Here is a 54450-nt window from a genome sequence, read left to right on the forward strand (position 1 = left end):
ATTCGTCGCAACCTGTCTAAGCTGGCCTCAGATCTGCAGTGGGATGAGGACATGCGCGGGCGCATCGAGGGCATCAAGCAAGAGATGCTCGCCTCTGACCAAGCCCAGCAGGCGCCGGCGGCCATGTGGCGCACGGTATCCACCACGCTCATTGACCAGCTCAATGACCCGGAGTCTTTCCTGCGCCAGAAGATTACGGCGAAGGTGAAGGAGCTGGCGCACCGTCTGCTCGAGGACTCCGAATTCCTGGCCCAAGCCAATGCCCTCGTGGATAAGGCCGCGCGCTACGCCGTGGAGAAATTCGCGCCGGAAATTATCGCTATTATCCCGGAGACCATCAAGCGCTGGGATGCGGAGGAAGCCTCCCACAATATCGAGCTCATGGTGGGCAAAGACCTGCAATTTATTCGTTTGAACGGCACTATCGTCGGTTCCCTGGCAGGATTGGTGATATTCGCGATCAATCACCTTATCTTTGGTGCTTAAACAAAAGGAGTGATGAGCAATGAGCGATAATAAGGAGATTTTCGATTCCCTGAAAGATGCCGGCAGCGCTGCTTTTGAGGTAGCCAAGGACTTTGGTGGCCGCCTGCAAGAAGAGCGCACCCAGCACGCTCATGGCGCGCAGGCACAAAGCCCCTACGGCGCCACCGGCAAGGATGGCCTGGTGGACAAGGCCACCGCCACCGCGAAGGAATTTGGTGCTTCCTTGAAGAAGGCCGCGGACGGCACCCGCGAGTCCGCGTCTTTCGCTGACGCCAAGGGCAAGTTCACTACCGCCTATAAGGAGACCCGTGGGGGCGTCATGGACGCCTATAATTCCGCCCAGGCCCGCCGCGCGGAGAAGAAGAATGCGCCGCGCCCCGGCCAGAATTCGGCTCCTTCGCAGGGCGATAATATTATCGATGGTGAAGTAATCGATACCGACGACCCACAGAATTAATCTGCATGTATTTCCTTTATGAACTTGCCCTGAATCTAGACAGCTACATCTTCCAAATCCTCACCCTGACCGCCATCGTCGGTGCGGTGCTCGCCGCTATCACGCGCGAGGACGCCTTCCGCGCCGGCGACCGTCAGGGCAAGTGGGTGTGGGTTGGCCTGCTGGCGGGCTCGGCGGTAGCGATGGCCACTGGCATGCTTTTCTTGTCGTGGATCGGCACGGTCATTACCGGCGTGTACTGGTTTGATGTTCGCCCGCAGCTCAAGGCCATCATCAACGGCGATTACAGCTACTAATGCTTAACCTGCTTGCTGCCTCGGCCGCGACGGTCAAGGACCGCGCCGCCGATAACACCGTCGTGGTCTCTCCGCACCATGTTTCCCTCGCCGCGGGGGCCGGCGCGGCCGATATCATCTCCGTCGCCGGCTATCCCACCGGCCGCCACCACACGCTTATCAAGGCCTCTGAGGCGCGCTTGGCCATCCAATCCGGCGCCAGCGAGGTGTGGGTCAGCCTCGATGAGACCGTGACGGATGCCAATGCCGTGCTCTCCGAGCTCATCGCCATCCGCGAGGCCTGCCCGGATCCGGCCCGCTTGGGCCTCATCGTCCCAGACGCCCCGCTTGCCGACGCCACCCTCAACGCCGCCCACCAAGCCGGCTACCAGCGCCTCATTGTGCGCAGCTCCGCGGCCGCAGCCGCGGACCGCGCGGAATCCGGTGTCGGTGAAGAAGGCATGAAAAAAGGACCGGAGTTGGCGGCTGCCACTCTTCCGGTCCTCGAATTTCCCGCAGCTTTGGTTTAGGCGGCTTCCTTCGGCGCGTCCTGCTGCGGCGCGCCATTGTTGGCCCCACCATTGCCGGTGGTGCCCTCGCCGCCGGCCAGCTTATCCATGTCGTTCATCGGAACATCAGTGCCGGTGATGGTGAGCTTGAGTTCGCCATCGAGCACCTCCACGGAATCGACGTTCATGTCCGAGCCCACGAACTGATCCGACATGCCGTTTTGCAGCGCGGAGGAGATGGCTTCGGTGGCCTGATCCGGCAGCTCGAGGCCGAAGATAGAGGCCTCGGTGGCGCGGATATCGAGCTTTCCATCGTGGGCAGTGGGCTCCAGCGAGAGGTTGGCTAGGCCCCCGGCGAACTTCACGTCCAGCACATGGTCCTGCTCATTGGCGGTAATCTCCGTGACCACCATATTGCCCACCTTGTCGCTGCCGGCTTGCTCGGAAATGCCCTTCTGGAAGGAGGCCAGCAGGTAGTCATCCGGCACGGTGGTAGAAGCGCGCAGCTTGCCGGCCACCGGATTGTCCTGGTCCGTGCTCATATCTTCCACGTGGATCTCGGAGGCAGGCTGGCCCTTGATCTCGGTGCCGTCGATTTGCAGGGTGGACGGCGTGGTCATATCCATCTGGGAAATGGAGCCCTTAAACAACCCCAGCAGGAGCGGGCTGCCGCCGAAGCTGACGGAGGGGTCTTCTTTGACCTGGATGCCCTCTTGCTCAGCGGCCTCGTTGAACTGCGAGGTCATCTGGTTGCCGATGAACCAGCGCAGGCCAAACTCAGCCAGCAGAATGAGCACGAGAAGTGCTACGAGGATGCCAATGATGATTTTCCAGGCGAGTGAACCCGCCGATTTCTTCGAAGCCATGCGTACCAGTGTGGCGCATGAGACGGCGCGGGGCAAAGTCTACGGCGAAGTTAGCAGCACATTTTTAAGCTTGCGGCGCCACCGATTCCCAGTCCACGGTGAGCACATTATCGCGCAGGCGCCGGCGGACGGGGTGGATGTTAAAGGGGGCGTCGGCAAGCATGGCGCGTGCCCTACGCCAGCGCACGCGCGGACCGTAAGGCGCCCAGCCGGCCGCGCGGTCCCAAGCCTCGTCGGCGGCCTGAAGCAGCTCGTGGATGGGCTCGCCGGGCACATTGCGGTGGATGAGGATTTTGGGCAGGCGCTCGGCAATATCGGAGGGGCGCGCCACGTCGAACGGGTCCCACGCCAGGGTGAGCGTCCGCGGACCGTGGGCATCCAGCAGCAACCAGGCCGCGCGCCGGCCGAGCTCATCGCAGGTGCCCTCCACAAAGAAGCCTCCCGGGGCAAGACGGGAGCACACCGTCTGCCAGGCCTCTTCCACCTGGTCCACATCGTACTGGCGCAGCACATTAAACGCGCGCACCAGCTGCGGACGGTAGCCGGCCAGCTCAAAACCGCCCAGCTCAAAGCGCACGCCATCGCGCGGCGGCAGCACCCGGTCCGGGTGGATCTCCAGCCCGCGCACGTCTACCCGCGGATTCGCCCGGCGCAGCCACCCTGCCCACTCCACAGTGGTCGCATGCGAGGCCCCGTAGCCCACATCCAGCGCCAGCGGCGTATCCACGTGCCTAAGCAGCGCGGAAATCTCCGGGTGCGCGTGCATCCACCTATCGCAGCGCCGCAGCCGGTTGTGGTTGGTGGTGCCGCGGGTAATAACGCCAAAAGGCCGACCCGCAGCTGCGCTAGCGCGCAGATTATGTGCGTGGTCGGCCATAAATTTCGGTTCTGTAGAACTTAGGCGTTCTCAGAGATCCACTGTTCGGTCAGCTTGCCCTCGTTATCGAAGAGCTCGCCCAGGGACTCGCCCACCTTCGGCTCGATGGCGGCGCCCATCATCGGGATATTGACGGAAATCTCGTTGACGTAGGACAGCTTGGTCATCTCGCCCTCGCCGGCCAGGGAGATATCGCCCTTGAAGTCTACCGGGGTGCCCTTGACATCCGCGGTGTAGTTAACGTCAGCAGCCTCACCGTTGAGCTCGCCCACGGTAACCACGCGCTTGACCTTCAGGTCCTGGGAGACCATGGCGCGCACTGCCTCTGGCAGCAGGGTGGTCGGCAGAACCTCGAAGAGGGTGGCTACGTTATCGCTGAAGTCGTGCACCTGGCCCGCCTCGGGGGAGAGGTTGGCCACGATGTACTCCCAGTATTCCTTGGTGAGCAGCGCCTTGTGAACCTTTTCGATGGGCTGATTGATGGTTACGGTGTTTTCACTACGGGTTGACATGCCTAACAGACTACCTTGGTAGGCGTGCTTGATAAATCTTTGACGCAACAGCTCACAGAGATCGACGGGGTAGAACTGGACCCCGCCGCCACCTTCGCGGACCTGACTACGCTGCGTGTAGGCGGAAAACCGCAGGCCGCACTGCGCTGTTCGCAGCCGGAGGCCGCCGTCGCCGTGGTGCGTGCCCTTGATCACGCCGAAGTGAAATTCATTGTCGTGGGCGGCGGCTCTAACCTTTTGGTGGCCGATGGCGCAGTGGATCTCGTCGCGGTTATCCTCGACTTCGATGAGGTCTCTATGGACACCGAGACCGGAGTGGTGCGCGCACAGGCGGGCGCCGTCTGGGATGACGTGGTAGCCCGCTCCGTGCAGCTCGGCCTGGGCGGCATAGAGTGCCTCTCCGGCATTCCCGGCACCGTGGGCGCGGTCCCCGTGCAGAATGTGGGTGCCTATGGCGCGGAGATCTCTGAGGTCCTTACCCGCGTGCGCCTCTATAACCGCCGCACCGATACCGATGAATGGGTTCCCGCCTCCGACCTGGAGCTAGCGTATCGCTATTCCAACCTGAAATTCACCGGCCGCGCCGTGGTCCTTGAGGTGGAGCTCCAGCTCGATACCGAGGGCCTTTCCCGCCCGCTGCGCTTTGGCCAGCTCACCCAGAATCCGGGCGAGCGCCGCCCCGTGGCCGAGGTCCGCGAGCAGGTCCTCAAGCTGCGCCGTGGCAAGGGCATGGTGCTCGACCCCACCGACCATGACACCTGGTCCGCTGGCTCTTTCTTTACCAACCCGGTGGTGGACTCCGCTCTTGCCGACGCCGTCCAGGCCAAGGTCCGTGCCTCGCTTGGCGACGCCACCGCAGACTCCATGCCCCGCCACCCCTCTGCAGAGACCGGCCGGGAAAAGCTCTCCGCCGCCTGGCTCATTGACCGCGCCGGGTTTGCCAAGGGCTACCCGGGCTCCGGCCGGGCCACGCTCTCGACGAAGCACACGCTGGCGCTGACCAACCGCGGCGAGGCCACGGCCGCCGATATCGTGGACCTCGCCCGCACCATCCGCGACGGCGTCCATGAGACCTTCGGCGTAGAGCTCGTGCCCGAACCCGTGTGGATCGGCCTCGCCCTCGACGAGTAGCGCGCGACTGCGCTTTCACTCCGGGCTCTAGGGCATAAAACCTACAAAGCAGCCACGATAGCGCCCTTAACCACGCGGTTTTCGGGTCTATCGTGGCTGCTTTTTCAGTTCGGCACCTACCGTGCCGGCGACTGGCTTAGGCGGCCATGACCTGGAGCCACTCATCCTTAGCGCCCAAGAATGCGCGGGCTGCCTCCTGCGCGCCCTCCAAACTGTGGTGCGCACCCCAACCGCACTGCTCTTCATTGGCGGCCGGTACCTCGGTAGCGTTAAGAATATCGTTGAGCGCGCCTTCCACCGCGCGCAGCAGCTCGTCCTGCTCCATGCCGTTGGTGATGGCGTAGAAGCCGGTGCGGCAGCCCATCGGGGCGAAGCCGATGAGCTTATCGGTGTAGTTGCGCATGAAGTTTGCCATCATGTGCTCCACCGAGTGCAGCGCCTTGGTATCCAGGTGGTCCTGGTTAGGCTGGCAGAAACGCAGGTCATACTTGATGATTTCGACGCCGCCGCCCAAATCCGTGCGGTCGGCCACGCGGATATATGGCGCGCTGACTAGGCGGTGGTCGAGTTCGAAGGACTTCACGTTGAGCTTTTTATCATTCTGTTCAGTCATGTCTCTCCAGTGTAATCACAGCTGAGTGTCACTTCCTGAAAAAGATTCTCTACCGCATACGCTGGGATAATATGAGCACACTGGACGATTCCGCCGAGGTTCCTGGCGCCGCACGCACCCCTGGCAATTCGTCTTCCGGCGAACCGCCGAGCGCTGCGGCTACTCCGGTGGGCAAATCCGTCTATGAGGGCGCGGATAAAATCGTGCCGAGCACTGCGCCCACCGTGGTCAAGATTGAAGGCCACACCGAAAATGTAGATCCGTTGGCCCGCGGCAACCGCCTGCGCAAGGAAAGCTGGGGGCTGGTGCTCCGCCGCGTGTGGGCGGACTTCTTCCACGATGCCTTGATGGATCGCGCCGCCACGATGACGTACTTCACGCTTATGGCCTTTGCCCCTACGGTGCTCGCGGCCTATTCGATAGCCACGCTCATTTTCTCCTCGCGGCGTGCCGAGGTACACGAATTAACCTCGCACTTCATTGCGGACTACGTGCCCAGTTCCATGACGGAGCAGGCCGAAAAACTGGTTGGCTCCATCATTGGTTCCACGGCGCAAGGCACCTTCGCGCTGGTGGTATCCGTGCTAGTTTCGCTCTTTGCGGCCTCGGCCTATGTGCGCGCCTTCTCGCGCACGGCCAATACCGTCTATGGGCGAGTAGAGGGCCGTGGAATCATCCGCACCTGGGCATTGATGTGGGGGCTGACCATTGTTCTCGTCATCGGTGCGGTCATTGTCCTCTTTGCTAACCTGCTGCGCGATACCATCGTGAGCGGCGTTATCAATCCGCTCGCGGGCAAGCTGGAGATGCAGGGCACTGCGGACTTTTTGGGTGGGATCTTCATGCCAGTGTGGAATTGGTTGCGCTTCCCGCTCACCGTGGTGATCGTGCTGAGCTTGATCGCTATCTTGTATCACTTTTCCCCGAACGTGCGGCCGGCGCGCTTTCGGTGGATAACCCTAGGCTCCGTCGTGGCGCTGAGCACCAATGTTGTGGTGTGGGGAGCATTTGCGCTGTATACCCAGCGCTTTGCCGGAGCCAGCGTCTATGGCGCCTTCAGCCTCATTATGGCCGTATTCATGGCCGTGTGGCTATCTAATACGATGCTCATTCTGGGTATCAAGCTCGATGCGGAGATCCTGCGCGCCAAGGAACTGCAATTGGGCCTGCGCGCCGCGCGGCATATCCAGGCCCCGCCGCGTTCCGACGCCGCCGCTAAGTCCCAAGCCCGCGCCCAGCACGACCTTGAGGAGCGTTCCGAGCGCATCTACGAGCAGGCGGTGCGCCGGGGAGAGCGGGAAGAAGGCTAGCCCTGGTTGAGCAGCGCGAGGAGATCGCGCTGGACATCGCGGCGGCGCAGCTTGCCCAGCTGATCGCTGGCGAGCGCCTCCATGGCAAAGAAGCGCTGCGGGACCTTATAGCGCGCCACCAACCCGCGGCAATGGTCGCGCAAGGCGGATTCGTCGAGCTGCGCGCCGGGGGCAAGCACCACGCAGGCGGCGACGTCCTCCGAACCATCGGAGCGAGGGACGCCCACGACCGCGGCCTGGGCGATGTCGGGATGGGAGGTTAAAGCCTCCTCGACCTCGCCGGGGTAGACATTGAAGCCACCGGTGATGATGATTTCCTTGATGCGGCCCACCAACCGGATATGGCCGTCGGGCTCGCGCACGCCCATGTCCCCGGTGCGGAACCAGCCGTCATGGAAGGCGGCGGCGGTGGCGGGGGCGTCGGCAAGGTAGCCGCTAAAGACCTGCGGGCCGCGGGCGAGGATCTCGCCGGCCTCGCCATCCGGCTGGGTGCGGCTGAGATCGTGAGGATCGCCGATGCGCAGCTGCGTATCCGGCAGTGGCAGGCCGATGGTGCCGGCGCGCCGAGAGTCATCGAGGGGGTTGATAGTCAGCACGGGAGAGGTTTCCGTAAGCCCGTATCCTTCCACCAGCATGCCGCCGGTGCGCGCCTCCCATGGCTCGATGATGCGCGAGGGGAGCGAGGCCGCGCCCGAGATGGAATAGTGCACCCTGCCGAGATCCGTGGGCGCGTCGGACGCGGCTGTGTCTGCGGCCGCGGGTGTGGACGCCATGGCGCGCTCGTAGATGGTGGGCACGCCCGGCATCCAGGTGGGACGGCGGGCGGCAAGCGCCTTGGTCACCGCGTCGGTGTGTGGGGCAGGCAGCAGGATGATCTCGGCCGCACAGCGCACCGCGAGGAGCACGCTCATCGTCAGGCCATAGGCATGGAACATGGGCAGCGCGGCCAGAAAGCGCTCGTGTCCGGGGCGCAACGGGGCCTGGGTTTCCAGCTGCAGGCAGTTGGCCGCGAGGTTGCCGTGGGTTAAGACCACGCCCTTGGGGCGAGCGGTGGTGCCGGAGGTGTAGAGGATAAGGGCGGCGTCGGAAAGCGCGGCGGGGTGCGGCTCCGCCGGGGCGCCGCTGAGGGGAAGCGGCTCGCTGAGGGAAACGGTAATGGTGGTCTCTACCTGCGCGGACACGGTGGGGGCGATGTCCTCCCAGGCAATCGCCACACGGGCGCCATGGTGGGCGAGCAGCGGGGTGAGCTCGTGCGCGGTATAGCGCGGATTGTGCTCCACCACCACTGCGCCCAGGCGCAGGATGGCGAAGAATGCCACTACGTGCTGCGGGCAATTGGGCAGCAGGAGCGCCACGCGGTCGCCGGGGCGCACGCCCATCTCACGCAGGGCACCGGCCGCGGCCGCCACCTGGGCGTCGAGCTCGCCATAGGTGAGCGTGTGGCCAGCGAAGTAGGTGGCGGGGTGCTGGGGAAACCTCGCGACGGCGGACGCGAGGAAATCCGTCAAGGTAGCGCCATAATGAATATCTGCCATAGCCGCTAAGTTTAGGCCTTTGCCTCCAGCAGCTCGAGTAGGTCCTTGCGCACCTGGTGGCGGCGGATTTTGCCCAGGTGGTCGCGCGCCAGATCTTCGAAGTGATAGAAGGTGCGCGGCACCTTATAGCGGGTGAGGCGCTCGCGGCAGAATTCCTTCAAGCCCTCGGGATCGAGCACGGCGCCATCGCGCAGGGTGACGCAGCCAACGACGTCCTCCGAGCCATCCTGGCGCGGGCGGCCCACGGCGGCGACATCCACGACGTCGGGATGCTGGGCAATCGCCTCTTCCACCTCGGCGGGGTAGACGTTGAAGCCGCCGGTGATGATGATTTCCTTGATGCGGCTGACCAGCTTGATATAGCCATCCGGTTCCATGAGCGCCATATCGCCGGTACGGAACCAGCCATTGTGGAAGGTCTTTTCGGTGGCGGCGGCATTGCCAAAATAACCCTGGAAAATCTGCGGGCCGCGCGCGAGCATTTCGCCCGGTTGGCCATCGGGTTGGGTTTCATCCAGATTCTCAGGGTTGGCAATGCGCACCTCCGTATCCGGGAAAGGCACGCCCACATAGCCGGGGCGGTGCTTGCCATTCATGGGGTTGGCGGTAAGGACCGGGGAGGTTTCCGTCATGCCGAAGCCTTCCACGAGCCGGCCGCCGGTCATGGTCTCCCAGCGCTCCACAATTTCTACGGGCAGCGTGGCGGCGCCGGAGAAAGCATTGCGGATGCCGCTTAAGTCGACGTCCTTTTCTTCCGCCGCGTCCATGATCTTCTGATACAGCGTCGGCACGCCCGGCAGCCAAGTAGGCGTGCGCTTCTTTACGATGTCCATAATCAACGGCATCTGCGGGGAGGGGACCAGGATGAGCTCGGCGCCAAGGTAGATGCTGAAGATGCACAGCGTGGTCATGCCATAGGCGTGGAAGATGGGCAGTGCTGCGAGGAAGCGCTCTTGTTGCTTGCCCATCTGTGGCACCCAGGCCTTGCCCTGAATGGCATTGGCAATGAGGTTGCCGTGTGAGAGCAGGGCGCCCTTGGGCTTTCCGGTGGTGCCGGAGGTATAGAGGATGAGCGCGATATCGTCCTGGGAGATCTCAGGGATATCGAGGTCCGAGCCATCGCCGCCAATGGCCGCGCCGATGAGGGTGGACCATTCCACGGTATTGGGTGCGGGGCTGGTGAGCTGCTCGCGCTTGGCGGCCAACGGCGGGATGGGCAGGCGCAGTGCGAGGCGCTTGAGTGGTGGCATGGCATCGACCATATTGACGGAGACGATGGTCTCCAGCGGGGTGGTCGAGCGTAGCTTTTCCAGTGTGGAGGCGGTTTTATCCCAGGAGATGACCACGCGCGCGCCGTGGTCATTGAGCAGCCCTTCCAGCTCCGGGGCGGTATAGAGCGGGTTGTGCTCGACCACGGTGGCGCCAAGCAATTGCACCGCGTAGAAGGCCGCGACGTGCTGGGGGCAGTTAGGCAGGACGATGGCCACCTTGTCGCCGGGGCGAATGCCAAAAGCCTTGAGTCCGGCCGCAGCGGCGCGCACTTGGGTATCGAGTTCCGCGTAGGTCTGTGTCTTTCCGAAGAAGTAGGTGGCGGATTTATTGGCATTGACCCGTAGGTTATTGCGGTAGTAGTCGACGATGGTTTTATCGCCGTAGTCCAGCGTGTGTGGGGTCCAATCGCTGTAGTGCTCGAGCCAGGCTCGGGAGGTGGAAGCTGACACGCGGAAAACCTTTCGTTTGGCTACAAAAACTATTTCTGAGGGGATAGCATATCCCAAACATGAGGAATCCCTCTAGTTTTCTTCCAGTGTCAGCAAAAAACGTTTGGCTTCCAGACCGCCCGCATAGCCGCCGAGCCCGCCATCGCTGCGCAGCACACGGTGGCATGGCCGCACGATGAGCAGGGGATTGGCGCCGCACGCACTGCCTACGGCCCGCGTCGCGCCGGGCCGGCCCAGCAGCTTGGCGACGTCGCGGTAGGTGACCGTCTCCCCGTAGCCAATCTCGGCCAGTTGCGCATGCACCGCGGCGCGAAAGTCGGTCGTCGCAGGCGGGTCGAGGGGCAGCTCGAAGGCGCGGCGCTGTCCGGCGAAATACTCCGCGAGCTGTGCCTGGGCGGCGTCGAGCACGTCCGCGCTGCGCTTTTCGACGCCCCCTTCTTCCACACCGCCCACCGCTTCCTGTGGAGTGCTGGCCGCGGTGAATTCGATGCGGGAAAGCCCCCGCGGGCTCGCCTGCAAGCGCAGGGGTCCGAGGGGGCTATCGATGAGGCGGAACATGTTAATTCTGTTCGGCCTCGAGGCGGCGGATGAGGTCTGCCTGGACCTCGCGGCGGCGGATTTTGCCCATCTGGTCCTTGGCCAGCTCCTCAAAATGGTAGAAGGTGCGCGGGACCTTGTAGCGGGTCAGGCGCTCGCGGCAGTAGTCCTTGAGTCCCTCCGGATCCAAGGCGGCGCCATCGGCGAGGTCGAGGCAGGCCACGACGTCCTCGGAGCCGTCCTCGCGCGGGCGGCCGACCACGGCGACGTCATCGATGCTCGGGTGCTCGCGCAGGATTTCTTCCACCTCGCCCGGATACACGTTGAAGCCGCCGGTGATGATGATTTCCTTGATGCGGCTGACCAGGCGGATGAAGCCGTCTTCTTCCATGACGCCCATGTCACCGGTGCGGAACCACTCGCCGTGGAAGGCGGCCTCGGTGGCCTCTTCATTGTTGAGGTAGCCCTTGAAGATCTGCGGACCGCGGGCCAGCACCTCGCCTTCGACGCCGTCCGGCTGGGTCTCGTCCAGGTTATCCGGGTTGGCAATGCGCACCTGGGTATCCGGGAACGGAATGCCCACGTAGCCTGGGCGGCGGTCGGTGCTCATGGGGTTGCCCACGATAATCGGCGAGCACTCGGTGAGGCCATAGCCCTCTACCAAGAGGCCGCCGGTGTAGTTCTCCCACTTGTTAACCGTGTCCGAAGGCAGGGTAGATGCGCCGGAGAAGGCTGCGCGCACACCCTTGATGGGGATTTCCTGATCCTCGGCGGCCTTCACGATGCGCTCGTAGAGCGTCGGCACGCCCGGTACCCAGGTCGGCGTGTGCTTCTTCATCAACTGCATGATGAGCGACATATCTGGCTTGGGCAGGATAACTAGCTCGCCGCCGATGAACTGCGCCAAGGTTACGTTCATGGTCAGGCCATAAGCGTGGAAGAAGGGGAGGGCGGCGAGCATGCGCTCCGGCTTATCGCCCAGGCCAGGAACCCACGCCTTGCCCTGGAGGAGGTTGGCAAAGAGGTTGCCGTGCGAGAGCATGGCGCCCTTCGGGGCGCCGGTGGTGCCAGAGGTGTACATAATCAGCGCGATGGTGTCCTTATCCACGTCCTCCGGCGTGGTGATATCGCTGCCGTCGCCGCCGATGGCGTTGCCCACCAGGGTCTCCCACGGCACGGTATTGGGCGCCGGGGACGATAGCTGCTCGCGCTTGGACTTCAGCGGTGGGATGGGCAGGCGCAGGGCGGCGCGCTGTAAGGTAGGCATGGCGTTGATCATGTTGATGGACACGACCGTTTCCAGGTTGGTGGTCGCGCGCAGCTTCTCCAAGGTCGGGGCTGCCTTATCCCAGGCAATGGCGATGCGCGCGCCGTGATCCTGGAAGAGCCCTTCTAGCTCGTGGGCGGTGTAGAGCGGGTTGTGCAGCACCACCTGGGCGCCCAGCTTCAAGATGGCGTAGAACGCCGCGATGTACTGCGGCGAGTTTGGTGCCACGATGGCTACGCGGTCACCGGGGCGCACACCGAAGGCCTTCAAGCCAGCGGCGGCAGCGCGAACCTGCCGGTCCAGCTCCGCATACGTTTGGGTGCGTCCGAAGAAGTAGGTGGCCGGCTTATCGCCGTTGACCTCAAGATTATTGTCGTAAATGTCCAGCAGCGTGGTCTCGCCATACTCGAGGTGGTGCGGTGTCCATTCCGGGTAGTACTGGCGCCAAGCCTGTGATTCGTATGCGGACAAAACTTTACCTTTCGGTGGCGTAGGTTTCTGGCAGGGGCCAGTATAGCGCCGGTAGAATTGAGCGCCATGCGCATCGCCATGATCTCTATGCATACCTCGCCGATTGAACAGCCCGGCTCGGGGGATGCCGGCGGCATGAACGTCTACGTCCTCAATAGTGCGCGCCAACTGGCCCGCCGGGGAATCGAGGTAGACGTCTATACGCGCGCCACCCGGCCTAGCCAGGGTGAAATCATTGAGGTCGAGCCTGGCCTGCGCGTTATCAATATTGTCGCTGGCCCATACGAGGGCCTAGACAAGGAGGACCTGCCCACCCAGCTGGCCGCTTTCGCGGGCGGCATGGTGCAATTTGCCAAGTGGCAGGGCAAGAAATATGACCTTATTCACTCCCACTATTGGCTCTCTGGTCAGGTGGGCTGGCTACTGCGGGATCTCTGGGGCATCCCGCTCATCCACACGGCCCATACCCTCGCCGCGGTGAAAAACGCCTCTCGGACCGCGGATGACACCTTGGAGTCCGAGGCCCGCCGCATCTGCGAGCAGCAATTAGTGGATAACGCGGACCTGCTCGTGGTCAATACCGAGCAAGAGGCCCGCGACTTAGCCGAGCACTACGACGCCGATTGCGACATCATTCGCGTGGTCTCGCCCGGCGCCGATGTCGAGCTTTTTACCCCAGGTACGGACCGCAATACGGAGCGCTCCCGCCGCGAGCTGGGCATTCCACTGCACACCAAGGTGGTGGCCTTTGTGGGGCGCCTGCAAAAATTCAAGGGCCCAGAGGTCCTCATTCGTGCCACGGCCGAGCTCTTCCGCCGCGAACCGACGCGCAACCTGCGCGTGGTCATCTGTGGTGGCCCGTCGGGGGCCAATACGGCGCCGGAGGCCTATAGGGAGTTGGCGCGTGAGTTGGGCGTCGATAAGCGCGTGCGTTTTTTGGGCGCCCGCCCGCCAGAGGAGCTGGTGGGGGTCTACCGCGCGGCCGATATTGTGGCGGTGCCTAGCTATAACGAGTCCTTCGGCCTGGTGTCGCTGGAGGCCCAGGCCTCGGGCACGCCGGTGGTAGCCGCGGCCGTCGGCGGGCTGCCCATCGCCGTGGCCGAAGGGGAGACCGGCCTGCTGGTGCACTCGCACGACCCGTCCGACTGGGCCGATGCTTTGGCCCGCCTGCTTGACGACGACCCCATGCGCATCGCCATGGGCGAAGCCGCCGTGGCCCACGCCGCGCGCTTTAGCTGGGCCAGCTCCGCCGCCGCGCTCGCAGAAATCTATGACGAGGCCAGCCGCATTGAGGTCCCGGATTGCCATCAACGGCGAGCGATTGGGGATTAAACCCTGACGCCGGTAATAATTTCGTGGCATGCTGGAGGCATGACTAACGGAAAGCTGATTCTTCTTCGCCATGGCCAATCCAAGTGGAACGAGTCCAACCAGTTCACTGGCTGGGTCGATGTAGATCTGACCGAAAAGGGCGAGGCGGAAGCCAAGCGCGGCGGTGAGCTGCTCGCGCAGGAAGGCGTTCTGCCCGATGTCCTCTATACCTCTCTTCTTCGCCGTGCTATCCGCACCGCGAACATCGCTCTCAACGCCGCCGACCGCCACTGGATTCCAGTGGTGCGCGACTGGCGTCTCAACGAGCGCCACTACGGCGCCCTCCAAGGGCTGAACAAGGCCGAGACCAAGGAAGAATACGGTGAGGAAAAGTTCATGGCATGGCGCCGCTCCTATGACACGCGCCCGCCGGAGCTGGCCGATGACTCCGAGTACTCCCAGACCAATGACCCGCGCTACGCAGACCTGGAAAAGGTCCCGCAGACCGAGTGCCTGAAGGACGTCGTCGCCCGCTTCGTTCCGTACTTCGAGGAGGAAATCCTCCCACGCGCCAAGAAGGGCGAGACCGTGCTCATCGCCGCACACGGCAACTCCCTGCGCGCATTGGTCAAGCACCTGGACAATATCTCCGATGATGATATTGCCGGCCTGAATATTCCGACCGGCATCCCGCTGGTGTATGAGATCACCGAGGATGGCTCCGTAGTAAACCCAGGTGGCACCTACCTGGATCCGGAAGCCGCCGCTGCCGGTGCCGCCGCCGTTGCTGCGCAGGGCGGTAAGTAAGAAACTGCGCCACAGTCCCCGGGGAGTATTCCCTGGGGACTTTGTGGTGGATAGGGTAGACACGTGGAATTGATTCTTTCCTTTGCTGCCGGCGTGGTGGCCTGCGGGCTGGCGCTGCCAGCGATTTCTTGGCTGCGCGGGCGCATTGCGCGCTACCGCCAAGCCACCGATGCCGAGGCCAACCAGGTCACGACGGTCAGTCAGGTATTGCATTTGGCCGTGCAAGGCTCGCCGACGGCCCTGGCGGTGCTAGACCGCAGCCAAGAAATCGTCATGTCCAATCCCGCCGCCCACGAGATGTCCCTGGTGCATGATCGCGCCGTGAACCCGGACGTGTGGAAGACCGCGCAAGAGGTCTTCGAGGATAAGGAGACCCGCACCGTCGACCTGGCCATTCCCAAGCGCCGCACGGGCCACCGCGTCACCCAGTTCAAGGCGGTCATTAAGCCGCTTACGCTTAACGACGGCCGCTTTGTCATCATCTACGGCACCGATGAGAGTGAAAACGTCCGCATGGAATCCGCCCGCCGCGACTTCGTGGCAAACGTCTCCCACGAGCTCAAGACCCCCGTCGGCGGCATTGCCCTGCTGGCCGAGGCCTTGCTACAAGACCCCGGTGACCAGGAAACCGTGGAGTACTTTGGCAATAAGGTTTACAAGGAAGCCAACCGCATGGCCGATATGGTCAGCGAGCTTATTTCCCTGTCCAAATTGCAGGGCGCCGAGGCCTTGCCGGAAATGGAACCGTTGGCCGTCGATGACCTCATCGAGGAAGCGCTCTCGCGCAACCAACTGGCTGCGGAGGCTCGCTCCATCGAGCTCAACCGGGGCGCCTCCGTCGGCGTGCAGGTTAAAGGAGATAGGTCCCTGCTGGTTACCGCACTATCTAACCTCATTTCCAACGCGATTAACTATTCGCCGGAGAAGATGCCGGTATCGGTCTCCCAGAAAGTGGTGGACGGCGGGGTTGTGCTCATCCGCGTCACGGACCGCGGCATCGGTATCGCACCGGATGATCAAAAGCGCGTCTTTGAGCGCTTCTTCCGCGTAGACCAAGCCCGGTCGCGGCAGACCGGAGGCACTGGCCTAGGATTAGCAATTGTTAAACACGTGGTGGCCAACCATGGCGGCAACATCAAACTGTGGTCCCGGCCCGGTACGGGTTCTACATTCACCATTGAGTTGCCTATCTACAGGGAAGAAAAGCCAGCGCAGGATGCTGGCATGAAGGATAATGAGAAAAGGGATGCCGTCGACGCGGCGGCGCCTGGGCTCCCGCGTGCAGTAGCACGCGTTGCAGCACGTCGAAAGGATAAAGCACAATGACCACCATCCTCATCGTTGAAGATGAAGAGTCGCTGGCAGATCCGCTGGCATTCCTCCTCCGCAAGGAGGGCTTCGAGCCGATCATCGCGCACGACGGCCCCACCGCGCTGGAAAAGTTTGCCGCTAACGACATCGATATCGTCCTTCTAGACCTCATGCTGCCCGGCATGTCTGGCACCGAGGTATGCAAGCAGCTGCGCACTACCTCTTCCGTGCCGGTCATCATGGTGACCGCGCGCGATTCCGAGATCGACAAGGTCGTCGGCCTCGAGCTCGGTGCCGATGACTACGTGACCAAGCCTTATTCCTCCCGCGAGCTCATCGCGCGTATCCGCGCGGTGCTGCGCCGCGGCCACGATTCCGGCGCCGGAGCCGATACCGAGGCAGAGGAAGAAGTAGCCGATCAGATCCTCGAGGGCGGCCGCGTCAAGATGGACGTGGAACGCCACACCGTTACCGTTGCGGACGAGCCGGTATCCATGCCGCTCAAGGAATTCGACCTCTTGGAGTACCTGCTGCGCAACGCCGGCCGCGTGCTCACCCGTGGCCAGCTCATTGACCGCATCTGGGGTGCCGATTATGTCGGCGATACTAAGACGCTCGACGTCCACGTCAAGCGCCTGCGCTCCAAGATCGAGGAGCAGCCCTCCCGTCCGAAGCACCTGGTTACGGTGCGCGGCCTGGGCTATAAATTCGAGCTCTAGCTCTCCGCCCGCTGGTTTTCTGCCTGTAGGCTCCCGGCCTTCACGCTGGCCGGATGCTGCGTGAGCTGGACGCCGTGCTCGGCCGCCGCGGCGCGTGCCTTGCAGTGCGCGGCCAGAATCTCATAGGACTCTCGGCCCATGAGCGCTACCAGCTCGTCCTCGTGGGATTGCCACATCGGCAGCGGGTTGGCGTGGCAGGCGGCATCGGCCGAGCAATACCAATCAAAGTCTTCGCCGCCATTGCCCCAACCGCGGCGGTCATACTCGCCAATCTGGGTGCGCAAAATCTCCTGGCCATCCGGGCGCTCTTCATAATCCTCGTAGCGGCGCAGCGGTAGCTGCCAGCACACCTCGGGTTTGACCACCGTGAGTTCCTCCCCGGCATCGACAGCCCACTGGTGCAGCGCGCAGCCCGTACCCGTTGTCCAGCCGGCGCGGTTGGCAAAAATGCACGCACCATCCACAATAGGGGTCTTCAGCGCCGGTTCCGGTTCGCCGTCCTCGCCGTCGAGCTCGTCCCATTCCAGCCATGGCTCCAACTCGTCCGTAGCGTCCTGCGCGAGGAACTCATCTACCCCCGCTGGGCGCAGCTGCCAATACTTGGCGGGCATGCGCGAGACGGCGTCGTAAAGCTGGTCGCGGTCTTCCTCATCGGCCATATAGGCGCCATGTACGCAGCAGCCCACCTCGGGCTGGCTCTTATCGATGCCCCGGCATGCCGATGTTCCAAATTGGCAGCTGTAGTGCGATTCCACCCATGTCAGGTCGATGGAAAAGACGTGGTGTGGGTCGTTCGGGTTGGTAAATTCAAACCACTCCCGCGGGAAATCCGGGGCCTCTTCGCGGCCCGCTCTTATCGACGCCGCCGCGGGCGAGCTCGCGGGAAAACCTAGGTATACCGTGTCAGATTTTGGGCGATTCACACCTAACCACGGTAGACCTACTACGCTATTAGTGTGCGATTAGGTGTATTAGACGTCGGAAGCAATACCGTCCACCTCGTTGCGGTCGATGCCGCGACGGGCGGGCGGCCTACTCCGATGAGCGATTGGAAGACCCCGCTCCGGCTGGTAGAACAGCTGGACAAGAAGGGCAACATCCATGAAAAGGGTGTAAAGAAGCTGGTCAGCGCCGTAGCGGAGGCGAGCGAGCTGGGCGATAAGCTGGGCTGCGCTGAATTTATCGCCTTTGCTACCTCGGCGGTGCGCTCCGCGCATAATTCGGAGGCCGTGCTCGATGAGGTGGAAAAGCAGACCGGCGTACGCCTGCAGATTCTCTCTGGCGTGGAAGAAGCCCAGCTGACCTTCCTCTCCGCACGCCGCTGGTACGGCTGGTCCGCCGGGCGTATCACCAACCTAGACATCGGCGGCGGCTCGCTAGAGCTGTCCACCGGTACCGACGAGCACCCCGACCTTGCCTTCTCCCTCGACCTGGGCGCTGGCCGGTTGACCCATAATTGGTTCGACACCGACCCGCCGGAGAAAAAGAAGGTAAGCGCGCTGCGCGATTTTATTGATGCGGAGCTGGAAGACGCCGCCCAGCAGATGAAGGCTATGGGCCCCGCTGGCCTTGCCGTGGGTACCTCCAAAACCTTCCGTACGCTGGCGCGCCTGACCGGTTCCGCCCCTTCATCTGCCGGCCCATACGTCAAGCGCACGTTGACTGCACCGGGTCTGCGCCAGTTGATTTCCTTCATCTCTCGCATGACTGCGGCAGACAGAGCGGACCTAGAAGGTGTAAGTTCTAACCGATCGCACCAAATCGTTGCCGGCGCTCTGGTGGCCGAGGCATCCATGCGAGCCTTGGACATCGAGAAGCTGGAAATCTGCCCATGGGCGCTGCGTGAGGGCGTCATTTTGCGCCGGACCGACAAGGGATTGGAATAGGAAGAGATCATGGCTGACAAGAACAAGTTGACCGTGGCAGAGCTGCTGGCTCGCGATAAAAAGGCCCGCGGCGAGAAGGGCGGCAAGGATGACAAGCGTTCGCGCCGCCACCGCCGCAGCCTCGATGAAGGCGGCATTTCCGTTGCCGAGTTAACCGGCAATCTTAAGAAGGTCGAAGCTTCGCCTACCGAGGCCAAGCACACCTCCGTCTCTATCGACGAGGACGCTCCTGTCATCCGCGCCCCCAAGGCTGCCGACGCGACCGATGCCGACTCCGCAAAGAAGTCCACCGACAAGCCTGCAGCCAAGGCTGCCGCAAAGCCTGCTGCGTCCGCCCCGTCGGCTGCACAGTCCACCGCAAAGAAGCCTGCCGCTGCCGGCGCGGTACAGGAGGCGGCGAAGAAGAAGCAGCCTTCTGCCGATGACACCGCGGTAATCCAGCGCGTGGATAAGGCGAAGGCGGATGACGCCAAGCCTGCCGCGGCGAAGGCCGCAGCAGAGAAGCCGACCGTAGACAAGTCCGGCGCGGACAAGGCCACCGCAGCGAAGCCCGTTGCCGAAAAGCCGAAGGCCGACAAGGGTGCAAAGGCGGCCGGAGCGGGAGCCGCGGCAGCTGGCGCTGGAGCGGCCGCTGCGGCGGCGGTGCCGGCGTCGAAGAAGGCGGGCGTCGCTAAGAGTGCAGAGGAAACCGGCAACCTTCCCAAGGTCGAGGACGACGAAGAGTGGATCGAGGAAGAGCACGAGAAGCTCAACCCAGTGTCCATCCTGCTGATGATTGTCGCGGGCATCCTGCTGGCGATTGTCATCTTCAAGGGCTTTGAGATTCTGTGGGATAGCTTCCCGCGCCTGGTCGTCGCCATCCTCGCGTTGTGCGTCACCGCAATTATGGTGGGCGTGACGCACGCCCTGCGCACCGCGCGCGATGGATTCTCCATGTTCCTGGCCGGCTTTACCGGCCTTATCCTGACCTTCGGCCCGCTGCTGTTGGTGATGCTCTAAGCCCCCGCTTGTCGACGCCCCGGTTACCCCACGTGGTAGCCGGGGTTCCGCATTTTTGGCATGGTGGAGACTATGACAAAGATTGCAATTTTAGGCGGCGGACAAATCGGTGAGGCTTTGACCTCGGGACTCGTAGCATCGGGCTTTGCAGGCTCTGATATCACGGTCACCAACCGCACCGAATCCCGCAGCAAGGAACTTCAGGATACCTATGGCGTCACCACCACCAGCGATAATGCAGCGGCGGTGGACGGCGCGGACTATATCTTCGCGTGCGTGAAGCCCTACGCCATCCTGGATCTGCTCGAAGGCCTTGAGCCGGCCAAGGATGCCGTGGTCGTGTCCATGGCCGCGGGCCTGACGCTAGAGCAGCTGCAGGGTGCGGCGGGCGAAGGCGTGCCGGTGGTGCGCGTTATGCCCAATACCCCCATGTTGGTGCGCCGCGGCATGTGCACCTGCGCGGCCGGTGAGCACGTGAGCGATGCCCAGATGGACGGCGTGCGTGAGCTGCTGGAGGCCGTCGGCGAGGTAGCGGTCATCCCGGAGAAGAATATCGACGCCGCCACCGCACTGGCAGGTTCCTCCCCGGCCTACTTCTTCCTTGTAGCAGAAGCGCTTGTCGACGCCGGCGTACAGCTCGGCCTTCCCCGCGACGTCGCCGAGAAGCTTGCCGCCCAGGCCGCAGCCGGCTCTGGTGAGATGCTGGCTAGCTCCGGCCGCTCGGCCACCCAGCTGCGCGCTGGCGTAACCTCGCCGGGCGGCACCACCGCCGCCGCCGTCCGCGAGCTGGAGGAGTCCGGCTTGCGCGGCGCGTTCTACCGCGCGGCAGAGGCCTGCTCCGATAAGGCCAAGGAGCTCGGCTAGCGCCGCCGTGTGCGACCTCCCCGTGGTGGGGGTGTACCCACCCGGGAGTGTTGGGGCGGGTGTTAAGCAGCGCTTTTAGGGGAAACCCTAATGAATGCTGTGAAAAAATTTGGCACTTGGGTCGCATTAGTCACATGTTTCACGATAGGCTAGGGCAAGCACGTGCGTGAAGTCCTGTGGGAGGGGAAGCCTACAGCGCGTAACGAGCTGAAGGGTTAGATATATATGGCAAATGAAGAAAAGGGAACCTTTCTGACGATCGCGGAGGTCGCCGAGATTATGCGCGTCTCCAAGATGACCGTCTACCGTTTGGTTCACGCAGGCGAAATGCCGGCTGTTCGCGTCGGACGCTCCTTCCGCGTTCACGAGTCTGCCGTCAACGAGTACCTGGAGGCTTCCGTCTACGGAGCCTAGGCTCGCGCCGCACAGACAGCGCCCACCTCTGTTGGCCCTCGTGGCCAGCGGTGGTGGGCGCTGTTGTTTCTCACTGTTGTTGTCGCGGGGCCTTTTTGGTCACGGGCTGGGTGCTGGGTAAGATGGTGTGCATTCGTGTCGGCTCGCTGATGTGGCCCGCGGTCCGTGTGGCCACGGCGGCAAGAGTGCACCTTCGCCGTTTTAGCGCTGACAAGTTTGACAGTACGTACTACACGAAAGTGAGGACTCCATGGGTTCCGTCATTAAGAAGCGCCGCAAGCGCATGTCCAAGAAGAAGCACCGCAAGATGCTGCGCCGCACCCGCGTGCAGCGTCGTAAGCTGGGCAAGTAAACCCCAGCCCGCTTCTTGCCCTCCGCCATTGTGCGGAGGGTTTTTGCATGCTTGCCGACGTCCCCCCAGCGCCCCCTACCGCCCTCGCTATCGCCGGTAGTAGCGCCAGCCGCCATAGGAAAAGGCGGCGGTGGCCAGCGCCGGGAGGCCATAGGTGCGGATGGCGCGGCGCACGGAGCGATAGTCGCGCACGAGCCAGCCGCGGTCGCCAGCGATATCGCGCAGCTTGCGGTCTGGGTTAATGGCCACGGCGGTGCCGACCATGGACAACATGGGCACGTCGTTGGCGGAATCCGAATACGCAGTGCAGCGCGAGAGGTCGAGGCCTTCGATGGTCGCGAGCGCGGCCACGGCGTGCTTTTTGCCGGGCCCATGGAGGATATCGCCGACCAGCCGGCCGGTGAACTTGCCGTCCTTGACCTCCGCGACGGTGCCGAGCGCGCCGGTAAAGCCGAAGCGCCGGGCGAGCACCTGTGCCAGCTGGACCGGCGTGGCGGTGACCAGCCACACCTGCTGGCCGGCGGCTAGGTGCATCTCCGCCAGCTGCGTGGTGCCGGGGTAGGCGCGGCGGGCCAGAGAGGCGTCCACGATTTCTTCGCATAGTTCCACCAGCTCGTCGACGCTGCGGCCTTTGACAAACTCCAGCGCCTGCGCGCGGCCCACGGCCACGTCCTTGGCATTTTCGCTGCCGGAGACGCGGAATTTGAGCTGCTTCCACGCAATCGGGAGGATTTCAGAAAGCCGGAAGTAGCGCTTGCGTGCCAAGCCGAAGGCGAATTCCACGAGGGACGAGCCTTGGATGAGGGTGTTGTCGACGTCGAAAAACGCTGCCGCGCCCACATCTACCGGCACGTCTGGGTCCTGGGCGGTGATGCGCTGGGCGCCAGCCGCATCATAGGAGCCGGTGACCGAGTCCACGCCGGAGGCAAAATCCTCCAGTTCCAGCCCGAATTCCTCCAGCGCCGCGGCGGCCGCGGCCTCGCCTGCGGTGCGCTGCGATTCCTCATCCAGCGGGGCGAGCGCTTGGGTCTCCAAGAAATTACGCAGGTTACCGCGCGAGGCGGTCCAATTGGCCAAGAAGTCGCGGGGGGATTCGGGGAACCCTGGGGGAGTGGTAGCGGACACGAGTGAGACAAACAGCTTTCGCAAACGCGGGGTGGACTAACGTGTCCATAGTAATGGTTTCGACCGCCGCCGTCCTTGTGAGGAGAATATGTCTCAGCATCTCGTCGAGCTCATGGTGCGCACCACCTGCGGTTCTTGCGCACGCGTGAGGGAGCAGATCACCCCCGTCGTCAAGCGGGCAGGCGCGGAGCTTGCCGTGCGTAACGTGGATGAGGACGCGGAGCTGGCCATGGAGTTCGGTGACCGCGTGCCCGTTGTGGTCATCGACGGCGAAGAGTTTGCCTGCTGGGAAGTAGACAACGAGGAGTTAGCGGCCGAGCTGGCCGGTTGATTCGGGATCCGCGACACCGACGGGTAGTCTTTTGGAGGATTAAAATCAATCAAAGGGTTGAGGAGTGTTGTGCATGAGCGTGCTCGTCGTGGGCATGTCCCACCAGTCGGCGCCGGTGGCGCTGCTGGAAAAGCTGAGCATGGATAGTGCGGTCCAAGATTCCGCCTGCGGGCAACTCGTGGCGGCCGAGCCGCTGTCGGAGGCGATGATTATCTCCACCTGCAACCGCATGGAGGTCTACACCGTCACCAACTCCTTCCACGCCGGCGTGCAGGAAGTCGTGCGCGTGCTCACCCAGGTTTCGGGCGTGGGCGAGCAGGAGCTGCGCAACTACCTCTACGTGCGCTATGCCGACGCCGCGGCCGAGCACCTCATGTCCGTGACCTCCGGCCTGGATTCCATGGTGGTGGGCGAGCAGCAGATCATCGGCCAGGTGCGCAGCGCCTACCAGTCCGCCTCGGAGCAGGGCACGGTCGGCCCGCGCATTCACGCGCTGGCGCAGGCCGCGCTGCGGGCGGGCAAGCGCGTGCACTCCGAGACCGATATCGACGAGGCTGGCGCCTCCATGGTGTCCTTCGCCTTCGACCAGGCCCTGCAGCGCCTCGACGCCGCCGACCTGACTGGCAAGACCGCGCTAGTCCTTGGTGCGGGCGCCATGGCGTCCCTCGCCGCCACCCACGCCGGCCGGCTGGGCGTCAAAGAGCTGGTGCTGGCCAACCGCACCCGCGAGCGTGCCGAGCGCCTGGCCAGCCACGCCGAGGAGGCGGGCGTTGCCACCCGCGTCGTAGACTTTTCCGAGCGCGCCGCCGCGCTTTCCGACGTCGACCTTGCCATTTCCGCCACCGGCGCCGATAACTTCACCATCGAAGCCGCCGACCTCCCCGCCGGCCGCGATCTCATGCTCATCGATCTCTCCCTGCCGCGCGATATCGAAGATGCCGCCGCCGCGGCCGAGGGCGTGGATTTGGTCAATATCGAGCGCCTGAGCAAGTCGCTTTCGGCCGCCGATACCGATGTCGCGGCCGGGACCAGCCCGCACGTGCAGGCGCGCCACATCGTCGATGAGGAACTGGCGGCCTATACCTCGGCCCAGCGCGTGCGCGACGTCGCCCCGGCCGTAAGCGCCCTGCATCGCCGCGCGGCCGATCTCGTCGAGTGCGAGGCCGCGCGCCTGCAACACAAGCACCCCGAGCTCGCGGGCAAGCAACTTGAGGACGTCCAGCGCGCCCTTAAGCGCGTGGCCGATAAACTGCTGCATGAACCGACGGTTAGGGCGAAGAAGCTGGCGGCGTCGGAAAGCAGTGTCAGCAGCGAAAGCGCCCTGCAGGAGCTCTTTGGCCTGCAGCTGGAAGGCTCCGGGGTGTCCGTGGCCGTCAATGAACTGCCCACCATGACTAAGGAGGCCTAAATGTTTCAGATTGGTACCCGCGGCTCCAAGCTGGCCACCACCCAGGCCGGCCATGTGCGCGATTGGCTTATCGACGCCGGCTTTGACTCCCAACTCCACATCGTCACCACCGCCGGCGACGTCAACATGGCGCCCGTCGAGCGCATCGGCGTCGGCGTATTTACCCAGGCGCTGCGCGAGGCGCTGTATGCCGGCGAATGCGATATTGCCGTGCACTCGTTTAAGGACCTGCCCACCGCGCCCGATGAACGCTTCCGCCTCGTCGTGCCGCAGCGCCAGGATTCCCGCGAGGCGCTCGTCGCCCGCGATGGCCTGAGCCTGGCGCAGCTGCCGCAGGGCGCGCGCGTGGGCACCTCCGCCCCGCGCCGCATCTCCCAGCTGGCCGCCCTCCGCCCGGACCTGGAGATTCGCCCGCTGCGCGGCAACATCGATACCCGCATGTCCAAGGTCACCGACGGCGAGCTCGACGCCGTCCTGCTGGCCTACGCCGGCCTACTGCGCGGCGGCTACGCGGACCGCGCCACCGAAATTTTCGAACCCTCCGTCTTCATGCCGGCGCCGGCTCAGGGCGCACTCGCCATCGAGGCCGTGGCCGGCACCGAGGCTGCCGCGGCCCTGGACGCCATCGTGGACGAGCGCGCCTCGGCCGCCGCTGCCGGTGAGCGCGCCGTGCTGGCCCGCCTCGAGGCCGGCTGTACCGCGCCGGTGGCCGCCACCTCGCGCTGGGACGGCGACCAGCTCACCGTGCGCGGCGGCGTCTTCGCGCTCGACGGAACCCGCCAGCTCACCGCCACAGCCTCCGGCTCCGCGGCCGAAGCCGCCGAACTCGGCGCGCGCATCTCGGACGAGCTTTTCGCCGGTGGCGCGGCCGAGCTGCTGGGCAAGTAATTTCGCCTTTAGGCGCTAATAATTTAAGGTGTAGATACCACAGATCATTGTCCCGCAATGATCCGGCCCCCTTTAAGGGCATCCCAGGACGCAAGGCCTGGGATTTTGGCCGTTAAGACCGTGTCACCCACCGCCGGCGCGGGGAACCACACCGCATGCGATCATGTCCGTGCGCGGTGCCGCGCGCCCGATTTTAGAAAAGAACTTTATGAGCAATGCCGCGCCAGACACCCAATTGGGCAAGATCGTCTTTGTGGGCGCTGGTCCAGGTAATCCCGACCTGCTGACCGTCCGCGCCCGCGAGGTTCTGGCAAATAGTGCCATCGCCGTGACCGATCCGCAGGTCATGCAGGGCGTGCGCGATGCCGTCGCCGCCGCGCTGCCCGTTCCGCAAGAGCTTCTCGACGCCGCCGAGGCCGAATACGCCCAAATGTGCGCCGATGCCAAAGCCAAGGGCGCGCGCCGCAAACCGCCCCGCCCCGCGCCGCCAACGGCCGCGGTGTTGTACGAGCCGGCCGAAGATATCGTGGGCCAGCTGCGTGAGTGCTTGGTCGAGGCCGATGGCGAGGACGTCATCCGCCTGGTCACCGGCAACCCGCTGCACCGCGAGTCCATCAAGGCCGAGATCAACGCCGTGGCGTCTGCTGGCCTGGAATTCCAGGTAGTGCCGGGCATGTCCCTGCCGTCTACCGTGCCGTCCTTTGCCGGCATTGCCCTCGGCTCCACCTATACCGAGGCCGACGTTACCGACGGCGCCGATTGGGACGCGCTGGCCAATGCCACCCAGCCCATCGTCCTGCAGGCCACCAAGGAGGACCTGCCGGTCATCTCCGACGAGCTGCAGCAGCGCGGCATGCCGGCCGAGACCGAGGCTTTTGTCACCGTCCACGGCACCACCCGCCTGCAGCGCACCTATGAGACCACGCTGGGCACCATGGGCAAGCTCGACGCGGACCTCACCGGCCCGCTCGTCGTTACTCTCGGCCGCAGCATCGACGACCGCACCAAGTACTCCTGGTGGGAAAACCGCCCGCTCTATGGTTGGCGCGTGCTCGTCCCGCGCACCAAGGAACAGGCCGGCCCGATGTCCGCACGCCTGGCCGGCTACGGCGCCATCCCGCAAAACGTGCCCACCATCTCCATCGAGCCGCCGCGCAACCCGGCGCAGATGGACCGCGCCATCAAGGGCATCGTCGAGGGCCGCTATAAGTGGATCGTCTTCACCTCCGTCAACGCCGTGACCGCGGTGTGGGACAAGATCGCCCAGCTCGGCCTCGACGCCCGCGATTTCGCCGGCGTCCACCTTGCGGCCGTGGGCACGAAGACTGCGGCCGCCATTCGTGCCAAGGGCATGGTCCCGGAGCTTTTGCCACACAAGAAGAAGCAGAACGCCGAGGGCCTGCTCGATGTCTTCCCCAACTTCGTAGAAGACATCGACGCCGTCGGCCGCGTCCTGCTCCCGCGCGCCGATATCGCGGCCGACACCCTGGTTGACGGGCTCAAGGCCCTCGACTGGGAGGTCGACGACGTCGTGGCCTACCGCACCGTCCGCGCCGCCCCGCCTTCGGCCGAGATCCGCGACATGATCAAGACCGGCGGCTTCGACGCCGTCGCCTTCACCTCCGGGTCCACCGTGCGCAATCTGGTGGGCATTGCGGGCAAACCGCACCAGCGGACGATCATTGCGTGTATCGGGCCGTCGGCAAGAGCGGCCGCGGAAGAGATGGGCCTGCGCGTCGATGTCGTGCCCGAAGTCGCCGATGTGCCCGCGCTTGTCGACGCCCTCGCAGACCACGTCGCCGCCCTCCGCGCCGCCGGAAACCTGCCCGCGCCGCGCAAGAAACGCCGCTCGCGCAAGAAGGCTACTAAGGTCGACAAGGCATAAGTTTTAGTCTCGCTCTAAGGAGTACCCAATGAGCACCTTCCCAGCCCGCCGCCCACGCCGCCTGCGCACCACCCCGCAGATGCGCAATTTCGTGGCCGAAACCGAGGTCCGCCCCTCGGACCTGATTCTGCCCATGTTCATCGTGGACGGCCTCGACGCACCGCGCGAGATTCCCTCCATGCCGGGCGTCTACCAGCACACCTTCGACTCGCTGCGCCGCGCGGCCGAAGAGGCGTTGGAGGCCGGCGTGGGGTGTATCGACCTTTTCGGCGTGCCGCTCGATGAGGACAAGGACGATACCGGCTCCGTCGCCTGGGACCCGCAGGGCATTTTGAACCGCGGTATTTCCTGCCTGCACGAGGAATTCGGCGATGACCTCATCGTCATGGCCGATACCTGCCTGGACGAATTCACCTCCCACGGCCACTGCGGCGTGCTGGATGACAAGGGCCGTGTGCTTAACGACGAATCCGTCAAGCTCTACCAAGACATGGCCCGCTCCCAAGCCCGCGCCGGCGCCCAGATCGTCTCCCCGTCCGGCATGATGGACGGCCAAGTTGCCGCCATCCGTGCCGACCTCGACGAGGCCGGACACGAGGACGTGGCCATCATGGCTTATTCCGCCAAGTACGCCTCTGCCTTCTTCGGCCCGTTCCGCGATGCCGTCGGCTCCTCCCTCGAAGGCGATCGCCGCACCTACCAGCAGGATCCGCGCAACTTCCGCGAGTCCCTGCTCGAGGCCGAGCTCGACATCGAAGAGGGTGCGGACTTCGTCATGGTCAAGCCCGGTCTGCCCTACTTGGATGTGCTTTCGGCCGTGGCGGAGACTTCTCCCGTGCCGGTCGCGGTCTACCAGGTCTCCGGCGAGTACGCGATGGTCAAGGCCGCGGCCGCCAACGGGTGGATCGACGGCGAGGCCATCATGCTCGAGTCGCTGACCGCATTCAAGCGCGCCGGCGCCGGCCAGATTCTGACCTACTTCGCTACCGAAGCCGCCCGCCTGCTCAAGTAAAGGACCCCTGTGACTGCTACGCCCCCGTCGCCCGCCCCTGCTCCGCGCCCGCCACACACGCAACGCCCGCCGCGGCAGCAGCAGCGGCCGGAGTCCGTGACGTACATGCTGTGGCTGTGGCTGGGCGCGCTATGCGGCGAGGCCGTGCACCAGGTGCTCAACGTGGTGCTCACGCTGCTCAACCACGACGTACTCATGTCGCAGGCCAAGGACATGGCCAAATCCGCACCGGCCGGCGTGGATGAAGCCCAGCTTTCCGACGCCTTCCTCAGCACCGCCGCCTACGGCTCCGTCGCTCTTTCGGCGGCCATTTCGCTTGCGATTATCGTGCTGTTGGCCTTCCTGTTGCGGTCCCTTGCTAACCGCAGCAAGCGGGCCGGCACCTCGCGCCGCGTGTGGTTTGCCTTCTCGCTGTACTTCGGCTTCCGCATCCTGCTGACCTTCATGGTCACCCCGGCCGGCGCGGACGTGCCCGATTGGCTCTTTGCCGCCGATGGCATGGTGCAGATCCTCGTCGGCGTCGCGGCGGTGCTCGGCCTGATTTTCTCCGTGCGGGCCGAGACCTTGGACTACACCGGCGAACTCGAGCAGATGCGCGAGCTGGAAAAAGAACTCGAGCAAGCGCAGCGCGAGAAGAAGCGCGCCGAAGAAGAGCGCAAGCGCTCCAAGGATGACCAGCGCGGCAAGCATGACGGCGGCAAGCGCGAACGCCCCGACCGCACCAACCGTGCCGACCGTGCTAGCCGCACTGACCGGGAGAACAAGCGATGAATAATACCGAGCGGCCCGGGCCCCGGGACTATAACCGGGCGGCCCGAAACACCTCCGCCAAGGAGAACCTCGATGCGTGGCCGCGACAGCTGCGCTGGGCCTATTGGGTGCTCGTCGTCAGCGCCGTGATCATGCTGGTGAGCGGCATGGTGGGCATCTTCGGCTCGGGAGGGCCACAGGTGGAGCCACAGAATGCGCAGGTCGCGGAGTACCTCCATTCCAATCGCCTATTTGTCGCGGTGACCAACGCCGTCGGCGCCATCCTGCTTGCGCTCTTCGCGGCGCAGCTGGCCGGCGGGTCCAAGTGGGCGCGCCGCATCATCACCGTGGTCATTGCATTCGCGCTTTTTACCAATATCGCCGCTCTTGCACTCGGCATCGGCGGGCTCGGGCTGCTGATTATCCCCATCACCTTGATCGTCGCCCTCGCGCTGCTTTTCCAGCCGCAGTCCAACCGCTTTATCAAGGACCGCAGCTTGCGTGGCTAATTAGCCCTCACTCCAACTTTTGATTCATAATTGGGGCATGTCTCGACTCAATCGTGCCCCGCTTATCGACGCCGCCCTCGGCCGCACCCCCTCCCGACCCCCAGTCTGGTTCATGCGCCAGGCCGGCCGCTCGCTGCCGGAGTACCGCGCCGCCCGCGAGGGGATCAGCATGCTTGATTCTTGCTTCATGCCGGAACTGCTGGCAGAAATTACCCTGCAGCCGGTGCGCCGCCACGACGTCGACGCCGCCATCTTGTTCTCCGATATTGTTGTCCCGCTCAAGGCCGCGGGCGTCAAGGTCGATATCGTGCCGGGGCGCGGGCCGGTGATGGAGCAGGCGGTGCGGAGTAGGGAGGACGTCGGCAAGCTGCCGCTGCTGGAAACCGACGTCCCCGAGGTCACCGAGGGCATCGCCCGCATCCTAGCCGAGCTCACCGAAACCCAAGCGCTCATCGGCTTCGTTGGCGCGCCGTTCACGCTGGCCAGCTACCTCATTGAGGGCGGGCCATCCAAGAACCACGAGCGCACCAAGGCGCTCATGCACGCAGAGCCGGAGACCTGGCACATGCTCATGCGCCGCCTGGTGCCGACCATCACCCGTTTCCTGCAGGTGCAGGTCGACGCCGGCATTGACGCCATGCAGCTCTTTGATTCCTGGGCCGGCTACCTCAACGAGCGCGACTACCGCGAGTTCGTGCTGCCGTACTCCCGGGAAATCCTGGCGGGCGTGGATATCCCGCGCATCCACTTCGGCGTCGGCACCGGCGAGCTATTGCCGGCCATGTCGGAGGCGGGGTCGGAAGTTATGGGCGTCGATTATCGCGTGCCCATGGACGCCGCGGCCGAGCGCGTGAGCGCCCGCGTGTTGCAGGGCAACCTCGACCCGGCCATGCTTTTTGCCGGCGACGACGCCGTGCGCCAGGCCGTGCGCACCATCCGCGGCGAGGTCGATCGGGCCCGCGAGCGCGGCGATATCGACGGCCATATCTGGAACCTCGGCCACGGGGTCTTGCCGACTACCGACGCGGAGGCCATCACCCGCGCCGTATCCATCATTCACGAGGAGGGCTAAATGCGTATTGCGATTATTGGTGCCGGCCTGGCGGGCTTGACGGCCGCTTACGAGCTGCGCGACCACGACGTTGAGGTTTTCGAGGCCGCCGGCCGTATCGGCGGCAAGCTGTACTCCGTGCCGTTTAATGACGGCCCCACCGACATGGGCGCCGAGGCCTTCCTGGCCCGCCGCCACGACGCCGTGGAATTCATCGAATCCCTCGGCTTAGGTGACAGCCTGGTTGAGCCCTCCGGCCTGCATTCGCTGGTGTACTCCGGCGAGCTTAAGCCGCTGCCGCGCGGCGGGATGATGGGCATTCCTTCGCACTCGGAGCCGGTCGCGCACTTGGTCTCGGCTGAGACCGCCCGCCGCATCGACAACGAGGAGCCCTTCGAGTGGACGGCAGGCAGCGACGTCTCCGTCGGCCGCTTGGTGCGCCAGCAGTTTGGCGACGACCTCGTCGACCACGTTATCTCCGCCCTCCTCGGCGGCGTGTACTCTTGCTCGGCCGATGACCTGGGGTTACGCGCGACCATCCCAGCGCTGGCCGAGACCCTCGACGCGCTCTCCGAGCGCGGCCCAGTCACCCTCTCGGCCGCGGTCCGCTCGCTGGAAGAAGCCCGCGCGGCCAAGCCGAGCAACGGCGGCCCCGTCTTTCAGACCTTCCGCGGCGGCTACGCAGAACTCTACGAGGCGCTGGCCGATGAATCCCGTGCCAAGATCTACCTCGATACCTTCATCTCCGGCATCACTCGCGAGGGCGAGAAATTCCGCTTGGCCGGCGCACCCGGCGATACCACCCCCTTTGACCGCGTGCTGGTGGCCACCCCGGCCCCGACCGCAGCGCGCCTGCTGCCCAAGGTGTCCCCGCGGGCGGCGGAGCGGTTGAAGAGCGTGAAGCTGGCGGCGTCGGCAGTCGTGGGCCTGAAGTTCGAGTCCGACACGGACCCGGCCGGCAACGCATTGCCGCAAAACTCCGGCATCCTCGTGGCCACCGACCAAGACGACGTTCACGCCAAGGCCTTCACCCTGTCCTCGCGCAAGTGGCCGCACTTGGCCGAGCGCGGTGGCGCCTTGGTGCGCGCCTCCTTCGGCCGCTTTGGCGACGACGCCATCGTCCGCGCCGAGGAAGATGACCTCGTCGACTATGCCCTCGACGACCTTCAGCGCCTTACCGGCTTCGACGGCCGCGCCGCGGGCGTTGCCGAGATTTTTACCCAACGTTGGTTCGGCGGTTTGCCGCGCTTTGATGCTGGCCACCTGGAAACCGTGGCCGGTGCGCGCGGTGCCCTCGCGGCGACGCCGGGCATCGATGCCACCGGCGCTTGGGCCGGCGGGGTTGGCGTACCTAATGTCATCGCGGATGCCCGCGCCGCTGCGGCTCGTATCGCTCGCTAGCTGCGGGCATGCCAATGCGGCAGCAGGGCATCCTGCTGCCTGACGGTTTAGGGGCTAGAGGGACGATGGCGGTGCTGGCGCGGTGTCAGCCCAGGGCGGCTGCCACACCACGCGGCCTCGGCGTCGCACGAGGCGCCCGCGCACCGGTGGGGCATTTGGATCGTCGTCGTTGACGCCGTTGTGGTACGGGCAACAGGTGGCGAGGTTGGCCATATTGGTATCGCCGCCGTGCCGCCATGCCCGCAAGTGGTGCACCTGGCATTTATCCGCCGGATAGTTGCATTCGACCCACGGGCATACCGGATTTTCGGCAGCAGCCATGAGCCGCTGCTTTTCACTGGCCATGCGTTCCGTGCGGTAGAGGTTGACCGCGCCCTCGAAGGGGTGGACGAGGGTGATAAGGCCGCGCTCTGCCAGCGTGCGCGAGACGAGTTCCGCGCCAGTGAGGCGGGCGCCGTTGGTGAGCTGGATGGTGATTTCCTCGCCGTCGCCATCGATGATGCGGTCAAGCTCGTCGAGCGTGATGATCGCGTTGGTCGTAATGGTCGGGCGGGCAGCCTGTGAGGCGCCGGAAGGGGAGAAGAGCTCCGCTACGGAGTCGAGGGGAGCATCCTCATCCAGACTGGATTCTAAGTCCGCGATGAGCGAAGAGGGCCCGGTAATTGCCAGGGTCCATGGCGCGTCCTTGCGGCGGCGGATGCGCACGCCGGGGCGCGGCGGGGCTGGGGGATTGAGCTCGCGCAGCTTTTTGCGCGCCAGCTTTTCCATCTCATCGGTATCGGCGGCGGTGCGGCACAGCTCCACGCGCAGGCGCCAGGCGTCGCGCTTGGTCTTGGCGCGGGAAGCGTAGCGCTCGATTACCTCCAGCGTGGGCAGCGGGTGGGCGCGGTCGCGGGCGGCGGTCACCGCCTGGCGCTGCAAGCGGGTAAAGGAGGTGGGGGCAAAGAGGGCGTCGGCAAGCGTGAGCAAAGTGCGGGCCGTTTTATTGGGCGCACCGGCAGCGCGCAGCTGGTCTTCAGACATACCGGCGCACCCGGCAACGATGTCGATGCCGGGCGCCAGGGCCGCGAGATAAGTCTGAAGAGCTGTCATGCCCCGCAGCCTAAGCCACGGCGTGCAACCTGTGCGAGGGCGAGCGCGCGAACCTGTGGATAACTAGGGCCCACAGGGCGAATTTCGGCCCGCATGCCCGGCAGGCCTGTGGATAACTAGCCCTTATTGCGGAAAACGAAGATGGAGGAGAAGTCCTGATCGCCGTGGCCCATGGCCTGCATTTCCTCGAAGCGGCCGATGGCGGCGGTCAGGGCGGGCAGTGGCTTGGTGGAGGTCATCTCCATGAGCTTGGCGTCCTTGGCCAGGGCGTCGACGGTGAAATCGCCCGGGTCGGTATTGCGCTCGCCGGTGATAAACGGCGCCTTCATATTGGCGATGAAAGACAGGCCGGTGATATCGAGCATCTGCAGCACCACCTCGGAGTCCAGGCCCTCGGACTCGCCGAGCTGCAGGGCTTCGAGCAGGCCCTCGGCGGTGACGGCGAGCGCGAGGTTCGCCAGCAGCTTTCCGATGGCCGCCGTGGCCGCCGCCTCCACTCCGATGAGCTTGTCTTCGCCCGCCCAGGACTCGGCGAGGGACATGGCTTGCTCACGGCGGGCGTCGTTAGGCGTGCCCACATAGACGCCGAGCTTGCCCTCGCGGGCCGGGCCGAGCGTGCCGACGACCGGGGCGTGGACGTAGGTTTCCACGGCGGCGGCGAATTCGCGGGCATCGTTGGGCGAGACGGTGGTGGTGTCGATCCAGGTCACGCCGGCGGGGATGAGTTGCGGCTCGACGACAACCTCGCGGACATCGTCGGGCCCGAAGAGAGAGGTAATAATGACCTCAGCGTTCGCTACGGCCTCGGTAGGCGAGGCGGCAAGCTCGGCGCCTTCCTCCGCCAGCGGTTGGGCGCGCTCGGCGGTGCGGTTCCAGACGGTCAATTCGATGCCGTCTTGCTCGTTGAGCAGGCGGCGGGCTAGTTCGGTTCCCATGCGGCCAGTTCCAAGAAATGCAATCTTCATGGTTTCCTAGTGTGCCATCATTGGGTGCAGGTTCGCCGCGACTTGCGCGAGCCCCGGACGAGGGAGCCGTACCCGGAAACGCGACAAGACGGCCAGGAAGCAGTTATGGCGTGGTTTATCTTGATTTTCTCCGGCGCATTCGAGGCCGTGTGGGCGGCGGCGCTGGATAAGTCCGCAGGTTTTACGCGCCTGTGGCCCTCGCTTATTTTCCTCGTGGCCTGCGCGATTTCCATGGGCGGGCTGGCGTGGGCGATGCGCAGCATCCCGGTGGGCACGGCCTATGCGGTGTGGGCGGGCGTTGGCGCGTCGGTGGCGGTTATCTATTCTTTCGCCGCCGGACACGAGGCCGCCACGGTGTGGAAGGTGCTATTCCTCGCCATGATCATCGGCGGCATCGTGGGGCTGAAAGCGGTGAGTTAGAGGCCCGGAATCCGCGGCGCAGGCGGCAGCGGCGGCGCAGGTGGTGGGGCGGGCGCGGGCATAGCGGGCACTGCCGGCACATCAGGCACCGCGTCCTCGATGCGCCCGCGCACCTCGTGCGGCGGAATATTCAGGTTCGGCAGGCCGCTTTTGTCCCGCGCAGGTGGGCGTGGGGCCGGCACCGCAGGTTGCGGACGCGGTGCGGGTGCGGGCGCTGGTGCGGGCCGCTGCTGAGGCGCGGCAGTCGGGCCGGGGTGCGAACCAGACTCAGGCGCCAGCGCCGCGGTCGATGGCGAAGGCCGCTCGGCCGGCGGTGAGGGAGGGGCCGGCTTGTCCTCCCGAGGAAGGTCGCGCGGGGCGAGTGGGCGGGGAGGGGGCTGCCAGGAGGGGGCGTCGGCAAGCGGGGTAGCACCCACCGAGGTAGGCAGCGGCCGCTCGGGCCTGGGCTGAGCGCAACCGGCGAGGCAGAAAGCGGCCAGGATGGCGAAAATGAGAGTGCGCTGCATTGAAAATCCCCCCGAATTGAAAAGTGCAACGCCCCGAAGTTTAGCGGCTGACTGTGAATCGCGCACTCCAACTTTTGTATAGCGCGCGAATCGCTAGAATGTCAGACATGCCTAATACTTCCCAGTCGCAACAGTGGTTTGAGCGTTCCTCCAAGGTGATTCCGGGCGGGGTGAACTCGCCGGTGCGCGCGTTTGGCTCCGTGGGCGGCCAGGCCCGCGTGATTGAGCGCGGTGCGGGCTCGCGCCTGTGGGATGCCGACGGCAACGAGTACGTTGACCTGGTCAGCTCCTATGGCCCGATGATTCACGGCAATGCGCACCCAGAGATTGTGGAGGCCGTGCAGCAGGCCGCTGCGGGCGGCTTGAGCTTCGGCTCGCCCACCGAGGGCGAGGCCTTGCTGGCGGAGGCCATTGTGTCGCGCACCGCGGCCGATAAGGTGCGCATGGTCAACTCCGGCACCGAGGCCACCATGTCTGCGGTGCGCCTGGCCCGCGGCTACACCGGCCGCGCCAAGGTGCTGAAGTTCGAGGGTTGCTACCACGGCCATGTGGATGCGCTGTTGGCCTCGGCCGGCTCCGGTGTGGCGACCTTTGCGCTGCCGGATTCCCCGGGCGTTACGGGCGCGACGGCGGCCGATACCATCGTCGTTCCTTATAACGATATCGAGGCCGTGCGCGAGGCATTTGCGCAGCACCCGGGCGAGATTGCCTGCATTATCGCGGAGGCTTCGGCCGGCAACATGGGCACCGTGGCACCAGAAGAGGGTTTCAATGCCGCGCTTGCCGACGTCGCCCATAGCGACGGCGCCCTCCTCATCCTCGACGAGGTCATGACCGGCTTCCGCACCTCCTATAAGGGCTGGTACGGCGTCGACGGCGTGGCGGCGGACCTGGTGACCTTTGGCAAGGTCGTCTCCGGTGGCCTGCCGGCCGCTGCTTTCGGCGGCCGCGCCGAGGTCATGGACTACCTCGCCCCGGACGGTCCGGTCTACCAGGCCGGTACGCTGTCCGGTAACCCGGTGGCCATGGCCTCCGGCCTGAAGTCTTTGGAGTTGGCCGATGAATCGCTCTACGAGCGCCTACAGGCCAACGCGGACCGCCTGACCGGCATGATTTCTTCTGCACTGTCGGCCGAGGGCGTAGCGCACCACATCCAGCGGGCGTCTTCGATGTTCTCCATCCGCTTTGCCGAGGGCGAGGGCCGCAACTTTGCCGATATGCAGGCGGCCGAGACCTTCCGCTTCACCCCGTTCTTCCACGCCCTGCTGGATAACGGCATCTACGTCGCGCCGAGCCCGTTCGAGACCTGGTTTGTCTCGGATGCTCTTACCGACGCCGACTTTGAACTCATCGAAGCCGCCCTCAAGCCCGCCGCCCAGGCAGCGGCCGCCGCGCGTCCCGCATATTAAGTCCCGCACACCAAGGAGAGACATGACACGCACCATCGTTCACCTCGTGCGCCACGGCGAGGTCCACAACCCGGAGAAGATCCTCTACGGGCGCATCCCGGGCTATCACCTGTCCTCGCGCGGGCATTCCATGGCGGCGCGCACCGCGGAATCCTTTCGCGACCATGACGTGACCTACCTGGCGGCCTCGCCGTTGCAGCGCACCCAGGAAACTGCGCGGCCGATTGCGCAGGTAACGGGGCTAGACGTGGACGTCGATAAGACGCTCATCGAGTCCGGCAACCGTTTCGAGGGCCTGCGCACCAAGGGCCTGCGTTCCGCGCTGTGGAACCCGCGCCGCTGGCCGCTGCTGGTCAACCCGCTGGAGCCCTCGTGGGGCGAGCCCTATGAGCAGATTGCCGAGCGCATGCTGGGCTCCATCGAGCGCGCCCGCACCGCCGCGGCCGGCCACGAGGCGATCTTGGTTAGCCACCAGTTGCCCATCGTGATGGTGCAGCGCACCGTGCTGGGCCAGCGCCTGCCGCACGCGCCGTGGAACCGCGAATGCGACTTGGCCTCGGTTACCTCCCTGCTTTTTGAGGATAACCAGGTCACCGACATCTTCTACTCCTCGCCGGCCCAGGAGATTTAATGGCAGCACAACGCAGACGCGCAGTCGGCGCGGTGTTGGCGGCGGCAGCCATCGCGCTGCCGCTTGCCGGGTGCTCGCAGGACGCCGATAACGCGCAAAACGCGGTTGCTACCGGCGGAAACTTCGAGTTCATCACGCCCGGCGGCGAAAAGGTCATCAATTACGAGGAATCCGAGCGCAAGCCGCTGCGCACGTTCTCCGGCGAGGATGTGCGCGATAGGGATAAGACCATTTCTCTGGAGGATTATGAGGGCGAAATCGTCGTGCTCAACTCCTGGGGCCAGTGGTGCGCTCCGTGCCGCGCCGAGGCCGATGACCTCCAAGAGGTCCACTCCGAGCTGCAAAAACGCCAGATCGGTACGGTCCTGGGCATCAATGTGCGCGACTATAACCCGCAGGTGTCCAATGACTTCCTCGAAGATAACGGTCTGGAGTATCCCTCCATCTACGATCCACCGTTTAAGACCGCGGCGGCCTTGGGCGGCGTGCCCACCTCCGTGGTCCCGACCACCATCGTCTTGGATAAACAGCACCGCCCGGCTACGGTCTTTTTGCGGTCCATCACCGCCCAAGATGTGATGGACGTAGTGGACAAACTAGAAAAGGAATAAATGGACAACGCAGCGAGCATCGGCAACTCCTTTGCCGAGGCCGCGACCTCCGGCCCACTGATTCTGGGCCTGCTCGCGGCCGCCGTGGCGGGGCTGGTGAGTTTCGCTAGCCCGTGCGTGATCCCACTGGTGCCCGGCTATATTTCTTACCTAGCCGGCGTGGTGGGCGGCGAGGTTACGTTTGACGGTGAGTTGGGGGTGGGCGTCGGCAAGCGTAGGCAATGGGCCGTGGTACTGGCCGCCGCCTTGTTCATCCTGGGCTTTACCGTGGTTTTCCTGCTGGCGACGGTCTCCGTATTCGGCGCGATTTCCGCGCTCCGGCTCAATGAGGAAACGCTCATGCGCATCGGCGGCGGCGTGACCATCCTGATGGGCGTGGTTTTTCTCGGCGCGATCCCGGCGCTGCAAAAAGACACCCGCATGGCACCGAAGCGCTGGACCACCTGGCTAGGCGCGCCGCTGCTGGGCGGGATATTCGCGCTGGGCTGGACACCGTGCTTGGGCCCAACGCTGGCCGCCATTATTTCCGTATCGGTCGGCACCGAAGGCATGACGGCTGCGCGCGGCGTGTTGCTCATCATCTTTTATTGCCTGGGCTTGGGCCTGCCGTTTCTGCTGGTGGCGCTGGGCTCCGCGCGGGCGATGCGCTCGATTTCGTGGGCCCGTAAGCACTCGCATACCATCCAGGTCATCGGCGGCGTGGCCATGATCCTCGTCGGCCTGGCCCTGGTAACCGGCCTGTGGGGCGAGTTTATTAGCCTCATCCGCCAGTGGACCGGCAACTTTGGCGCAACCCTGATTTAGGAGAGACGTGAAATATTTTCGCAAAGCCTGGCATTGGCTGACCAGCATGCGCACGGCGCTGGCGCTGCTTTTCTTGCTGGCGCTGGCCGCGATTCCCGGTTCCTTGCTGCCGCAGCGCGACCTCAACGAGCAGAACGTGCAGGACTTCATCGAGTCCAACGGCAACGTGGCGAAGATCTACGACAAGCTGCAGCTTTTCGACGTCTTTTCGTCCGTCTGGTTCCAGGCCATCTTCATCCTCTTGGCCATTTCCCTGGTGGGCTGCATCCTGCCGCGCTCCTGGGATCACTACAAGGCGTGGAAGACCCCGCCAACGCGCGCGCCGAAGTACCTCCACAAGCTGCCGCTGGCGGCCGAGGGGCACTCGGATAAGAGCGAGGAAGAGCTATCCGCGGAAATTAAAAAGCGCCTGAAGAAGTGGCGCGTGGCCGAGTACTCCCCCGAAGAAGACCGAGCCGGCGTGCACACCTTTTCCGCAGAGCGCGGCTACGGCCGCGAACTGGCGAATCTCATTTTCCACGTGGCGCTGGTGGCCATCTTGGTTACCGTCGCCGCCGGCCGCTTGGTCAACTATGAGGGCCAGGTCATCGTGGTCACCGAGTCCGGCTCGCAGGGCGGCGGCCAGACCCTGGACCAGTCCACGGAGTTCTGTAATACCTCCACGTCAAACTTTGACTCCTTCCGCGCCGGCCCGCTTTTCGACGGCACCGGTCTCCACCCCTTCTGCCTCATCGCTCATGACTTCGCGGCCGAATACCTGCCCAACGGCCAGGCGGAAATGTTTACCTCCAACGTTTCCTACGCGGAGGACGAAGACATCTACAAGGATGACTCCGAGTGGAAGGATTATGAGCTTAAGGTCAACCACCCGCTGCGCCTAGCGCACAACCGCGTCTACTTGCAGGGCCACGGCTACGCACCGACGGTCACGGTGGAATGGCCCAATGGCGAAAAGCGCACCCAGACCATTCAGTTCCAGCCGAATGACACGACCTTCTTCCTGTCTTCTGGTGCGATGCGCTTTGACCCACCGGCCGGCATGCACCCGGATCTCTATGACCGCCGCCAGAACCAGATCGCCATCCAGGGCCTCTTCGCGCCCACGGCCGAGTGGTCCGGCGAGAACGGCAAGCTGCTGCAGTCCGCATACCCCGGGCTGCAGGATCCGGCGATGGCCATCGATATCTACCGCGGCGATGCCGGCCTGGACACCGGCACCCCGCAGTCCTTCTTCTCGCTGGACCCGAACCTGGTGCAGTCCGGCCAGCTGCAAAAGATTGACCGCGTGAACCTCAACCAGGGCGAGGATGTCACCCTGGACGATGGCACGAAGATCACCTTCGACGGCGCCAGCGAGTTCGCCAACTACCAGGTCTCTTATGATCCTTTCCAGAAGTGGGTGCTGGCCTCCGCGCTGGTAATGCTCATTTCCTTGGTGGGTTCGCTGGTGATTAAGCGCCGCCGCGTCTACATCCGCCTGCGGCCGAATGCGGCCGGCGGCACCGACGTGGAGATGGGCGGTCTCGCCCGTACCGACCGCGCCGGCTGGTCCGAGGAGTTCCACGAGCTGCACCGCGCGCTGCTGGAGCTGCCGGACCCAGACGAGGTCGAAGAAGACGAACTTTATACCGACGATTAGCGCCCCGGCCCGATCCAACAAAAGTTGGATTGGGTCGTTTCGCTGAGTAAGGTAATCAGCACTTACCCCGCACGTGTGAAGGCTAGGAGCATTCATGCAGATCGATCAGAATCTGTCTAATTTCTCGGATATCGCGGTGCAGACCGCCTTTGTGGTGTACTGCGTCGCGCTCTTTTTGTCGCTGTTTTATTACGGACGCATGCAGGGCATCATCGAGGGCCGCCGCGCCGTGAAATCCGAGGCCGCGAAGGTCTTGGTGGGGGCGGGCGCTGGGGGCGTCGACAAGCAGAGCTATGCCGGCGAGGTTGCCCAGTCTTCTTCCGGAATCACGGCCGATGAGCTGAAGGAAAAGGAGCGCAAGGCCGATAAGCTCGGCGGCATGACCAGCGCGCTGATGTGGGTGGGCATTGCCCTGCACGCCGCGGCGATTGTGCTGCGCGGCCTGGCCACCGGCCGCTTCCCGTTTGGCAACCTGTACGAATACGTGCTGATGGTGAGCTTCGGTGTGCTGCTCGTGGGCAATATGGCCATGCAGCGTAAGGAATGGCGCACCGTGTGGCCGTGGCTGCTCACCCCGACCCTCGCGCTGATGTTTTATGGCTCCACCAAGCTCTATGCCGAGTCCGCCCCGGTGGTGCCGGCGCTGCAGTCGCACTGGCTGCCCATCCACGTCACCGTGGTTTCTTTGGGCGCGTCCATCGGTATTATCTCCGGCATTGTCTCGCTGCTGACTCTTTTGCGTATGGCACAGCCAAAGCATGCCGAGCATGGCCTCCTCGGTGCTGTAGCCCGCCCGTTGCCTTCTGCCGCGAAGATTGACCAGCTGGCCTACCGCCTGGCAGTTATCACCCTGCCGACCTTGGGTCTGGGCATCATCTTGGGTGCCATCTGGGCCGAGTCCGCTTGGGGCCGCTTCTGGGGCTGGGACCCGAAGGAGACCGTGTCCTTTGCCACCTGGATCCTGTATGCCGCGTACCTGCACGCGCGTGCGACGCCGGCTTTCCGCAAGGCGGCGCCGTGGATCAACGTCATGGCGATGGCGCTGATGGTCTTCAACCTGTTCTTTATCAATATGGTCGTCTCCGGCCTGCACTCCTACGCGGGGCTGAACTAGATGGCGGAGCATACGAGCCCGCGCCATAAGCAGGGCAAGCCGGCCGGCGATAATGCCGTGATTTTGGGCCTTGGCGCCCAATTTGCTGAGCGGCGCCGCGAGTTGGGCATTTTGCAGCAGCAGCTTGCCGACGCCGCCGGTATCTCCCGCTCCACCCTTCACACCATCGAGCACGGTGGTGCGGGCGTGCGGTGGGAAAAGATCACGGCCGTGGCCGAGGCCTTAGGCCTAGAGATGCGCTTCGTGCCGAAGGAAGCCTAGTCCTTCTCGCCGTCGGCGTCGCGTTTGCGGCGCTGGCGGCGCTTTTCTTCTTCTGCCTCCTGTGCGCGGCGCTGCTTGAAGCGTTCCTTTTCCAGTTTCCAGAGGAATTCCTCGTCATCATCGGGGCCTTTGATAGCGCGGGGTTGTTCCACCTCGCGCTTTTTCCATGTCGAGGGCCCGAAGGCCTTCCAGACGAGGTAGGCGGCGAGGACAAAGAGTAGGAGGAGGATTATTCGGCCCATGCGTGCGATTCTACCTGCACCGCGTACAATCAACCCCCATGACGCATAACCCTGAGCCACCCAAGCCGGACCCAGAACTGCGCCGCCGTTCGCGCGCGGCGCTGTGGAAGTACGGGCTCGCCCGCGTAGTGCTTTTTATCGCTTTGACCGCGGTGATCGAGATTTTGGCCATCGCCATCGACTTTCCCATCCCGGTGCTCGTCGCGGCGCTGCTGGCGCTCTTTGTGGCGCTGCCGCTATCGATGCTGATCTTTAAAAAGTGGCGCATCGAGGCCACCCAGACGCTGGCCGAGTACTCCGCCCAGCGCAAGGCCCACAAGCGCTGGGTCCAGGCGGAGCTGGAAGGCCGCGCCGCGCAGGACTAGACGATGATGAGCGCGGCGGCCTCAATAACGGCCCACAGGAGCATCGCGCGGCCGGTCAGGCCGAGCACGGGGATAAGCTTTGGTCCTTGAGCGCCGCGATTGACGGTGCGAATGGCACGCAGCGCGAAGGGGAAGTAGACCAAGCCGGCGAGTGCGAGCCAGCTGCTGAAGGCAATGCCAATGGTCAGCAGGAATGGCAGAAGGAGCAGCACCGTAAAGAGCAGGCGTGCCTTCTCATTGCCGAGGCGTACGGCGAGCGTAATCTTGCCAGTTTCAGCGTCGGAGGGAATATCGCGGATATTATTGACTAAGTTCACCCCGGAGCTCATCGCGCCGATGCCCACGGCCAGCGCGAGGCCCGACCACGACAGGTGGCCGGCTTGGGTGAATTCGGTGCCGAGCACGGCGACGAGCCCGAAGAAGATAAAGACAGCAACCTCGCCGAGCCCGCGATAGCCATACGGGTTCTTGCCACCGGTATAAAACCACGCGCCGGCGATGCATAGCGCGCCGACGAGGATGAGCCACCACGCATGCGCCGCGAAGGAGAGCGCGATGCCGGCGAGCCCGGCCACGGCGAAGGCGGCGAAGGCCGCGAGTTTCACCTGCTGCGGGCGGGCCAGGCCGCCGCCGGTGAGGCGCTGCGGACCGGTGCGGTCATCGTCGGTGCCGCGGATGCCATCGGAATAGTCATTGGCATAGTTCACGCCGATGATAAGTGCCCACGCCACGATGAGGGCGAGGAGCGCGCGGCCGAAGTGCGCGCCGTCGGCAGCCGCTGCGGCACCAGTACCAGCGATGACTGGGGCGAAGGCATTAGCCCACGTGTGCGGGCGTGCGCCTTGGAGCCAGTCTTTGGCAGTTGCGGGATAGGCAGAAAGTGACATGTCAGTTATTGTGCCACGCCACCGCGGGCATGCTGTGCACAAGGGACGTACACGGCGGATATATAAAAGCCACGGGTATGGCGGAAGCGCGTCGTACGTACCCAAGAAAGGACGGCTGTGGGCCACACCCGTGACAAAAGTTCAATGCGTTGAACTTTCTTAAAGTTATCATGTGAATCGCTCGCGGGGCAAGGCCTTTACTACGATGAATGTCATGCATTTAAGCGATCTCCCTGAACGTACCCAGGACTACCTCAAAGTCCTGTGGGACCTCTCCGAGCACTCCGGCGGCGCGCCCATCGCGCTCAAGGAGCTGGCGGGGCGATTGAACCAAAAGGTGCCCACGGCGTCGGAAGCCGTAAAGCGTCTCGTTGCCCAAGGGCTGGTGGAACATGAGCGCTACGCTGGCGTTTCGCTGACCCCAGAGGGCCAGGCACTGTCCATGGGCATGGTCCGCCGCCATCGTCTCCTCGAGACCTTCTTGGTCAAAGAGCTGGGGTACACCTGGGACGAGGTTCACGAGGATGCCGATCTCCTCGAGCATGCATGCTCCGATCGCTTCATCGATCGACTCGATCAGCACCTGGGCCATCCTCAGCGCGATCCCCACGGCGATCCCATCCCCGACGCGCAGGGCAGCATCGAGGACCTTGGCACGCTCACGCTTGACGACGTCCCCCTTCACACCCCTGTCACCATCGAGCGGGTATGCGACGGAGACACCGAGCTGTTGCGCTACCTCGACAGCCATGGCGTCGGCCTGGGCGTCGAGGTCGTAGTCGATTCCCGCGTTGCGGGCCTGCTCAACCTGCACGCAGGGGACGAGGAGTTCTCTCTTGCGGAAGTCGCGGCCGCCGACGTGACGGTGCGCGCTAACGAAGTCTAATCAGTTCTTAAAGAGCCCTGCGACACCACGACGGTCCACCTTGCCGGGGCCGGTCAGCGGCATCTCAGCAATGCGGATAATCTCGCGCGGAATCTGCCACCGAGGCAGGTCATCGAGCGCTTCGAGGATGTCGGTGCGCGAGGCCCAGCCGGTGTAAGCTGCGGCGATCATCTGGCCAAGACGTGGATCAGGGATGCCCACCACGCATACACTGTCGACGCCCGGTACCTGCAACAAGAGCTGTTCCAGTTGTTCTGGGTGCAACTTCAACCCGCCCGAGTTGATGATGCTGTCCAGACGTCCAGTGACGGTGAGTTGACCGTGGGCGTCGAGCTCCCCGGCGTCGGAAGTTGCGAACCAGCCACCGACGAAGTCGCGCGATTCCACATTGCGGTAGCCCTGCGCAATGGTCGGCCCGCCCAGGAAAATGCGGTTATCTTCCCCGATGCGCACCTCGGTGCCGGGCAGGGGAGTGCCGTTGTAGACGCAACCGCCCGCAGTCTCCGAGGAGCCATAGGTGGTTACCACGGTGATGTCGAGCTTGCGCGCAGATTCCAATAGCTGGGGATGTGGCGCTGCTCCACCTACCAGGATGGAGTTGAAACGGCGCAGTGCTTGGATGCCGTCCAGCGAATCGAGTGCCTTGTGCAGCTGCATCGGTGTGAGCGCGGTGTACATGCGGTCCTCGGTGTGGGCGAGTTCTTCTGCTGCGCGGGCGAACTCGGTGATGTTAAAGCCTTGGGACAGGTCGAGGCACAGTGGCTCCACACCCGCCACCAACGAACGCACGAGCACCTGGATGCCCGCGATGTGGTGGGCGGGCATGGCCAGTAGCCATTGGCCGGGGCCACCCAGGAAAGAATGGGTGGCATCCGCACTCGCCACCAGGTTAAGCGGGCTTAGCTGCGCACCCTTCGGTGTGCCCGTGGAACCCGAGGTGGACACCACCAAAGCAATGTCCTCAGCAATCGATTCGCCCGCGCGCATGTGGTTGCGCAGCAATTCCGTCCGCGTGCGGTCCGCTGCGGGAAGGGGTAAGAGCGTGGTCTGCCCAGCGATGGCCTTCTCGAGGTCATCCAAAATTCCTGCGGGATTGCGGGGATCGACTGGGAGTGGGGCGAGGATATGAGTCACGAATAATCAGGTTACCCGGGCATATCGCTCGTCCCGGGAGGCGGCGCGCCGGGCGTTTAGAGCAAGGCGCGCAGCCCCATGCTGAGCAAATAGAACACACCCGCCAGCACCGCGATGCAGCCGCCCGCCGACAAACTGAGTGCGGCCGCCAGCCAGAGCCCGCCGCATGCCAGCGCAATGCCCGCGATACCGGCACCGAGCATGAGCTGGGTCGGGCGCTTGATCCACGGCTGCAACGCCGCCGCCGGGGCTACCAGCAGCGCCAGGGACAAGATAGTGCCCACTGCGGGAATCACCACCACCATGGTCACGCTGATAAGCGTGAGGGTAAGCAAGTCATAGCGGCCGGGCTTTCCGCCTTGTGCGCGGAAGGACGTCTGGTCGAAGTAGAAGGAGACTAACGTCCGGCGAAATGCCACCAGCACGCCAAGGCTGACCACCACCAGGGCGCCGACAAACCAGACATCCTGCGCATTGACAGTGGTCAGCGAGCCCACGAGAAAGCTATCCACGTGGATAGGTAGCGGTTGGAACCAGCGCAGCAACAAGATGCCCAGGGAAAATCCCAAGGTGAGCGTCACGCCGGCGGCAGCGGTCGAAGAAATGCCCTCGACGGTACTCAACCACCGCATAAGCCAGGCCAAAGGCAGGCAGAACAGTGCCGCCCCCACCATCAAACCCGTGGAGAGATCCAAGCTCAGAAGGTTGGCCACTACTACACCGAGCACCGCGCCGGGGAAGATTCCGTGCGACAGGCTCTCAGCGAAAAAGACGCGCTTGCCCATGACCATCAAGGTTCCAACTAAGCCAGATAAACATCCCACAGCGATGGCCTCAAGGAGGGGCATCCGCAGGATCTCTGGATCAAGATGAGACAGTCCCATTAGCTAAATACCCCCTTCAAGCCCGCTAGCGGCACGGTGGCAACCAGCATCAAGCTGACGATTGCCTGCGGCGAAATCTGGTGCGTGGTTTGGGACAGCATGATGGCAAATCCAACCACCACTGCCAGCGTGGACAAACCCGCAGCCCAGAAGCACATGCTGCGCGGGGATCCTGCGATCAAGCGCGCCGAGAGGCCTGGAATGACAATAAAACCGATAACCAGCAACACACCCACTGCCGAGCTAGCCGCCACCACGATTAGGCCAACCGCGATATTCGCAATGAGCTCATAAGCCGCCACGTTGATGCCCATGGCGCGGGCCGCTGTGGTATCGAAAGCGACGAGAATCTGCATGCGCCAGGTTGTCAGGATGAGTAGTGCCGCAATCACGCAGAGCGTGACGGAGGTTGCCAGCCTGGACTGCGTGACGTCGAGAAGCCGGCCAAACATGAGGGCCTCCAGCTGCCCGGACTTGTCGCCATAGGCCAAACTGATGACCACGCCGATGCCGTACATAAAGGTCAGCACCACGGCCGTTCCGGCTTCCATATCCAGCTTCTGCGCTGACTGGCCCTGCCCAGAACCCAGAGAAGCCAGCACCAGCACCGTCACCGTGGCCACCGCGGCCGCACCCGGCACGATGCCCGGGATGCCGCCCACGATGAGCCCTACCACGATGCCCGGAAAAACCGAGTGCACGAGGGCTTCCACCGTAAATTCCATGCGGCGGAGATTAACGAGGACGCTAATGGCAGCTCCCGCAATCGATAGGCACAGCAGGAAGAGGAAAGCATTGCGCAGGTACGGGGCGAAGAGAATCTGCTCTATCACAGTCGCGCGCCTTGCTCCATATAGGTTTCCACTGCTTCCTCGGTTCCCATGGTGCGGACCTTGCCGTCGATCACAAACGCCGCCCAGTCGCAGGTGTGCTGCGCCAAGATGGGGTCGTGAGTGGAGACGAGCAGGGCGATTCCTGCTTCCTTGAGATCCGCAATGATCTGAATCAGGATTCGGCGACTTTCTTGATCAAGCCCGTTGAAGGGTTCGTCGAGAAGCACCAGCTCCGGGGCCGAAACCAACGCGCGCGCGATGAGCACGCGCTGGCGTTGCCCACCCGAGAGCTGGCCAAACCGCGTCTCGGCGAGGTGCTCCATCCCCACTTGTCGCAGGGCATTGAGTACGCAGTCGCGGTAGCTACGCATGCTCGTGCACCTGTGCCACCAGCTCACTGAGGGCAAAAGGCCCATTTCCACGACCTTGTAAGCCGTGACGGGAAAGCTCAGGTCGGAGTCTTGGTACTGCGGGACGTATCCGAGCGAGGCGTCGATGGTGGCCATGCCGCGCAAGGCAGCCAGGCCAGTGATTGCCTTGAGCAGGGTAGATTTGCCCGCGCCGTTGGAACCTAGGAGCGCCACGGCCTCGCCCGCGCGGATCTCAAGGTCAACGTCGGTGAGGATATCCCGGGCGCCATAGCCGCAGGTGGCATTGTGCAGAGTGACTAATGGGGAAGACATAAAGAGCTACTTTCGCTTGGCGAAGTCGAATTCCTGCAGCGATTCTGGCAACGGTTGCTGCTTGGAGTCCCAGGCGCTGACCAGGGTGTTGATGTTGTGGACGATGGATCCGATGTAGGTCTCGCCCTCACTGCCTGGCACACCTAGCGAGTCGCCGTACAAAGCGTCGTCGGATGTAACCGCCTTGACGCCTGCGGCGCGGGCGATGGCCTCGATGGACTTCGAGTTGTTGGAATTCTCCGCAAAGATGGCCTTGGCGCCGGACTCGCGGACCTTCTTTACCTGCTCATCGATGTGGCTCGAGGTGGCGTCCTGCTGGTGGTTGAAGTCAGACAGTGCGGAGCCGATGAATTTCACGCCATACTCGTTAGAGAAGTAGCCGAAGGCGTCGTGGGAAGAGAAGAGCACGCGGTCTTGCTCAGGAACTGCGGACATGGAATCGCTGGCCCACTTGTCGAGGTCCTCCAACTGGTCGGTGTACTTCTTGCCGGCGGCGGTGAAGGCGTCCTTGGCCTGCGGGGAGGCCTGGGACAACGTGTTGACGATGTTGTCGACCTGAATCTTGGCCTGCTTCGGGGAGGTCCACACGTGCGGGTCGTACTTGAATTCTGGGGCCTCGCCGTCCTCCCCCGGGAAAGGCCACGGGCGCGGGCTCACGTGCTCGATGCCCTCGTCGATGGTGTACTTGCCGTTGCCATCGCCCATACCTTCGCTCTTGACGCCCGAGGTCACGGCCATGACGCCGTGGAAGCCGGAGGAGTCCACGGCTTGGTCGAGGAAGTGCTCGAGGTCGACTCCGTTGACGAACATGTAGTCGGCCTGGGAGAGCGCCTGCATCTGCTGTGGGGTCATCTCGTGCTCGTGGGCGCTGGCGTTGGGGGCGAGCAAACAGGTGAGGTCGAGGGTCACTGGGCCCTCGCCGGAGGTGGTCTCTGCACCTTGGGAGTCGACCTTGTGGAGCTTGACGCCGCCGGCGGCTATCTGGGTGAGGTAGTCGCAGATCTGGGTAGTCGTGGCCACGGCCTTGACGGTGTCGCCGTCCTTCGGCTTTGCAGCGTCGATGGATTCCTTCGAGGCGCTGCAAGCGGCGAGGCTGGCGCCGAGTGCGAGGGCGCAGGTGCCTGCGAGAATGCGCTGTAGGGGCCGGCGTGGGGTGCTGTGATTTGAGTTCATAATGAACTTCCTTTGTATTAGGAGAAGTGAACTCAACAAACACTAGCACCCTTGAACTAGATTGTTCAACGTAATGAACTTAGGTGGTCCTATCTCTTCCTTAAGCTGCCAAAATTTAAAAATGCCTCTCACTTCAATGAGTGAAGTGAGAGGCTAGGAAGCGGTGGCCTTATTTGGCTACTTTTGCCTTTTTGCTGAAGGGGAGCTGATCCAGGGAGCGTATGCCGGGGCCGGCGGCGAGCATCAGGCCCGCGACGGCGACGGTCCATTCGGAGAACTTTTGCCAGCCCTGGGCGATGAGAATTACGCCCAGGGCGACGCGTGCTGCGAGCATGACGAATGAGTTGCAGAGTTTCATGTTCGACACTTTAAGTATTAACTATGGGCATGTCCACAATTGCTTGAGATGTCTCACTCCGGTCCGAGGGCGTCCCACGCCATTTACTCCGCTACATGTATGGATTGCGCGGGGTGTCCTCCTGATCGAAGGGACGCTCCCCGCTGTCCTGCGCATCCTTGATACGCTTGAGCATCCACACTCGCGAGACGATGACGCCCGCCAGTGCAAGTGTGGCCAAGCCGATGGCGAAAATCCACATCGTGCTAACTCCTGGCTAGTAGTAATACGGGAACTGCTCCCACTGCGGGTCGCGCTTTTCGAGGAATGCTTCTTTGCCCTCGACGGCCTCGTCGGTCATGTACGCCAGGCGGGTCGCCTCGCCGGCGAAGACCTGCTGGCCCATGAGGCCGTCATCGGTCAGGTTGAAAGCGAACTTCAGCATGCGCTGGGCTGTTGGGGACTTGCCGTTGATTTCGCGGCCCATCTGGATTGCGGCGTCTTCCAAGTCGGCGTGATCGACAACCTCATTGACCGCGCCCATCTCATACATCCGCTGGGCATCATAGGTGCGACCCAAGAAGAAGATCTCGCGGGCGAATTTCTGGCCCACCATCTTAGCTAGGTAGGCCGAACCATAGCCGGCATCGAAGGAACCCACGTCCGCGTCCGTCTGCTTGAAGCGCGCCTCCTGGCGGGAGGCGACCGTCATATCGCAGACCACGTGCAGCGAGTGTCCGCCGCCGGCCGCCCAACCATTGACCACGGCGATAACCACCTTGGGCATGGTGCGGATAAGGCGTTGGACCTCGAGGATATGTAGGCGGCCGCCTTCCACCTTCTCGCGGGCGGTGTCCACGGTGGATTCATCCGCGGTGGCGTCATCATGGGCGTGCTCGGTGGCGTAGCGGTACCCGGAGCGGCCGCGAATGCGCTGGTCGCCGCCGGAACAAAACGCCCAGCCGCCATCCTTTTCGGAAGGGCCATTGCCGGTGAGCAAAATCGTGCCCACATCCGGCGTGCGGCGGGCGTGGTCGAGGGCGCGGTAGAGCTCGTCTACGGTATGCGGGCGAAACGCATTGCGCACCTCCGGGCGGTCGAAGGCGATGCGCACGATGCCGTTCTTGCGGCCCTCGCCGTTGAGCCGGTGATAGGTGATATCCGTCAGGTCCTCAAAACCTTCTACGGCATGCCATAATTCCGGACGGAACGGATTATCGGTGCTGTATTTTTTCTGCTCGCTCATGATGGCCAGCTTAGTGGCAAAAGAAGAATAGTCCCCATTCCCAACCCTCACCCACACACGCTGCCCAGCAGGCCGGTAATAATCAATACGCGATACTGCGAGGTTGTTGCCCCGCATAATACCCGTGTACGCCATACCAGCGCGGTACTCCATGCCATGGGGAGACTCGAACTCCCCGCCCCTTAAAGCGCTAAAGGGGGCCAGTGTCCCAGGATTTTCCCCTCCAGGGTGGGGGCCTGCTCGCTGCAGGTGTGTGGGCTACCATCGCGCGCTTTGAGCAGCGCGCGATATGACTATCCGTTTTTCAGTTCGGTATTCCAGTTCAGCTGCTGGATGCGGGTATCCAGCTCACGGTACTGCTTAGACAAATCATCGACGCGCTTGCGCAGCTCCGCCACCGGGATGGTAGAGACAAACTTGATCTCGGTGCGGGAATAGCGATCCGAGCGCGTGCCCGCCCGCTGCGCTAGGTCGTGGTAGATGCGGCGCTTGCGCAAGAGGCCGTCGCGAAGCGCGAGGGCTTCCATCAGGTTCATCTTCTCATCAAAGGCGGTGGCGATATTCGTCGCATTGATGGCCTGCACCAGCTCATCGATGCGCCCGGCCACGCCGTCGAGCTCGCGCAGTAGCTCTTGCGGATCCTCATCCGGGGTATCACCCTCCTGCACGCGGGCCACGGTCAGCAGCCGCTCGTGCAGGCTATTGAGGCGCTCCTGCGCCTGCGCGCGCTCCGCCAATGCCTCAGCTAGCAGCATAATTCCTCCTTTATTGGTATAGGTTCCCAAAATAGCGCAGAGCGGGGGAGGGGTCAATGGCCGGCGAGCGCTACCATGAAGGCCATGCATATCGATGACGTTCTCGACCGCGCCCACGTAGTCTCCCTCCCGCTCGCCGTGCGTTTCCGCGGCATCACCACCAGGGAGGCCCTGCTCATCGATGGCCCGGCCGGCTGGGGCGAGTTCGCGCCCTTCCTGGAATACGGCCCGGCCGAGTCCGCCGCGTGGCTGCGCGCCGGGCTCGAGGCCGCCTACGAGGGCTTTCCGGAGCCGGTGCGCGATTCCATCGAGGTCAACGCCACCATCCCGGCCGTGCCCGCCAGCGAGGTGCCGGCCGTGGTGGAGCGCTACCCCGGCTGCCGCACCTTCAAAATCAAGGTGGCGGAGAAGGGGCACACGCTTGCCGACGACGCCGCTCGCGTCCGCGCCGTCCGCGACGCCGTCACCCAACGCGGCGATATCCCCATCCTGCGCGTGGACGCCAACGGCGGCTGGAGCGTCGATGAGGCGGTCGAGGCCGCGCAGATGATGATGCCGCTGGACTATATGGAACAGCCCTGCGCCACCACCGAGGAGCTCGCCCAGGTCCGTGGCCGCCTTATGCGCGCTGGTCTCTTTGTGCGCGTCGCCGCCGATGAATCCATCCGCAAGGTGGCCGACCCGTACCGCGTTGCCGAGTTGCAGGCCGCGGATGTCGCCGTGGTCAAGCCCGCCCCGCTCGGCGGCGTGCGCCGCGTCCTCGAGGTGGCCCAACACCTGCGCCAGCGTCACATGGACATCACGGTGGCCTCCGCGCTGGATACCTCCATTGGCATCAATATGGGCCTTGCCGCCGTCGCCGCCCTCCCGCGCATCTACGACGACGAGGACATCGACGTCACCCCGGCCGCCGCCGGCCTTGCCACCGGCTCCCTCTTTGAAGAGGACGTCACCGCCCCGCGCCCGCTTATCGACGGCCACCTTCCCGCCGATATCCTCGCTCCCGACCCAGACCGCCTCGCTGCGCTCGCCGCCCCCGCCGACCGCCGCGACTGGTGGTTCGATCGCGTGCGCGCCTGCTGGCCGCACCTTTCTGAATCGCACGTTTCTGACTAGGGCCTAGAGCAAGCTCTGGTGAAACCTCCACGCCGGAGCAGTCAATGCTCGCTGCCCAGCCCGTCGCCTGTGCGTACGCTAGGGGACATGTCTACTATCAAGGTCCGCGATGCCCACCTGCACAATCTGCGCAACGTCGACGTCGATATGCCCCGCGGCAAGCTCGTTGCGGTCACAGGTGTGTCTGGTTCGGGCAAGTCTTCGCTGGCATTTGGCACGATTCACGGCGAAGGCCAGCGCCGCTATCTCGAATCGGTAGCACCCTTCGCCCGCCGCCTGATCAGCTCGGCCGTCGACCCGCAGGTCAGCCAGGTAGAGGGCCTACCGCCGACGGTCGCGCTGCAACAATCCACCTCCGGCGGCGGTGCGCGCTCCACGGTGGGCACGGTGTCCGCGCTCTCCAATAGCGTGCGCCTGCTCTATTCGCGCGCAGGGGATAACCCGGAGGGCCTATACTCCGATTCCTTCTCGCCCAATACTCCGGAGGGCATGTGCCCGCAGTGCCACGGCACGGGCGTGGTGCATGAGCCGACCGAGGAGTCCATGGTCCCGGATCCCACTCTCTCCATCGAAGAAGGCGCCATCCAAGCATGGCCCGGTGCCTGGGCCGGCAAGAACTTCCACGACATCTTGATGAATCTGGGCTATGACCTGGATTCGCCCTGGCAAGACCTGCCGCAAGAAGACCGCGACTGGATCCTCTTCACGGAGGAGCGCCCCGTCGTCACGGTCAAGCCTCTACGCGGCAAGGATCAGATTCAGCGCAATTATGAGGGCACGTGGCGCTCGGTGGCCAGCTACCTCAAAAAGACGCTGGCGGAGACCCAATCGGATACGCTGCGCAAACGCACCCTGTCCTATATGGAATCTCGCGAGTGCGAGACCTGTGGCGGCCGCCGCCTCAACCCGGCCGCGCTGAAGGTGACCTATGCGGGCATGCCTATCGATGAGCTGGGCGCGCTGCCGCTGGATAAGGTGCATGAGGTGCTCAGCAAGCAGAACCCGGAGGAGAATTCGGCCGAGGATTTGCTCCTGCGGCAGATTTTGCCCGCGTTGACCTCGGCGCTGGAGCTTGGCTTGGCGCACCTCAGCCTGGATCGGCCGACGCAGAGCCTGTCCGGTGGCGAGATGCAGCGCATCCGGTTGGCAGCGCAGCTGCGCTCTGGTCTCTTTGGCGTGGCCTATGTGCTCGACGAGCCCTCGGCCGGCCTGCACCCCGATGAGCGCGACGCGGTCATGGATATGTGCCGCCGTTTCATCGCGGCCGGCAACTCCGTGCTCTTGGTGGAGCATGACATGGATTTGGTCGCGCAGGCGGATTGGCTCGTTGACGTCGGACCGCTGGCGGGCGAGCGCGGCGGCAACGTGGTCTATTCGGGCCCGGTTGCAGACTATGACGCGGACACCCCTACCGCCAATGCGCTGGCTCACCGCACGCTCGCGCTTGCCGACGACCCCCGCACCCCCTCCTCCCACCTCGCCCTGCGCGGCATCAACGCACGCAGCATCGACAACCTGGATGTGGACTTCGGCTTGGGCCAATTCACAGCGGTCGCCGGTGTCTCCGGTTCGGGCAAGTCCACCCTGGTCAGCACGGTGCTGGCTGGCCTGCTGCGACAGTCCGCCACGGCCGTTTCCGATGAGGAGGAGACCGAGGACAAGGGCTGGTCCGTAGAAAGCACGGAGGGCTTTGACCGAGTAAAGCGCGTCGTGCAGATTACCCAGAAGCCCATCGGCCGCACCCCGCGTTCCACGCTGGCAACCTATACCGGGCTTTTCGATAACGTCCGCAAGCTCTTCGCCTCCACCGATGAGGCCAAGCAGCGCAAGTGGACGGTCTCGCGCTTTTCTTACAACGTAAAGCAAGGCCAGTGCCCCACCTGCGGTGGCGCGGGCAAGATCGAGGTGGAGCTGGTCTTCTTGCCAGGCTCGTACACCACCTGTCCAGAGTGTGGCGGCGCCCGCTTCAACGACGAGACCCTGGAGGTGACCTGGCAGGGCCGCACCATCGCGGACATCTTGGAGCTCACCGTGGATGAGGCCGCGGAGGTCTTTGCCGAGGAAGAAAAGATTTACCGCGCCATCGCCACGCTGCAGGCAGTCGGCTTGGGCTACCTCCGCCTGGGCCAGGGCGCGCCGGAGCTGTCCGGCGGCGAGGCCCAGCGCATCAAGCTGGGCACGGAGCTGCAGCGCTCCCGCAACTCGCGTCGCGGCCACACGGTCTACCTGCTGGACGAGCCCACCACGGGCCTGCACCCAGCCGACATCGACCTGCTCAATACCGAGCTGCACAAGCTGGCGGATGCGGGCCATACGGTAATCGTCGTCGAGCATGATCTTTCGGTCATGGCGAATGCGGACCGCATCATTGAGATGGGCCCGGGCGCTGGCGAAGATGGCGGCCGCATCATCGCGGATGCCACCCCGGCACAGGTTGCCGCAGAAGACACCGCCACCGGCCGCGCCTTGAGCGCACGCCAAGCGCACTAAGCGGCGAGCCGCGGCTTCCCTGTAAGCTGTGGGAGACCTCTCTGGGATCTCACAGCAAAATGGGGTAGAGGTAGAGAGTATGACTACTAAAGGCCCTCATGGCGATAATAATGAAACCCGCAGCTGGTCCAGCCCGGCGGATGATGCCACGCGCCAGATTGGCCGCGTGCCCGATAATGCCGCCGGCCCCAGCCGCGACCAAGCGCGCCGCGAGCACCCGAAGCAGTACTTCCCGGGCGAGCAGCAGCCGCAGAATGAAACTCGTCAATTCGATGCGGCCGCTGGCTATCAGCAGGGCTACGGCCAGCAGCAAAGCTATGGCCAGAACTATCAGCAGCCGGCCGGGCAGGCATATGACCAGCAATACGCGCAGCAGC

General features: G+C 64.0%; 60 protein-coding genes and 1 riboswitch (2 of these 61 running past the window's edge). Of the genes, 37 read left to right on the top strand and 23 right to left on the bottom strand.

The window, feature by feature from the left end; translation table 11 throughout:
- The 4 genes in view from QP965_RS05235 to QP965_RS05250 are tightly spaced (at most 19 nt apart) and all read left to right on the top strand, a layout consistent with a single transcriptional unit that may run on beyond the window.
- Positions 1–486: the final stretch of a DUF445 domain-containing protein gene (locus QP965_RS05235; RefSeq protein ID WP_284844314.1), read on the top strand. Its footprint begins 849 nt before the window's first position; the window shows 486 of its 1335 coding nt (coding positions 850–1335); its start codon lies beyond the left edge, outside the window; the stop codon is at positions 484–486.
- A gap of 19 nt (positions 487–505) precedes the next feature.
- Positions 506–943, top strand: coding sequence for a CGLAU_01105 family protein (locus tag QP965_RS05240; RefSeq protein WP_284844315.1), 438 nt, complete (start codon positions 506–508; stop codon positions 941–943).
- Positions 944–948: 5 nt separating this feature from the next.
- A complete protein-coding gene (locus tag QP965_RS05245; RefSeq protein ID WP_284844316.1) occupies positions 949–1239 on the top strand; it encodes a DUF2516 family protein in 291 nt (96 codons plus the stop codon).
- Positions 1239–1748, top strand: coding sequence for a beta/alpha barrel domain-containing protein (locus tag QP965_RS05250; RefSeq protein ID WP_284844317.1), 510 nt, complete (start codon positions 1239–1241; stop codon positions 1746–1748). Before QP965_RS05245 ends, QP965_RS05250 begins: the two co-directional genes overlap by 1 nt.
- On the opposite strand, the gene QP965_RS05255 is transcribed toward QP965_RS05250, so the two are convergent.
- From QP965_RS05255 to QP965_RS05265, 3 genes are all read right to left on the bottom strand, one after another.
- Positions 1745–2593, bottom strand: coding sequence for an LmeA family phospholipid-binding protein (locus QP965_RS05255; RefSeq protein WP_284844318.1), 849 nt, complete (start codon positions 2591–2593; stop codon positions 1745–1747). The two genes, QP965_RS05250 and QP965_RS05255, sit on opposite strands and share 4 nt — an antisense overlap.
- Before the next feature lie 64 nt (positions 2594–2657).
- Positions 2658–3470, bottom strand: coding sequence for a class I SAM-dependent methyltransferase (locus QP965_RS05260; RefSeq protein ID WP_284844319.1), 813 nt, complete (start codon positions 3468–3470; stop codon positions 2658–2660).
- A 20-nt stretch (positions 3471–3490) separates the two neighbouring features.
- Positions 3491–3982: a DUF2505 domain-containing protein gene (locus tag QP965_RS05265; RefSeq protein ID WP_179387320.1), complete on the bottom strand. Its 492-nt coding sequence runs from the start codon at positions 3980–3982 to the stop codon at positions 3491–3493.
- Positions 3983–4006: 24 nt separating this feature from the next.
- Between QP965_RS05265 and QP965_RS05270 the strand changes: the two genes are divergently transcribed.
- Positions 4007–5113 carry a UDP-N-acetylmuramate dehydrogenase gene (locus tag QP965_RS05270; protein ID WP_284844320.1) on the top strand — a complete coding sequence of 369 codons (1107 nt, stop codon included), beginning with the start codon at positions 4007–4009 and terminating at the stop codon, positions 5111–5113.
- A gap of 136 nt (positions 5114–5249) precedes the next feature.
- Here the strand turns inward: QP965_RS05270 and QP965_RS05275 are convergent, their stop codons facing one another.
- Complete coding sequence (locus QP965_RS05275; protein ID WP_023020462.1) at positions 5250–5726, bottom strand: S-ribosylhomocysteine lyase; 477 nt, start codon at positions 5724–5726, stop codon at positions 5250–5252.
- Positions 5727–5797: 71 nt separating this feature from the next.
- Between QP965_RS05275 and QP965_RS05280 the strand changes: the two genes are divergently transcribed.
- Positions 5798–7036 (top strand): YihY/virulence factor BrkB family protein, encoded by a 1239-nt coding sequence (locus QP965_RS05280; RefSeq protein WP_284844321.1) that lies wholly within the window; start codon positions 5798–5800, stop codon positions 7034–7036.
- Here the strand turns inward: QP965_RS05280 and QP965_RS05285 are convergent.
- The 4 genes from QP965_RS05285 to QP965_RS05300 form a co-directional block, all read right to left on the bottom strand.
- Positions 7033–8571 carry an AMP-binding protein gene (locus QP965_RS05285; protein ID WP_284844322.1) on the bottom strand — a complete coding sequence of 513 codons (1539 nt, stop codon included), beginning with the start codon at positions 8569–8571 and terminating at the stop codon, positions 7033–7035. The two genes, QP965_RS05280 and QP965_RS05285, sit on opposite strands and share 4 nt — an antisense overlap.
- 11 nt (positions 8572–8582) lie before the next feature.
- The gene (locus QP965_RS05290; RefSeq protein ID WP_284844323.1) at positions 8583–10292 is read right to left on the bottom strand and encodes a long-chain-fatty-acid--CoA ligase; all 1710 of its coding nucleotides are present in this window, start codon (positions 10290–10292) and stop codon (positions 8583–8585) included.
- 72 nt (positions 10293–10364) lie between these two features.
- Positions 10365–10850, bottom strand: coding sequence for a methylated-DNA--[protein]-cysteine S-methyltransferase (locus QP965_RS05295; RefSeq protein ID WP_284844324.1), 486 nt, complete (start codon positions 10848–10850; stop codon positions 10365–10367).
- Position 10851: 1 nt separating this feature from the next.
- Entirely contained in the window at positions 10852–12567 is a 1716-nt protein-coding gene (locus QP965_RS05300) for a long-chain-fatty-acid--CoA ligase (protein WP_284844325.1), read from the bottom strand.
- Between the two features lie 66 nt (positions 12568–12633).
- Between QP965_RS05300 and mshA the strand changes: the two genes are divergently transcribed.
- The 4 genes from mshA to QP965_RS05320 all read left to right on the top strand — a co-directional run bounded on the left by mshA (position 12634) and on the right by QP965_RS05320 (position 16715).
- Complete coding sequence (gene mshA / locus QP965_RS05305; protein WP_284844326.1) at positions 12634–13899, top strand: D-inositol-3-phosphate glycosyltransferase; 1266 nt, start codon at positions 12634–12636, stop codon at positions 13897–13899.
- 39 nt (positions 13900–13938) lie between these two features.
- Positions 13939–14685 carry a phosphoglyceromutase gene (locus tag QP965_RS05310; protein WP_238800529.1) on the top strand — a complete coding sequence of 249 codons (747 nt, stop codon included), beginning with the start codon at positions 13939–13941 and terminating at the stop codon, positions 14683–14685.
- A 63-nt stretch (positions 14686–14748) separates the two neighbouring features.
- On the top strand, positions 14749–16011 hold the full coding sequence (locus QP965_RS05315) for a sensor histidine kinase (protein ID WP_284844327.1): 1263 nt from the start codon (positions 14749–14751) through the stop codon (positions 16009–16011).
- A complete protein-coding gene (locus tag QP965_RS05320; protein WP_284815386.1) occupies positions 16008–16715 on the top strand; it encodes a response regulator transcription factor in 708 nt (235 codons plus the stop codon). The genes QP965_RS05315 and QP965_RS05320 overlap by 4 nt, the downstream gene beginning before the upstream one ends.
- Here QP965_RS05320 and QP965_RS05325 read toward each other — a convergent pair.
- Positions 16712–17638 (bottom strand): DUF3109 family protein, encoded by a 927-nt coding sequence (locus QP965_RS05325; protein WP_284844328.1) that lies wholly within the window; start codon positions 17636–17638, stop codon positions 16712–16714. The two genes, QP965_RS05320 and QP965_RS05325, sit on opposite strands and share 4 nt — an antisense overlap.
- Positions 17639–17671: 33 nt before the next feature.
- Between QP965_RS05325 and QP965_RS05330 the strand changes: the two genes are divergently transcribed.
- From QP965_RS05330 to QP965_RS05350, 5 genes are all read left to right on the top strand, one after another.
- Positions 17672–18601: a Ppx/GppA family phosphatase gene (locus QP965_RS05330; protein WP_284844329.1), complete on the top strand. Its 930-nt coding sequence runs from the start codon at positions 17672–17674 to the stop codon at positions 18599–18601.
- Between the two features lie 9 nt (positions 18602–18610).
- Complete coding sequence (locus QP965_RS05335; RefSeq protein ID WP_284844330.1) at positions 18611–19600, top strand: Rv0497 family membrane protein; 990 nt, start codon at positions 18611–18613, stop codon at positions 19598–19600.
- Positions 19601–19672: 72 nt separating this feature from the next.
- On the top strand, positions 19673–20464 hold the full coding sequence (gene proC, locus QP965_RS05340; protein WP_284844331.1) for a pyrroline-5-carboxylate reductase: 792 nt from the start codon (positions 19673–19675) through the stop codon (positions 20462–20464).
- Positions 20465–20689: 225 nt separating this feature from the next.
- Positions 20690–20878 (top strand): helix-turn-helix domain-containing protein, encoded by a 189-nt coding sequence (locus QP965_RS05345; RefSeq protein WP_005276651.1) that lies wholly within the window; start codon positions 20690–20692, stop codon positions 20876–20878.
- A 250-nt stretch (positions 20879–21128) separates the two neighbouring features.
- Positions 21129–21230: a 30S ribosomal protein bS22 gene (locus QP965_RS05350; RefSeq protein ID WP_003855542.1), complete on the top strand. Its 102-nt coding sequence runs from the start codon at positions 21129–21131 to the stop codon at positions 21228–21230.
- An 87-nt stretch (positions 21231–21317) separates the two neighbouring features.
- On the opposite strand, the gene QP965_RS05355 is transcribed toward QP965_RS05350, so the two are convergent.
- Positions 21318–22355 carry an HAD family hydrolase gene (locus tag QP965_RS05355; RefSeq protein ID WP_284766078.1) on the bottom strand — a complete coding sequence of 346 codons (1038 nt, stop codon included), beginning with the start codon at positions 22353–22355 and terminating at the stop codon, positions 21318–21320.
- A gap of 88 nt (positions 22356–22443) precedes the next feature.
- Here QP965_RS05355 and QP965_RS05360 point away from each other — a divergent pair, with 88 nt between their 5' ends.
- The 9 genes from QP965_RS05360 to QP965_RS05400 all read left to right on the top strand — a co-directional run bounded on the left by QP965_RS05360 (position 22444) and on the right by QP965_RS05400 (position 31590).
- Entirely contained in the window at positions 22444–22686 is a 243-nt protein-coding gene (locus QP965_RS05360) for a glutaredoxin family protein (RefSeq protein ID WP_198492452.1), read from the top strand.
- A 73-nt stretch (positions 22687–22759) separates the two neighbouring features.
- Complete coding sequence (locus QP965_RS05365) at positions 22760–24094, top strand: glutamyl-tRNA reductase (protein WP_284844332.1); 1335 nt, start codon at positions 22760–22762, stop codon at positions 24092–24094.
- A complete protein-coding gene (gene hemC / locus QP965_RS05370; protein ID WP_284844333.1) occupies positions 24095–24982 on the top strand; it encodes a hydroxymethylbilane synthase in 888 nt (295 codons plus the stop codon).
- Between the two features lie 208 nt (positions 24983–25190).
- Positions 25191–26867, top strand: a complete 1677-nt coding sequence (locus tag QP965_RS05375) for a bifunctional uroporphyrinogen-III C-methyltransferase/uroporphyrinogen-III synthase (RefSeq protein ID WP_234447402.1) — start codon at positions 25191–25193, stop codon at positions 26865–26867.
- Positions 26868–26895: 28 nt separating this feature from the next.
- Positions 26896–27879, top strand: a complete 984-nt coding sequence (gene hemB, locus QP965_RS05380; RefSeq protein ID WP_284844334.1) for a porphobilinogen synthase — start codon at positions 26896–26898, stop codon at positions 27877–27879.
- A gap of 9 nt (positions 27880–27888) precedes the next feature.
- The gene (locus tag QP965_RS05385; protein WP_284844335.1) at positions 27889–28650 is read left to right on the top strand and encodes a hypothetical protein; all 762 of its coding nucleotides are present in this window, start codon (positions 27889–27891) and stop codon (positions 28648–28650) included.
- Complete coding sequence (locus QP965_RS05390) at positions 28647–29138, top strand: tellurium resistance protein TerC (protein ID WP_284815397.1); 492 nt, start codon at positions 28647–28649, stop codon at positions 29136–29138. The genes QP965_RS05385 and QP965_RS05390 overlap by 4 nt, the downstream gene beginning before the upstream one ends.
- A 37-nt stretch (positions 29139–29175) precedes the next feature.
- Entirely contained in the window at positions 29176–30210 is a 1035-nt protein-coding gene (gene hemE / locus QP965_RS05395; protein WP_284844336.1) for a uroporphyrinogen decarboxylase, read from the top strand.
- Positions 30211–31590: a protoporphyrinogen oxidase gene (locus tag QP965_RS05400; protein WP_284844337.1), complete on the top strand. Its 1380-nt coding sequence runs from the start codon at positions 30211–30213 to the stop codon at positions 31588–31590. It begins immediately after the preceding gene.
- A 54-nt stretch (positions 31591–31644) separates the two neighbouring features.
- Here the strand turns inward: QP965_RS05400 and QP965_RS05405 are convergent, their stop codons facing one another.
- Positions 31645–32682 carry an HNH endonuclease signature motif containing protein gene (locus QP965_RS05405; protein WP_284844338.1) on the bottom strand — a complete coding sequence of 346 codons (1038 nt, stop codon included), beginning with the start codon at positions 32680–32682 and terminating at the stop codon, positions 31645–31647.
- Between the two features lie 116 nt (positions 32683–32798).
- On the bottom strand, positions 32799–33647 hold the full coding sequence (locus tag QP965_RS05410) for an NAD(P)-dependent oxidoreductase (RefSeq protein WP_284844339.1): 849 nt from the start codon (positions 33645–33647) through the stop codon (positions 32799–32801).
- 31 nt (positions 33648–33678) lie between these two features.
- A riboswitch (guanidine-III (ykkC-III) riboswitch) is annotated at positions 33679–33744 on the top strand.
- A gap of 8 nt (positions 33745–33752) precedes the next feature.
- On the opposite strand from QP965_RS05410, the gene QP965_RS05415 reads away from it, so the two are divergent.
- The 8 genes from QP965_RS05415 to QP965_RS05450 all read left to right on the top strand — a co-directional run bounded on the left by QP965_RS05415 (position 33753) and on the right by QP965_RS05450 (position 41042).
- Positions 33753–34067 (top strand): DMT family transporter, encoded by a 315-nt coding sequence (locus QP965_RS05415; protein WP_005327239.1) that lies wholly within the window; start codon positions 33753–33755, stop codon positions 34065–34067.
- A 604-nt stretch (positions 34068–34671) separates the two neighbouring features.
- Entirely contained in the window at positions 34672–35982 is a 1311-nt protein-coding gene (hemL, locus tag QP965_RS05420) for a glutamate-1-semialdehyde 2,1-aminomutase (protein WP_284844340.1), read from the top strand.
- 22 nt (positions 35983–36004) lie between these two features.
- The gene (locus tag QP965_RS05425; RefSeq protein WP_284766066.1) at positions 36005–36613 is read left to right on the top strand and encodes a histidine phosphatase family protein; all 609 of its coding nucleotides are present in this window, start codon (positions 36005–36007) and stop codon (positions 36611–36613) included.
- Positions 36613–37224: a TlpA disulfide reductase family protein gene (locus QP965_RS05430; RefSeq protein ID WP_284844341.1), complete on the top strand. Its 612-nt coding sequence runs from the start codon at positions 36613–36615 to the stop codon at positions 37222–37224. The genes QP965_RS05425 and QP965_RS05430 overlap by 1 nt, the downstream gene beginning before the upstream one ends.
- Positions 37225–38028 (top strand): cytochrome c biogenesis CcdA family protein, encoded by an 804-nt coding sequence (locus QP965_RS05435; protein ID WP_284844342.1) that lies wholly within the window; start codon positions 37225–37227, stop codon positions 38026–38028.
- 7 nt (positions 38029–38035) lie between these two features.
- Complete coding sequence (locus tag QP965_RS05440) at positions 38036–39667, top strand: cytochrome c biogenesis protein ResB (protein ID WP_284844343.1); 1632 nt, start codon at positions 38036–38038, stop codon at positions 39665–39667.
- Positions 39668–39761: 94 nt separating this feature from the next.
- Positions 39762–40781, top strand: a complete 1020-nt coding sequence (gene ccsB / locus QP965_RS05445; RefSeq protein ID WP_284844344.1) for a c-type cytochrome biogenesis protein CcsB — start codon at positions 39762–39764, stop codon at positions 40779–40781.
- Complete coding sequence (locus QP965_RS05450) at positions 40782–41042, top strand: helix-turn-helix domain-containing protein (protein ID WP_005327923.1); 261 nt, start codon at positions 40782–40784, stop codon at positions 41040–41042.
- Here QP965_RS05450 and QP965_RS05455 read toward each other — a convergent pair.
- On the bottom strand, positions 41039–41284 hold the full coding sequence (locus tag QP965_RS05455; protein WP_179387346.1) for a hypothetical protein: 246 nt from the start codon (positions 41282–41284) through the stop codon (positions 41039–41041). The two genes, QP965_RS05450 and QP965_RS05455, sit on opposite strands and share 4 nt — an antisense overlap.
- Before the next feature lie 38 nt (positions 41285–41322).
- Here QP965_RS05455 and QP965_RS05460 point away from each other — a divergent pair, with 38 nt between their 5' ends.
- Positions 41323–41649 carry a DUF4229 domain-containing protein gene (locus tag QP965_RS05460; RefSeq protein WP_005327925.1) on the top strand — a complete coding sequence of 109 codons (327 nt, stop codon included), beginning with the start codon at positions 41323–41325 and terminating at the stop codon, positions 41647–41649.
- Here the strand turns inward: QP965_RS05460 and QP965_RS05465 are convergent.
- Positions 41646–42536 (bottom strand): 1,4-dihydroxy-2-naphthoate polyprenyltransferase, encoded by an 891-nt coding sequence (locus QP965_RS05465; protein WP_284844345.1) that lies wholly within the window; start codon positions 42534–42536, stop codon positions 41646–41648. The genes QP965_RS05460 and QP965_RS05465 overlap by 4 nt on opposite strands.
- A gap of 214 nt (positions 42537–42750) precedes the next feature.
- On the opposite strand from QP965_RS05465, the gene QP965_RS05470 reads away from it, so the two are divergent.
- On the top strand, positions 42751–43422 hold the full coding sequence (locus QP965_RS05470; RefSeq protein ID WP_034656208.1) for a metal-dependent transcriptional regulator: 672 nt from the start codon (positions 42751–42753) through the stop codon (positions 43420–43422).
- Here QP965_RS05470 and menE read toward each other — a convergent pair whose 3' ends face one another.
- From menE to QP965_RS05515, 9 genes are all read right to left on the bottom strand, one after another.
- On the bottom strand, positions 43423–44556 hold the full coding sequence (menE, locus tag QP965_RS05475; protein ID WP_005322961.1) for an o-succinylbenzoate--CoA ligase: 1134 nt from the start codon (positions 44554–44556) through the stop codon (positions 43423–43425).
- 56 nt (positions 44557–44612) lie between these two features.
- Positions 44613–45440 carry a metal ABC transporter permease gene (locus QP965_RS05480; RefSeq protein WP_023020499.1) on the bottom strand — a complete coding sequence of 276 codons (828 nt, stop codon included), beginning with the start codon at positions 45438–45440 and terminating at the stop codon, positions 44613–44615.
- Positions 45440–46273 (bottom strand): metal ABC transporter permease, encoded by an 834-nt coding sequence (locus QP965_RS05485; protein WP_023020500.1) that lies wholly within the window; start codon positions 46271–46273, stop codon positions 45440–45442. The genes QP965_RS05480 and QP965_RS05485 overlap by 1 nt, the downstream gene beginning before the upstream one ends.
- The gene (locus QP965_RS05490; RefSeq protein WP_023020501.1) at positions 46270–46956 is read right to left on the bottom strand and encodes a metal ABC transporter ATP-binding protein; all 687 of its coding nucleotides are present in this window, start codon (positions 46954–46956) and stop codon (positions 46270–46272) included. Before QP965_RS05490 ends, QP965_RS05485 begins: the two co-directional genes overlap by 4 nt.
- Before the next feature lie 6 nt (positions 46957–46962).
- Positions 46963–48129 (bottom strand): metal ABC transporter substrate-binding protein, encoded by a 1167-nt coding sequence (locus QP965_RS05495; RefSeq protein ID WP_023020502.1) that lies wholly within the window; start codon positions 48127–48129, stop codon positions 46963–46965.
- Positions 48130–48298: 169 nt separating this feature from the next.
- Entirely contained in the window at positions 48299–48487 is a 189-nt protein-coding gene (locus QP965_RS05500) for a hypothetical protein (protein ID WP_005322954.1), read from the bottom strand.
- 91 nt (positions 48488–48578) lie between these two features.
- Positions 48579–48728: a hypothetical protein gene (locus QP965_RS05505; RefSeq protein ID WP_005322953.1), complete on the bottom strand. Its 150-nt coding sequence runs from the start codon at positions 48726–48728 to the stop codon at positions 48579–48581.
- A 15-nt stretch (positions 48729–48743) separates the two neighbouring features.
- Positions 48744–49712 carry a 1,4-dihydroxy-2-naphthoyl-CoA synthase gene (locus tag QP965_RS05510; protein WP_034656212.1) on the bottom strand — a complete coding sequence of 323 codons (969 nt, stop codon included), beginning with the start codon at positions 49710–49712 and terminating at the stop codon, positions 48744–48746.
- A gap of 293 nt (positions 49713–50005) precedes the next feature.
- Entirely contained in the window at positions 50006–50467 is a 462-nt protein-coding gene (locus tag QP965_RS05515) for a DIP1984 family protein (RefSeq protein WP_284844346.1), read from the bottom strand.
- A 75-nt stretch (positions 50468–50542) separates the two neighbouring features.
- Here QP965_RS05515 and QP965_RS05520 point away from each other — a divergent pair, with 75 nt between their 5' ends.
- The 3 genes from QP965_RS05520 to QP965_RS05530 form a co-directional block, all read left to right on the top strand.
- Positions 50543–51583, top strand: coding sequence for an o-succinylbenzoate synthase (locus QP965_RS05520; protein WP_502869244.1), 1041 nt, complete (start codon positions 50543–50545; stop codon positions 51581–51583).
- A gap of 87 nt (positions 51584–51670) precedes the next feature.
- Positions 51671–54073, top strand: coding sequence for an ATP-binding cassette domain-containing protein (locus QP965_RS05525; RefSeq protein WP_284844348.1), 2403 nt, complete (start codon positions 51671–51673; stop codon positions 54071–54073).
- 79 nt (positions 54074–54152) lie between these two features.
- Positions 54153–54450, top strand: the start of a protein-coding gene (locus QP965_RS05530; RefSeq protein WP_284844349.1) for a hypothetical protein. 437 nt of this gene lie beyond the right edge of the window; 298 of the gene's 735 nt are visible here — the first part of the coding sequence; the start codon lies at positions 54153–54155; its stop codon lies beyond the right edge, outside the window.

The sequence above is a fragment of the Corynebacterium sp. MSK074 genome (assembly GCF_030229735.1).
GTDB lineage: Bacteria > Actinomycetota > Actinomycetes > Mycobacteriales > Mycobacteriaceae > Corynebacterium.

What these genes read in the sequence shown, in the direction of transcription:
- QP965_RS05240 (WP_284844315.1), top strand. Translation starts at nt 506, where the DNA reads ATGAGCGATAATAAGGAGATTTTCGATTCCCTGAAAGATGCCGGCAGC.
- QP965_RS05245 (WP_284844316.1), top strand. Translation starts at nt 949, where the DNA reads ATGTATTTCCTTTATGAACTTGCCCTGAATCTAGACAGCTACATCTTC.
- QP965_RS05250 (WP_284844317.1), top strand. Translation starts at nt 1,239, where the DNA reads ATGCTTAACCTGCTTGCTGCCTCGGCCGCGACGGTCAAGGACCGCGCC.
- QP965_RS05255 (WP_284844318.1), bottom strand. Translation starts at nt 2,593, where the DNA reads ATGGCTTCGAAGAAATCGGCGGGTTCACTCGCCTGGAAAATCATCATT.
- QP965_RS05260 (WP_284844319.1), bottom strand. Translation starts at nt 3,470, where the DNA reads ATGGCCGACCACGCACATAATCTGCGCGCTAGCGCAGCTGCGGGTCGG.
- QP965_RS05265 (WP_179387320.1), bottom strand. Translation starts at nt 3,982, where the DNA reads ATGTCAACCCGTAGTGAAAACACCGTAACCATCAATCAGCCCATCGAA.
- QP965_RS05275 (WP_023020462.1), bottom strand. Translation starts at nt 5,726, where the DNA reads ATGACTGAACAGAATGATAAAAAGCTCAACGTGAAGTCCTTCGAACTC.
- QP965_RS05280 (WP_284844321.1), top strand. Translation starts at nt 5,798, where the DNA reads ATGAGCACACTGGACGATTCCGCCGAGGTTCCTGGCGCCGCACGCACC.
- QP965_RS05285 (WP_284844322.1), bottom strand. Translation starts at nt 8,571, where the DNA reads ATGGCAGATATTCATTATGGCGCTACCTTGACGGATTTCCTCGCGTCC.
- QP965_RS05295 (WP_284844324.1), bottom strand. Translation starts at nt 10,850, where the DNA reads ATGTTCCGCCTCATCGATAGCCCCCTCGGACCCCTGCGCTTGCAGGCG.
- mshA (WP_284844326.1), top strand. Translation starts at nt 12,634, where the DNA reads ATGCGCATCGCCATGATCTCTATGCATACCTCGCCGATTGAACAGCCC.
- QP965_RS05310 (WP_238800529.1), top strand. Translation starts at nt 13,939, where the DNA reads ATGACTAACGGAAAGCTGATTCTTCTTCGCCATGGCCAATCCAAGTGG.
- QP965_RS05320 (WP_284815386.1), top strand. Translation starts at nt 16,008, where the DNA reads ATGACCACCATCCTCATCGTTGAAGATGAAGAGTCGCTGGCAGATCCG.
- QP965_RS05335 (WP_284844330.1), top strand. Translation starts at nt 18,611, where the DNA reads ATGGCTGACAAGAACAAGTTGACCGTGGCAGAGCTGCTGGCTCGCGAT.
- proC (WP_284844331.1), top strand. Translation starts at nt 19,673, where the DNA reads ATGACAAAGATTGCAATTTTAGGCGGCGGACAAATCGGTGAGGCTTTG.
- QP965_RS05345 (WP_005276651.1), top strand. Translation starts at nt 20,690, where the DNA reads ATGGCAAATGAAGAAAAGGGAACCTTTCTGACGATCGCGGAGGTCGCC.
- QP965_RS05350 (WP_003855542.1), top strand. Translation starts at nt 21,129, where the DNA reads ATGGGTTCCGTCATTAAGAAGCGCCGCAAGCGCATGTCCAAGAAGAAG.
- QP965_RS05360 (WP_198492452.1), top strand. Translation starts at nt 22,444, where the DNA reads ATGTCTCAGCATCTCGTCGAGCTCATGGTGCGCACCACCTGCGGTTCT.
- QP965_RS05365 (WP_284844332.1), top strand. Translation starts at nt 22,760, where the DNA reads ATGAGCGTGCTCGTCGTGGGCATGTCCCACCAGTCGGCGCCGGTGGCG.
- hemC (WP_284844333.1), top strand. Translation starts at nt 24,095, where the DNA reads ATGTTTCAGATTGGTACCCGCGGCTCCAAGCTGGCCACCACCCAGGCC.
- QP965_RS05375 (WP_234447402.1), top strand. Translation starts at nt 25,191, where the DNA reads ATGAGCAATGCCGCGCCAGACACCCAATTGGGCAAGATCGTCTTTGTG.
- hemB (WP_284844334.1), top strand. Translation starts at nt 26,896, where the DNA reads ATGAGCACCTTCCCAGCCCGCCGCCCACGCCGCCTGCGCACCACCCCG.
- QP965_RS05390 (WP_284815397.1), top strand. Translation starts at nt 28,647, where the DNA reads ATGAATAATACCGAGCGGCCCGGGCCCCGGGACTATAACCGGGCGGCC.
- hemE (WP_284844336.1), top strand. Translation starts at nt 29,176, where the DNA reads ATGTCTCGACTCAATCGTGCCCCGCTTATCGACGCCGCCCTCGGCCGC.
- QP965_RS05400 (WP_284844337.1), top strand. Translation starts at nt 30,211, where the DNA reads ATGCGTATTGCGATTATTGGTGCCGGCCTGGCGGGCTTGACGGCCGCT.
- QP965_RS05405 (WP_284844338.1), bottom strand. Translation starts at nt 32,682, where the DNA reads ATGACAGCTCTTCAGACTTATCTCGCGGCCCTGGCGCCCGGCATCGAC.
- QP965_RS05410 (WP_284844339.1), bottom strand. Translation starts at nt 33,647, where the DNA reads ATGAAGATTGCATTTCTTGGAACTGGCCGCATGGGAACCGAACTAGCC.
- QP965_RS05415 (WP_005327239.1), top strand. Translation starts at nt 33,753, where the DNA reads ATGGCGTGGTTTATCTTGATTTTCTCCGGCGCATTCGAGGCCGTGTGG.
- hemL (WP_284844340.1), top strand. Translation starts at nt 34,672, where the DNA reads ATGTCAGACATGCCTAATACTTCCCAGTCGCAACAGTGGTTTGAGCGT.
- QP965_RS05425 (WP_284766066.1), top strand. Translation starts at nt 36,005, where the DNA reads ATGACACGCACCATCGTTCACCTCGTGCGCCACGGCGAGGTCCACAAC.
- QP965_RS05430 (WP_284844341.1), top strand. Translation starts at nt 36,613, where the DNA reads ATGGCAGCACAACGCAGACGCGCAGTCGGCGCGGTGTTGGCGGCGGCA.
- QP965_RS05435 (WP_284844342.1), top strand. Translation starts at nt 37,225, where the DNA reads ATGGACAACGCAGCGAGCATCGGCAACTCCTTTGCCGAGGCCGCGACC.
- ccsB (WP_284844344.1), top strand. Translation starts at nt 39,762, where the DNA reads ATGCAGATCGATCAGAATCTGTCTAATTTCTCGGATATCGCGGTGCAG.
- QP965_RS05450 (WP_005327923.1), top strand. Translation starts at nt 40,782, where the DNA reads ATGGCGGAGCATACGAGCCCGCGCCATAAGCAGGGCAAGCCGGCCGGC.
- QP965_RS05455 (WP_179387346.1), bottom strand. Translation starts at nt 41,284, where the DNA reads ATGGGCCGAATAATCCTCCTCCTACTCTTTGTCCTCGCCGCCTACCTC.
- QP965_RS05460 (WP_005327925.1), top strand. Translation starts at nt 41,323, where the DNA reads ATGACGCATAACCCTGAGCCACCCAAGCCGGACCCAGAACTGCGCCGC.
- QP965_RS05465 (WP_284844345.1), bottom strand. Translation starts at nt 42,536, where the DNA reads ATGTCACTTTCTGCCTATCCCGCAACTGCCAAAGACTGGCTCCAAGGC.
- QP965_RS05470 (WP_034656208.1), top strand. Translation starts at nt 42,751, where the DNA reads ATGCATTTAAGCGATCTCCCTGAACGTACCCAGGACTACCTCAAAGTC.
- QP965_RS05480 (WP_023020499.1), bottom strand. Translation starts at nt 45,440, where the DNA reads ATGGGACTGTCTCATCTTGATCCAGAGATCCTGCGGATGCCCCTCCTT.
- QP965_RS05490 (WP_023020501.1), bottom strand. Translation starts at nt 46,956, where the DNA reads ATGTCTTCCCCATTAGTCACTCTGCACAATGCCACCTGCGGCTATGGC.
- QP965_RS05495 (WP_023020502.1), bottom strand. Translation starts at nt 48,129, where the DNA reads ATGAACTCAAATCACAGCACCCCACGCCGGCCCCTACAGCGCATTCTC.
- QP965_RS05500 (WP_005322954.1), bottom strand. Translation starts at nt 48,487, where the DNA reads ATGAAACTCTGCAACTCATTCGTCATGCTCGCAGCACGCGTCGCCCTG.
- QP965_RS05505 (WP_005322953.1), bottom strand. Translation starts at nt 48,728, where the DNA reads ATGTGGATTTTCGCCATCGGCTTGGCCACACTTGCACTGGCGGGCGTC.
- QP965_RS05510 (WP_034656212.1), bottom strand. Translation starts at nt 49,712, where the DNA reads ATGAGCGAGCAGAAAAAATACAGCACCGATAATCCGTTCCGTCCGGAA.
- QP965_RS05515 (WP_284844346.1), bottom strand. Translation starts at nt 50,467, where the DNA reads ATGCTGCTAGCTGAGGCATTGGCGGAGCGCGCGCAGGCGCAGGAGCGC.
- QP965_RS05520 (WP_502869244.1), top strand. Translation starts at nt 50,543, where the DNA reads ATGAAGGCCATGCATATCGATGACGTTCTCGACCGCGCCCACGTAGTC.
- QP965_RS05525 (WP_284844348.1), top strand. Translation starts at nt 51,671, where the DNA reads ATGTCTACTATCAAGGTCCGCGATGCCCACCTGCACAATCTGCGCAAC.